Source organism: Epilithonimonas sp. (assembly GCF_032055105.1).
In the GTDB taxonomy this organism is placed as follows: domain Bacteria; phylum Bacteroidota; class Bacteroidia; order Flavobacteriales; family Weeksellaceae; genus Epilithonimonas.
The window spans coordinates 1-57,671 of record NZ_DAMBRK010000002.1 but is presented as its reverse complement, the minus strand read 5'-3'; the positions used below and the strand labels follow the sequence as shown (position 1 = coordinate 57,671).

At 35.0% G+C, this 57,671-nt stretch carries 55 protein-coding genes and 1 pseudogene; 32 read left to right on the top strand and 24 right to left on the bottom strand.

All coding sequences use genetic code 11. The annotated features are described in order from the left end of the window. Nucleotides 1-10 precede the first annotated feature (10 nt). From RTY06_RS01695 to serS, 10 genes are all read left to right on the top strand, one after another. A complete protein-coding gene (locus RTY06_RS01695; RefSeq protein ID WP_312822358.1) occupies nt 11-619 on the top strand; it encodes a hypothetical protein in 609 nt (202 codons plus the stop codon). A gap of 129 nt (nt 620-748) precedes the next feature. After that, a complete protein-coding gene (locus tag RTY06_RS01690) occupies nt 749-2,896 on the top strand; it encodes a SurA N-terminal domain-containing protein (protein ID WP_312822357.1) in 2,148 nt (715 codons plus the stop codon). Nucleotides 2,897-3,014: 118 nt separating this feature from the next. Continuing rightward, entirely contained in the window at nt 3,015-3,965 is a 951-nt protein-coding gene (locus RTY06_RS01685; RefSeq protein WP_312822356.1) for an MlaD family protein, read from the top strand. 3 nt (nt 3,966-3,968) lie between these two features. Next, nucleotides 3,969-5,288 carry a 4Fe-4S dicluster domain-containing protein gene (locus RTY06_RS01680; protein WP_312822355.1) on the top strand — a complete coding sequence of 440 codons (1,320 nt, stop codon included), beginning with the start codon at nt 3,969-3,971 and terminating at the stop codon, nt 5,286-5,288. A gap of 79 nt (nt 5,289-5,367) precedes the next feature. After that, a complete protein-coding gene (locus tag RTY06_RS01675; RefSeq protein WP_312822353.1) occupies nt 5,368-6,153 on the top strand; it encodes a (Fe-S)-binding protein in 786 nt (261 codons plus the stop codon). A gap of 156 nt (nt 6,154-6,309) precedes the next feature. Beyond that, nucleotides 6,310-6,798 (top strand): hypothetical protein, encoded by a 489-nt coding sequence (locus RTY06_RS01670; RefSeq protein ID WP_116035293.1) that lies wholly within the window; start codon nt 6,310-6,312, stop codon nt 6,796-6,798. A gap of 42 nt (nt 6,799-6,840) precedes the next feature. Continuing rightward, a complete protein-coding gene (locus RTY06_RS01665; protein ID WP_312822350.1) occupies nt 6,841-7,953 on the top strand; it encodes a glycosyltransferase in 1,113 nt (370 codons plus the stop codon). Between the two features lie 49 nt (nt 7,954-8,002). After that, on the top strand, nt 8,003-9,247 hold the full coding sequence (locus RTY06_RS01660; RefSeq protein WP_312822348.1) for an oligosaccharide flippase family protein: 1,245 nt from the start codon (nt 8,003-8,005) through the stop codon (nt 9,245-9,247). 15 nt (nt 9,248-9,262) lie between these two features. Further along, nucleotides 9,263-9,769 carry a hypothetical protein gene (locus tag RTY06_RS01655; RefSeq protein ID WP_312822346.1) on the top strand — a complete coding sequence of 169 codons (507 nt, stop codon included), beginning with the start codon at nt 9,263-9,265 and terminating at the stop codon, nt 9,767-9,769. 77 nt (nt 9,770-9,846) lie between these two features. Next, a complete protein-coding gene (gene serS / locus RTY06_RS01650) occupies nt 9,847-11,115 on the top strand; it encodes a serine--tRNA ligase (protein ID WP_312822344.1) in 1,269 nt (422 codons plus the stop codon). A gap of 182 nt (nt 11,116-11,297) precedes the next feature. Here the strand turns inward: serS and RTY06_RS01645 are convergent, their stop codons facing one another. Both RTY06_RS01645 and ruvC read right to left on the bottom strand, forming a co-directional pair. Then, nucleotides 11,298-13,424, bottom strand: coding sequence for a helix-turn-helix domain-containing protein (locus RTY06_RS01645; RefSeq protein ID WP_312822343.1), 2,127 nt, complete (start codon nt 13,422-13,424; stop codon nt 11,298-11,300). A 122-nt stretch (nt 13,425-13,546) separates the two neighbouring features. Further along, entirely contained in the window at nt 13,547-14,101 is a 555-nt protein-coding gene (ruvC, locus tag RTY06_RS01640) for a crossover junction endodeoxyribonuclease RuvC (protein WP_312822342.1), read from the bottom strand. A 76-nt stretch (nt 14,102-14,177) separates the two neighbouring features. Here ruvC and RTY06_RS01635 point away from each other — a divergent pair, with 76 nt between their 5' ends. Further along, nucleotides 14,178-15,047, top strand: coding sequence for a phosphatase PAP2 family protein (locus RTY06_RS01635; RefSeq protein WP_312822341.1), 870 nt, complete (start codon nt 14,178-14,180; stop codon nt 15,045-15,047). Nucleotides 15,048-15,170: 123 nt separating this feature from the next. Next, a complete protein-coding gene (locus RTY06_RS01630; RefSeq protein WP_312822340.1) occupies nt 15,171-17,903 on the top strand; it encodes a pitrilysin family protein in 2,733 nt (910 codons plus the stop codon). A 53-nt stretch (nt 17,904-17,956) separates the two neighbouring features. On the opposite strand, the pseudogene RTY06_RS01625 reads toward RTY06_RS01630, so the two are convergent. From RTY06_RS01625 to RTY06_RS01615, 3 genes and pseudogenes are all read right to left on the bottom strand, one after another. Next, nucleotides 17,957-18,319, bottom strand: a pseudogene (locus RTY06_RS01625) (VOC family protein); the annotation flags it as partial. A 30-nt stretch (nt 18,320-18,349) separates the two neighbouring features. Further along, nucleotides 18,350-19,393, bottom strand: coding sequence for a ferrochelatase (gene hemH, locus RTY06_RS01620; RefSeq protein ID WP_312822337.1), 1,044 nt, complete (start codon nt 19,391-19,393; stop codon nt 18,350-18,352). Nucleotides 19,394-19,533: 140 nt separating this feature from the next. Next, a complete protein-coding gene (locus tag RTY06_RS01615; RefSeq protein WP_116036113.1) occupies nt 19,534-20,412 on the bottom strand; it encodes a NifU family protein in 879 nt (292 codons plus the stop codon). 263 nt (nt 20,413-20,675) lie between these two features. On the opposite strand from RTY06_RS01615, the gene RTY06_RS01610 reads away from it, so the two are divergent. Both RTY06_RS01610 and RTY06_RS01605 read left to right on the top strand, forming a co-directional pair. Continuing rightward, nucleotides 20,676-21,194 (top strand): gamma carbonic anhydrase family protein, encoded by a 519-nt coding sequence (locus RTY06_RS01610; RefSeq protein WP_312822333.1) that lies wholly within the window; start codon nt 20,676-20,678, stop codon nt 21,192-21,194. A gap of 39 nt (nt 21,195-21,233) precedes the next feature. After that, nucleotides 21,234-22,172, top strand: a complete 939-nt coding sequence (locus RTY06_RS01605) for a YihY/virulence factor BrkB family protein (RefSeq protein ID WP_312822331.1) — start codon at nt 21,234-21,236, stop codon at nt 22,170-22,172. A 1-nt stretch (nt 22,173) separates the two neighbouring features. Here the strand turns inward: RTY06_RS01605 and RTY06_RS01600 are convergent, their stop codons facing one another. Next, nucleotides 22,174-22,608 (bottom strand): hypothetical protein, encoded by a 435-nt coding sequence (locus RTY06_RS01600; protein WP_312822329.1) that lies wholly within the window; start codon nt 22,606-22,608, stop codon nt 22,174-22,176. Nucleotides 22,609-22,758: 150 nt separating this feature from the next. Here RTY06_RS01600 and RTY06_RS01595 point away from each other — a divergent pair, with 150 nt between their 5' ends. Then, a complete protein-coding gene (locus RTY06_RS01595) occupies nt 22,759-23,838 on the top strand; it encodes a DUF4407 domain-containing protein (protein WP_312822328.1) in 1,080 nt (359 codons plus the stop codon). A gap of 74 nt (nt 23,839-23,912) precedes the next feature. Here RTY06_RS01595 and RTY06_RS01590 read toward each other — a convergent pair whose 3' ends face one another. The 12 genes from RTY06_RS01590 to RTY06_RS01535 all read right to left on the bottom strand — a co-directional run bounded on the left by RTY06_RS01590 (nt 23,913) and on the right by RTY06_RS01535 (nt 34,839). Beyond that, nucleotides 23,913-25,232 carry a T9SS type A sorting domain-containing protein gene (locus tag RTY06_RS01590; protein ID WP_312822327.1) on the bottom strand — a complete coding sequence of 440 codons (1,320 nt, stop codon included), beginning with the start codon at nt 25,230-25,232 and terminating at the stop codon, nt 23,913-23,915. 358 nt (nt 25,233-25,590) lie between these two features. Beyond that, on the bottom strand, nt 25,591-25,977 hold the full coding sequence (locus RTY06_RS01585; protein WP_312822326.1) for a LuxR C-terminal-related transcriptional regulator: 387 nt from the start codon (nt 25,975-25,977) through the stop codon (nt 25,591-25,593). Beyond that, nucleotides 25,968-26,246, bottom strand: a complete 279-nt coding sequence (locus RTY06_RS01580; protein WP_312822325.1) for a hypothetical protein — start codon at nt 26,244-26,246, stop codon at nt 25,968-25,970. Before RTY06_RS01580 ends, RTY06_RS01585 begins: the two co-directional genes overlap by 10 nt. Before the next feature lie 156 nt (nt 26,247-26,402). Next, nucleotides 26,403-26,750, bottom strand: a complete 348-nt coding sequence (locus RTY06_RS01575) for a hypothetical protein (RefSeq protein WP_312822324.1) — start codon at nt 26,748-26,750, stop codon at nt 26,403-26,405. Nucleotides 26,751-26,829: 79 nt separating this feature from the next. Further along, nucleotides 26,830-28,290: an IMP dehydrogenase gene (guaB, locus tag RTY06_RS01570; RefSeq protein WP_312822323.1), complete on the bottom strand. Its 1,461-nt coding sequence runs from the start codon at nt 28,288-28,290 to the stop codon at nt 26,830-26,832. Between the two features lie 181 nt (nt 28,291-28,471). Further along, a complete protein-coding gene (locus RTY06_RS01565) occupies nt 28,472-30,079 on the bottom strand; it encodes a hypothetical protein (protein ID WP_312822322.1) in 1,608 nt (535 codons plus the stop codon). 20 nt (nt 30,080-30,099) lie between these two features. Then, complete coding sequence (locus tag RTY06_RS01560) at nt 30,100-30,456, bottom strand: GIY-YIG nuclease family protein (protein ID WP_123282068.1); 357 nt, start codon at nt 30,454-30,456, stop codon at nt 30,100-30,102. A 119-nt stretch (nt 30,457-30,575) separates the two neighbouring features. Beyond that, the gene (locus RTY06_RS01555; protein WP_312822321.1) at nt 30,576-31,370 is read right to left on the bottom strand and encodes an SDR family oxidoreductase; all 795 of its coding nucleotides are present in this window, start codon (nt 31,368-31,370) and stop codon (nt 30,576-30,578) included. Between the two features lie 5 nt (nt 31,371-31,375). Further along, the gene (locus tag RTY06_RS01550; protein WP_312822320.1) at nt 31,376-31,816 is read right to left on the bottom strand and encodes a hypothetical protein; all 441 of its coding nucleotides are present in this window, start codon (nt 31,814-31,816) and stop codon (nt 31,376-31,378) included. Between the two features lie 5 nt (nt 31,817-31,821). Next, entirely contained in the window at nt 31,822-33,039 is a 1,218-nt protein-coding gene (locus RTY06_RS01545) for a 3-phosphoshikimate 1-carboxyvinyltransferase (protein ID WP_312822319.1), read from the bottom strand. 76 nt (nt 33,040-33,115) lie between these two features. After that, nucleotides 33,116-33,445, bottom strand: a complete 330-nt coding sequence (locus RTY06_RS01540) for a nucleotide pyrophosphohydrolase (protein WP_312822318.1) — start codon at nt 33,443-33,445, stop codon at nt 33,116-33,118. Beyond that, on the bottom strand, nt 33,445-34,839 hold the full coding sequence (locus RTY06_RS01535; protein WP_312822317.1) for a hypothetical protein: 1,395 nt from the start codon (nt 34,837-34,839) through the stop codon (nt 33,445-33,447). The genes RTY06_RS01540 and RTY06_RS01535 overlap by 1 nt, the downstream gene beginning before the upstream one ends. 191 nt (nt 34,840-35,030) lie before the next feature. Here RTY06_RS01535 and RTY06_RS01530 point away from each other — a divergent pair, with 191 nt between their 5' ends. The 13 genes from RTY06_RS01530 (at nt 35,031) to RTY06_RS01470 (ending at nt 48,670) form a co-directional block, all read left to right on the top strand. After that, nucleotides 35,031-37,112: a thiamine pyrophosphate-dependent enzyme gene (locus RTY06_RS01530; protein WP_312822316.1), complete on the top strand. Its 2,082-nt coding sequence runs from the start codon at nt 35,031-35,033 to the stop codon at nt 37,110-37,112. A 154-nt stretch (nt 37,113-37,266) separates the two neighbouring features. After that, nucleotides 37,267-37,866 carry a TetR/AcrR family transcriptional regulator gene (locus tag RTY06_RS01525; protein WP_312822314.1) on the top strand — a complete coding sequence of 200 codons (600 nt, stop codon included), beginning with the start codon at nt 37,267-37,269 and terminating at the stop codon, nt 37,864-37,866. Between the two features lie 92 nt (nt 37,867-37,958). Then, nucleotides 37,959-39,041: a 1,2-phenylacetyl-CoA epoxidase subunit PaaE gene (gene paaE, locus RTY06_RS01520; protein ID WP_312822312.1), complete on the top strand. Its 1,083-nt coding sequence runs from the start codon at nt 37,959-37,961 to the stop codon at nt 39,039-39,041. Between the two features lie 128 nt (nt 39,042-39,169). After that, the gene (locus RTY06_RS01515; RefSeq protein WP_312822310.1) at nt 39,170-39,613 is read left to right on the top strand and encodes a hypothetical protein; all 444 of its coding nucleotides are present in this window, start codon (nt 39,170-39,172) and stop codon (nt 39,611-39,613) included. A gap of 21 nt (nt 39,614-39,634) precedes the next feature. Continuing rightward, nucleotides 39,635-40,594: a 1,2-phenylacetyl-CoA epoxidase subunit PaaA gene (gene paaA / locus RTY06_RS01510; RefSeq protein WP_312822307.1), complete on the top strand. Its 960-nt coding sequence runs from the start codon at nt 39,635-39,637 to the stop codon at nt 40,592-40,594. 203 nt (nt 40,595-40,797) lie between these two features. Beyond that, nucleotides 40,798-41,085 (top strand): 1,2-phenylacetyl-CoA epoxidase subunit PaaB, encoded by a 288-nt coding sequence (gene paaB / locus RTY06_RS01505; protein WP_063970555.1) that lies wholly within the window; start codon nt 40,798-40,800, stop codon nt 41,083-41,085. Between the two features lie 257 nt (nt 41,086-41,342). Beyond that, nucleotides 41,343-42,113, top strand: a complete 771-nt coding sequence (paaC, locus tag RTY06_RS01500; protein ID WP_312822305.1) for a 1,2-phenylacetyl-CoA epoxidase subunit PaaC — start codon at nt 41,343-41,345, stop codon at nt 42,111-42,113. After that, nucleotides 42,107-42,592 carry a 1,2-phenylacetyl-CoA epoxidase subunit PaaD gene (paaD, locus tag RTY06_RS01495; protein WP_312822303.1) on the top strand — a complete coding sequence of 162 codons (486 nt, stop codon included), beginning with the start codon at nt 42,107-42,109 and terminating at the stop codon, nt 42,590-42,592. Before paaC ends, paaD begins: the two co-directional genes overlap by 7 nt. Before the next feature lie 151 nt (nt 42,593-42,743). After that, entirely contained in the window at nt 42,744-43,919 is a 1,176-nt protein-coding gene (locus RTY06_RS01490; RefSeq protein WP_312822302.1) for a 3-hydroxyacyl-CoA dehydrogenase NAD-binding domain-containing protein, read from the top strand. A gap of 65 nt (nt 43,920-43,984) precedes the next feature. After that, nucleotides 43,985-44,362, top strand: coding sequence for a GxxExxY protein (locus RTY06_RS01485; protein WP_312822300.1), 378 nt, complete (start codon nt 43,985-43,987; stop codon nt 44,360-44,362). Between the two features lie 112 nt (nt 44,363-44,474). Next, nucleotides 44,475-45,680 (top strand): 3-oxoadipyl-CoA thiolase, encoded by a 1,206-nt coding sequence (gene pcaF, locus RTY06_RS01480; protein ID WP_312822298.1) that lies wholly within the window; start codon nt 44,475-44,477, stop codon nt 45,678-45,680. Nucleotides 45,681-45,779: 99 nt separating this feature from the next. Further along, nucleotides 45,780-47,825 carry a phenylacetic acid degradation bifunctional protein PaaZ gene (gene paaZ, locus RTY06_RS01475; protein ID WP_312822296.1) on the top strand — a complete coding sequence of 682 codons (2,046 nt, stop codon included), beginning with the start codon at nt 45,780-45,782 and terminating at the stop codon, nt 47,823-47,825. A gap of 89 nt (nt 47,826-47,914) precedes the next feature. Beyond that, nucleotides 47,915-48,670 (top strand): enoyl-CoA hydratase/isomerase family protein, encoded by a 756-nt coding sequence (locus RTY06_RS01470; protein WP_312822294.1) that lies wholly within the window; start codon nt 47,915-47,917, stop codon nt 48,668-48,670. Nucleotides 48,671-48,930: 260 nt separating this feature from the next. Here the strand turns inward: RTY06_RS01470 and RTY06_RS01465 are convergent, their stop codons facing one another. The 6 genes from RTY06_RS01465 to RTY06_RS01440 form a co-directional block, all read right to left on the bottom strand. Continuing rightward, entirely contained in the window at nt 48,931-49,839 is a 909-nt protein-coding gene (locus RTY06_RS01465) for a hypothetical protein (protein WP_312822292.1), read from the bottom strand. A gap of 169 nt (nt 49,840-50,008) precedes the next feature. Then, entirely contained in the window at nt 50,009-50,356 is a 348-nt protein-coding gene (locus RTY06_RS01460) for a hypothetical protein (protein ID WP_312822290.1), read from the bottom strand. An 88-nt stretch (nt 50,357-50,444) separates the two neighbouring features. Beyond that, the gene (locus RTY06_RS01455; RefSeq protein ID WP_312822288.1) at nt 50,445-51,128 is read right to left on the bottom strand and encodes a response regulator transcription factor; all 684 of its coding nucleotides are present in this window, start codon (nt 51,126-51,128) and stop codon (nt 50,445-50,447) included. A gap of 2 nt (nt 51,129-51,130) precedes the next feature. Continuing rightward, a complete protein-coding gene (locus RTY06_RS01450) occupies nt 51,131-51,817 on the bottom strand; it encodes an ATP-binding protein (RefSeq protein ID WP_312822286.1) in 687 nt (228 codons plus the stop codon). Nucleotides 51,818-51,876: 59 nt separating this feature from the next. Beyond that, a complete protein-coding gene (locus tag RTY06_RS01445) occupies nt 51,877-52,503 on the bottom strand; it encodes a hypothetical protein (protein ID WP_312822285.1) in 627 nt (208 codons plus the stop codon). 7 nt (nt 52,504-52,510) lie between these two features. Continuing rightward, nucleotides 52,511-53,269 (bottom strand): hypothetical protein, encoded by a 759-nt coding sequence (locus tag RTY06_RS01440; RefSeq protein ID WP_312822283.1) that lies wholly within the window; start codon nt 53,267-53,269, stop codon nt 52,511-52,513. 381 nt (nt 53,270-53,650) lie between these two features. On the opposite strand from RTY06_RS01440, the gene RTY06_RS01435 reads away from it, so the two are divergent. From RTY06_RS01435 to RTY06_RS01420, 4 genes are all read left to right on the top strand, one after another. Beyond that, nucleotides 53,651-53,902: a type B 50S ribosomal protein L31 gene (locus RTY06_RS01435; protein WP_116037167.1), complete on the top strand. Its 252-nt coding sequence runs from the start codon at nt 53,651-53,653 to the stop codon at nt 53,900-53,902. 159 nt (nt 53,903-54,061) lie between these two features. After that, the gene (locus RTY06_RS01430; protein ID WP_312822280.1) at nt 54,062-55,222 is read left to right on the top strand and encodes a GlmU family protein; all 1,161 of its coding nucleotides are present in this window, start codon (nt 54,062-54,064) and stop codon (nt 55,220-55,222) included. A 140-nt stretch (nt 55,223-55,362) separates the two neighbouring features. Next, the gene (locus RTY06_RS01425) at nt 55,363-57,015 is read left to right on the top strand and encodes an Ig-like domain-containing protein (RefSeq protein WP_312822278.1); all 1,653 of its coding nucleotides are present in this window, start codon (nt 55,363-55,365) and stop codon (nt 57,013-57,015) included. Beyond that, the gene (locus RTY06_RS01420) at nt 57,012-57,452 is read left to right on the top strand and encodes a heme-binding domain-containing protein (RefSeq protein WP_312822277.1); all 441 of its coding nucleotides are present in this window, start codon (nt 57,012-57,014) and stop codon (nt 57,450-57,452) included. The genes RTY06_RS01425 and RTY06_RS01420 overlap by 4 nt, the downstream gene beginning before the upstream one ends. Nucleotides 57,453-57,671 lie beyond the last annotated feature (219 nt).

Here is a 57,671-nt window from a genome sequence, read left to right as displayed (position 1 = left end):
TATTAGAGAGATGAAAAAATTGTTATTGACTATTCTGATTGCAGGATTATTTTCTGCACATACGGTAAGAGGACAAGAACGTAGAGCTGGGAATACAGCTACAACTCAACGAAGTAATACCAATTCTGCTTTAAGAAGTGGTTCTGCGTCATCTTTATCTCCATCCGGAACTTATCAAAGACAAACTACTACAACTATTCCTAGAGCATCTGAATGGAGGACGATGAATATGGATGAAAAAAGATCTGCGGTTAGCAATATGTCCGTGAAAGAACGTTCTGTTTTTCTTCAAAAAATGAAAGAGAATATAGCTATTGATGACCTCAATATCCCAGCAGACAAACAAGATGAATTTAAAAGTCTCTTTGCGGAGTATCAGAGCAATCAGAAACAGATAAAGGAAAAATTTCATTCTGATAAGAATTTTGAAAAACTATCAGATGAGGAAGCAACCAATAGACTGAATCAGAGTTTTGATGTTGGTCAGCAATTGCTTAATAATAGAAAGATTTATGCGGATAAATTTTTAAAAATTCTTACACCTCAACAAGTTTTGAAGCTTTTCCAAAATGAGGGAAAAATGCGAGACAAAATACTTGATAAGAAAAACGATAAATAGATTAACGAACCTCTAATTTTTAGAGGTTTTTTTTATTTTATCTTTCACATTTGCAATTGTCTGCAAATAATTTTCCTATTATGTTAAAAATATGTATTTTCGCACACTATTATAAACATATAACATAAAATGGCAATTTTAGGTGAAATTAGAAAAAGGTCTTGGCTACTATTAGGTGTAATAGCACTAGGATTGGTATCATTTCTTTTCAATGCGGATACTTTTGATAAGATGTTTTCAAAGAATCCGAACGTTTTTGGTAAGGTAAATGGTGAAGATATTACCAGAGACGAGTTCAACGACCAGCTTTTCATAATGCAACAACAGGCTCAGCAACAAGGTCAACCTACAAAAGGTCTTGAAGAGCAAGCTTGGCAGATTCTTGTACAATCAAAATTGATTAAACAACAATTTGAAAAAATGGGACTTAAGTTGACAGACGATATCTTCTGGAGCCAATTACAATATGATCCTATTTTTGCACAGAATCAACAATATTTTGATGAGAAAGGAAACTTCAAACTTCAGGAAATTAAATCTGAGATAGAAAAATCTCAGGCTACGAATCCTGAAAATTATAATTTCTGGTTGAAAAACAGAAAAGCAATCGAGTACAGAATGATGGCGAGAATGCTTTTTGGTAACATCACGTCTGGAATTACTACAAGCAAAAAAGAAGCGGAATTGATGATCAAATTCCGTGATGAGATGGCAAACATCGATTTTGTGAAAGTTGATTATTTAGAGTTTTCTAAGAAAAATGATGTAAAAGTGACTACTCAGGATCTTGCAGATTATATCAAGTTACATCCTACAAGATTCAAAGCGACTGCAAGCAGGAATTTGGCATATGCTTATTTCCCAGCTACACCAAGTGCTCAGGATGATGCAGCAACTTTGAACGAGTTGAACAAACTTTACCTTAAAGGAACAGACGCTTCTGGCGGAACTGAAAACTTCCAGAATACAAAGAACGATTCTATGTTTGTAGAGCTTAATTCTGATGTGCCATTTATTCCTCAATACGTAACACCTTCCCAATTGCCAACGGAAATTAAAGATAAAGTTGCTACAGCTACTATCGGTCAAGCTTTTGGACCATATAAAGAACAGAATCTTTATGTTGTTTCTAAAGTTTTGGATAAGCAGATGAAGCCTTCAGATTCAGTTAGTTCAAGTCATATTTTGATTGCTTACAAAGGAGCAGAAAGATCATCTGCGACAAGAACTAAAGAAGAAGCAAAAGTTTTGGCGGATAAAATTTTAGCAGAAGTTAAAGCCAATCCAGCAAAATTTGAAGAAGATTTGAAGCAGTCAGATGAACCAAATGCTGTTGAAAGAAAAGGAAGTGTGGGTTGGACGACGCCTTCTTCTCCTTTTGCACCAGGATATCTTAGCTTTTTAGCTTCGCACAGAAAAGGTGATATTGGTTTAGCTGAAACCAATTTTGGTTTTCACATTATTAGAGTTGACGAAAGACCAGAAGCTTTAAAATATAAAATTGCTCACTTAGCTAAAAACATCAAAGCTTCTGATAAAACAGAAAATCAAGTGTTGACTCAAGCTACAAGATTTATCCAGCAAACAGAAGGTAAAACTTTTAATCAGTTCAAAACTCTTGCTGAGAAAAATAAATATCAATTCCAAAATCCTAAAACTGTAGGCCGTTTCCAAGGAACACTTCCAGGAATTGGAACGGATAAAGATGCTGATGTTATTGCTTGGGCATTTGACAAAAAGAGAAATATTGGAGATACAGATATCTTTACAGTAGAAGGAACTGGTGATAGAATCGTAGCTTATGTTGTAGGAAAACAAGATGAAGGTCTTGCAGATCCAGAAACTGTAAGAGATCAAATCGAGCCAATTGTTAAAAATAAAGTTCTTGCTAAGAAAATCATTGAGAAAATCAATGCTGGAAAATATACTTCTCTAGATCAAGCTGCAAAAGGTCTTGGCGTAACTAAGGCTAGTGCAACAGTTAATCTATTCAATCCGAGTGTAAATGGCGCAATGGAACCAAAAGTTGCTGGAGCTGCATTCGGAAACGGAGTTAACAAACTGTCTCAACCAGTTGAAGGTATGACAGGAGTTTATCTTATAGTTAAGAAATCTGTGACGACAAACAAATTGCCAGGAGATATCAAGCAGATTACAGAATCTATTACTCAACAAGCTTCTCAGCAGTTTACAGGAGCGTTTTTGAAGAGTCTTCAGGATAATGCAAAAATCAAAGATTTCAGAATTGAAGTTTGGGACAGAAATCCTCAACAATAATTCTTAATTAAATATCAGAATAAGCAAAAGCGGCATAATTGTCGCTTTTGTTGTTTTTATTTATATCAATTATAAATCCAATATTCATATATTTGCTAATTAGTTAAAACAAAAAAACGTGAAGTTAAGTAAAGAATTAAAAACAGGGCTGATAGCTATTTTTGCGATTGTCAGTTTTGTTGTTCTATATCAATTTATGAAAGGTAAAAACCTTTTTACAACAGATAATGTGTTCTATATAAAATATGATAATGTAGAAGGACTTTCGGTTTCTAATCCAGTTTCTATCAACGGACTGAAAGTAGGTCAAGTAGATGAAATAAAACCAATCACCAATGGAGGGAAATTACATTTTGTCGTAAAATTGACAGTAGATGATAAATACGAATTTTCTAAAAACTCTACAGTCGAGATTTTTGAACCAGGATTGATGTCTGGAAAAGAAATGAAAATTAATCTTTTTTATGGTGGAGAAACTGCAAAAGATGGAGATACTTTGAAAGGTAATTATCAATTATCTATGCTCAATAATCTTTCTTCTCAGGTAGGCCCAGTGAAAGATCAATTACAAAGCGTTTTGAAAAGAGTGGATTCTTTGACAAACAATGCCAATAAAATGTTTGATGATCGTAATCGTGCTGAGATTGCAATGTTACTGAAAAGCCTAAACCATACGATTGCTTCTTATGATCGTACTTCTCAAGGAATCAATTCGCTTTTGTCTAATAACGATCCTCGTTTGCAAAAAGTATTGGACAATGCTAACCAGACTATGATCTCTGCAAACTCTGCAGTTGATAAATATGGTAACCTTGCACAAAGCATTGATACTAAAAAACTGAATGAAACTATCGCTAATCTTGATGCTACAGTTTCTAGCTTGAATACCGTTATTTCCAGCATACAAAAAGGCGAGGGAACACTTGGTAAAGTGATGAAAGATGAACAACTTTACAACAATCTAGAACAAACATCCAAAAATCTGAATGAATTGATTTTAGATTTAAAAGCTAATCCGAAACGTTACATCAACTTCTCGGTTTTTGGTAAGAACTCAGATAAAAAATAAACTATGCAATATATTGATAATGCTGTTTTTCTAATTCTTTTAATTGCTGGTTTCGGGCTGTTTTTTAAAAGTCTGAAAGAGATCTATCGCAATATCAAATTAGGAAAAGAAATCAACAGAACCGATAGAAAATCGGAACGCTGGGCAATTATGACCAGAGTCGCTCTCGGACAAAGCAAAATGGTAAAACGTCCTATTGCCGGAGTTTTGCATATTTTTGTTTATGTTGGTTTTGTAATTATCAATATTGAGTTATTAGAAATTATTATCGATGGAATCTTCGGGACACATCGGTTTTTACAAAGCATTTTAGGGAGTTCTTTCTATGCATTTTTCACATCGATTTTAGAAGTTCTAGCGGCTTTGGTAGTTTTCGCTGTAGTTGTGTTTTTCATCAGAAGAAATTTCTACGGTGTCAAAAGATTGACAATGAAAGAATTGTTTGGCTGGCCAAAACAAGATGCCAACTGGATTCTGATTATAGAATTTGCTTTAATGGTCGCTTTCTTCACAATGAATGGAGCGGATTATTATGCTGATGCCAATCGCTTTGATTCTAATTTTCCAATCTCAAAACATCTATTTCCTTTCTTTGGAAATTTCAGTTTAGAAACACTTCATATTATAGAAAAATCAGCTTGGTGGTTTCACTTTGTTGGGATTTTGTTCTTTATGAATTACCTTTATTATTCTAAGCATTTGCATATTATTTTAGCTTTTGCAAATACATGGTTTGCTAATCTTGAGAAAAAAGGAAAATTCAATAATTTGGATTCTGTAACGAAGGAAATCAAATTGATGATGGATCCTAATGCTGATCCTTACGCAGCTCCAGCAGAAGGTGAGGCAGAAGTTCCTTCAAAATTCGGTGCGGAAGATATTTTTGATCTCAATCAGCATCAATTGATGAGTGCGTATTCTTGTACAGAGTGTGGAAGATGTACATCATCTTGCCCGGCAAATATTACAGGAAAGAAATTGTCTCCGAGATTGATTATGATGAAAACCAGAGATCGTCTGGAAGAAGTTGGAAGAAATATCAACAAGAACGGTGGTAAGTTTGTTGATGATGGCAAAAAATTATTAAACGATTACATTACCAAAGAAGAACTTTGGGCTTGCACAACTTGTAATGCTTGTGTAGAGGCTTGTCCGGTTCTGATTGATCCTTTGTCAATTATTTTTGAAATGAGGAGATTCTTGGTAATGGAACAATCTGCAGCGCCTACAGAATTAAACTTGATGATGACAAACGTTGAAAATAATGCTGCACCTTGGCAATATAATCAAGCTGACAGACTGAATTGGGCTAATGATAATTAATCTAACAATGTAAAAAATGTAACAATGTAACAAAGATTGGTAAATTGTTCCACTGTTATATTGGTAAATTGAAACTAATATGGATTTCACTATAAAAACAATGGCAGAATATGCAATGGAAGGCAAATCTCCCGAGGTTCTCTTTTGGGTTGGTTGTGCCGGAAGTTTCGACGATCGTGCGAAAAAAATCACGCGTGCATTCTGCAAAATCCTTAATAAAATCAATGTAGAATTTGCTGTTCTGGGACAGGAAGAATCTTGTACTGGTGATCCTGCAAAACGTGCCGGAAACGAATTTGTTTTCCAAATGATGGCTTTGACGAATATCGAAGTTTTGAATGCGTACGAAGTCAAAAAAATCGTTACAGCTTGCCCGCATTGTTTCAATACTTTGAAGAATGAATATCCTTGTCTTGGCGGAAATTACGAAGTTTTACATCATACGCAGTTTCTTAAAAACTTGATGAATGAAGGCAGATTGAAAATCGAAGGTGGAAGTTTCAAAGGGAAAAAGATTACTTTCCACGATCCTTGTTATCTAGGAAGAGCGAATGACGAATACGAAGCGCCAAGAATGCTTTTGGAAAAACTAGATGCAGAATTAGTAGAAATGAAACGTTGCAAAACCAACGGCTTATGTTGTGGAGCTGGTGGCGCACAGATGTTCAAAGAACCGGAAAAAGGTAATAAAGACATCAATATAGAAAGAACAGAGGAAGCACTTTCATTCGAGCCAAAAGTGATTGCGACCGGTTGTCCATTTTGTAATACTATGATGACAGATGGTGTAAAACACTTCAACAAAAATACAGAAGTAGAAGTAAAAGATATTGTGGAACTTTTGGCAGAAGCAGAAGATCTTTAAATCATCTTTACAAAAAAAATTAAAGCCTCAGAATTTCTGGGGCTTTTCATTTTACAGATTTAGATAAAAAATCCGTAATTTTATATCTTTAAATTTCAAAAAGAAATCGTCAACAGCGATTCCTTAAGACAAGTAAAAATCAATAAATATCTTCTTATGAAAATCGAAGAATCAAGTATTGTAGAAACGAACGATTATCGTGTCATTATATATCCCGCTTCAAGACCTTTCACAGCTAAAGAAAGCAAAACAATTGCAGAAAAATTGTATGATTTTTTAGGTGGTTGGGCTGCTCACGGAAAAGAATTGTCGTCTTCTTTTAAGATTGAAAAAAATCAGTTTATCATCATCTGTGTAGATGAGGAAAAAGAAGTCGCTTCTGGTTGCAGTATCGATGCACTTGGAAAAATAATGAGAGAACTGGATGCAGAGTTTGACCTTGGATTATTTGACAGAATGAAAGCCAGCTTTGTTGAAAATGGAGAAGTGAAAACTTTAAAATTATCAGACTTCAAAGCTAAAATTAGAAGTGGAGAATTGTCTAAAGATATCGAGGTTTTTGATTTTTCAAAAAATACTTATCTCGATTTCTTGAGTCATTTCTTACAACCTTTTGCAAGAAGTTGGGCTTCTTCAATATCTTAGTCTTGATTAATTCAAGATTCTTATAATTTCAAAAATGTAATTTTGAAAGTACTTTTCATTTCTTCTTGGTTTCCCAATAGATTAGAAACTACGAATGGCAATTTTGTACAACGCCATGCAGAAGCGGTTTCTACTTTGCATGATGTGGAAGTCCTGCATGCAATCGGAGATTTTAATCAAAAGGAAATTTTTGTTTTTGATGATAAGATTATTAATGGAATTAGAACATTGATTATCTATTACAAGAATTCAAAGAATCCAATTCAGAATTTTATTAGAAGGATGAAGGCTTACAAAATGGGATTTGAAAAAATGAGAACTCCAGATATTGTACACGCCAATGTGCTTCACAATAATATGCTTTTTGCAATCTATATTAAACGGAAATATAAGATTCCTTATGTAGTGTCTGAGCATTGGTCTGGTTTTCTGAAAATTAATAGAAGCAAACTTTCTTTTACAAGTTTGTTTATTGCGCGGATTATTGCCAGAAAGGCATCTTGTTTATTGCCTGTAAGTAGAGATCTGAAAGAAGATTTAGAAAAACTAGAACTAGGAAAAAATTTTAAAGTTGTTGGGAATGTAGTAGACACGAAGGTTTTTTATCCCGCAGTCTCTCAGAGGAATATTTTTACATTTCTTCACATATCGAATCTTATCCCGCTTAAAAACCCGGATTTGATGATTGAGGCGGCTATACGACTTAGAAAAGAATATGAAAATTTCGAGTTTCATATTGGCGGAGATGGTGATGTAGCAAGGCTTAATAACATCATTGAAAAGCATAACGCTCAAAGCTTTATTAAAACATTTGGAGAAATTTCCCATAAAGATGTTGCTGAAAAGATGAGAAATAGCGATTGTTTTATCCTCTTCAGTGATTATGAAAATTTGCCTTGTGTGTTGCTTGAATCCATTTCTTCCGGAACTCCTGTGATTGCAACTCGAGTAGGCGGAATTCCGGAAATTGTAAACGAAAACCAAGGGATTCTGATTAATAGATCTACAGAAGAATTATATTTGGCAATGAAAAATATGCTGACTAGAAATCTTAATGTAGATTCTCCTGAACAACTACATCAATACATTTTAGACAATTTTTCGGTTGCAACAGTAGCAAAGGATTTTAGTGAGGTTTACAATAGCGTGTTATAAAATCTGATAATGATTTAAAGAATGATTAAAAGGCATTTATCAAACTAAAATGAAAAGTTTAGAGGATTTTATCAAAGCATTCTTTGCTAATAAGGGACAACATGTTTTTTTGTCATTATTAATAACCAAAATCTGTGCATTTACTGGCTCTCTTTTTATGATTAGGATTCTACCTGAAAAAGAGTTTGGACTATTAAGTATTGTGACTTCTTTTTTTGTGGTTTTTGTCTCTTTTAGCGGGCTTGGTAGTTTTCAAAGCTTGATTAGATTTGGCTCATTGAGTAATTCTGATGAGGAGAAGAAAGAGCTGGCGGAGTATCTTTTGAAGAAAGGTTTTCTTAATCAGGTTATCCTAAGTGTTGTGTTTTTTTTGATTTCGTTTTTATATGTAAGTCATTATTATTACATTTTTTATATTTTCTTTTTTTTTACAATTAGACTGATTGGGTTTTATTTTTTTAGCCACATCCAGGCAGAGCGTCGTATTTATCTGAAGAATGATGAGTTCGCGATGATAAACAACGTTGTTAATATTTCTGGATTAGTCCTTATGGTTGTATTTTCAATCTTTTGGGGATTATATGGTTATTTGATTGCCAATGCTATTGCTCCGTTTTTTTCACTTTTTTGGTATAAGAAATCCAAGAAGCCTACAAAACCATTATTGAGATATAACAAAAAAGAAATCTGGAGTTTTGCTCTGTATGCTTCATTAACAGCGCTATTGTCAGACGTTTTTTTTTCGGCAGATATATTACTATTGAATTTTTTTAAGGACGAATCCGCAGTTGCTAACTATAAAGTTGCATTATTAATTCCTGCAAATATTACTTTTTTAGCCCTATCTTTCATGCAAAGCGATTATCCAGTGTTGGCTAAAAACCACCTTGATAAAAACTTTTTAATCAATTATATAAAGAATTATTATAAGATTTTCATTCCTATATCCATTGTTATATTGATAGTTGGCTGGTTTTTCAACACGATGATACTGAAACTTTTTTTTGGTGCATCTTATTTAGATAATTCAGTAGAATTTTCAATCTTATTAGCAACCTTTTGTGCAAGTATGCTACTTAGGAATTTATATGGAAATATGCTCTCTGCAGTGGGTTTGATGAAACGAAATACATTTTATTCAATCCTTTCACTCATTCTTTTAGCTATTTTCTCTTATTTCTTAGTTCCCAAATTTGGAGTGCTGGGAATGGCAATTTCCTTAGCAGTTACTTTAACGATTATTGGATTTTTAATGATGTTTTCATTTCTTACCTATCTTCGAACTTTGAAATAAAGTATCTTTGTCATAATGAAACTCAAGATATCAATTATATTATCTACCATTTTTCTTTTGCTCTCTTGCCAAAGAGATGAGGGAGAAATACAGGTCATAGATCAAGTTTTAAAGCTTTATATGAGTAGTGCAACTACAGGACAAGACTTACTGAATTCAAATATCGATGGATCCTATTCGGCAGTTGTTTTACAAGATCTTTTAGGGACAAGAGATTTGCAGACAATTTCGGGTTATACATTTCCGAAAGATGCCGATACGGTTGTCTATATGGATTATCCAGCTGGTGCAGTTAGATTAAAAATAGATTCCCTTAGTAATGACGCTCAGCAGACTTATTATTCCAGATTTGTGATTAAGTTGTCAACAGAAGATGCGGTGTTGCCCGATGATTACGATACAATCAGGATAGAGTACACTTCAACACCTTCTCTTTTCCAAATTTCAAAACTTTGGTACAATGATGAGCTGAAATTCACAAAAACGAAAGGGCAACCAAACATTGTCAAAATCGTGAAATAAAATCCTTAAATTTGCAATCGTCAGAGAATTAATATTGATTTTCTGATTATTAAATACTATCAACCAACAACCAAACTATGTTACAGGTTAATTTTTTGCGCGAGAACAAAGAGCGCGTTTTGGAAGGCTTGAAGAAAAGAAACTTCAAGGAATTAGATTTGGTCGATGCAGCGATTAATGCTGACGACGAAAGAAAAAGATTACAGTTTGAGCTAGACTCACAACTTTCCGAAATGAACAGAATCTCCAAAGAAATCGGAATTCTGATGAAAGACGGAAAAAAAGAGGAAGCTGAAGCTGCTAAATCCCAAACGTCGCAATACAAAGAGTCCAGCAAAGAATTACAAAATGAGTTGAATGAAGCTGAGAAAATACTTCTCAATATTTTATATCAAATCCCGAATATTCCATACGAAAAAGTAGTTGCCGGAGTTTCTGCAGATGATAACGAGATTGTTTATGAATCTACAACTGTGGAAGGTCTTGGGGAAGGTGCAATTCCACATTGGGAACTGGCTAAAAAATATAACTTGATTGATTTTGAATTAGGTGTTAAAGTAGCTGGCGCTGGTTTTCCTGTTTATTTTGGGAAAGGTGCACGTTTGCAGAGAGCTTTGGTTCAATATTTCTTGGACAAAAATACAGATGCTGGTTATCAGGAAGTAAACGTTCCACACGTTGTGAACGAAGCTTCTGGTTACGGAACCGGACAATTGCCTGATAAAGAAGGACAAATGTACTACGTTGGCGCAGATGATTTATATCTGATTCCAACGGCAGAAGTTCCAGTGACCAATATCTACAGAGATGTGATTATTGACGAGAAAGATTTGCCAATTAAAAATACAGCTTTTTCTCAGTGTTATAGAAGAGAAGCGGGAAGTTACGGAGCGCACGTGAGAGGTTTGAACAGACTCCATCAATTCGAAAAAGTGGAGATTGTAAGAATCGAGAAACCTGAAAATTCTTATGCTGTTTTGGAAGAAATGGTAGAGCACGTTAAATCTATTTTGGAAGATTTGGAATTGCCTTACAGAATCTTGAGATTGTGCGGGGGTGATACAGGTTTTGCATCAGCAATGACTTATGACTTCGAAGTTTGGAGTGCAGCGCAGGAAAAATGGTTGGAGGTAAGTTCTGTTTCCAATTTTGAAACATTCCAAGCGACACGTTTGAAATGCCGTTATAAAGGCGATGGAAAAACACAATTGGTTCACACGCTAAATGGTTCCGCAATGGCTTTGCCAAGAATTATGGCAGCTTTGTTAGAAAATAACCAAACACCAGACGGAATCAAATTGCCAAAGAAAATCGCAGAATATGCAAGATTTGAATTGATTAATTAATTTGAATTTTAACACTAATATGAAAGTCGCAAATTTTACTTTGCGACTTTTTTTGTTTTATTTAACCAGAATCTTTGTCATTCCGTAGGAGTCTAGATTGCTGAGCGAAGCGCCCTTGCGAACCTTAAAATATTTTCAATATTGAAAAAGAAATCTTTGCGAACTTTGCGTTTAAAATAAAACTATTTCTTCAAATTCAAAAAGTAATTCCAAATCAATCGAATCTCGCCATAATCAAAATCCGAAGGCAAAACAGATTTCCAATCGTTTATATTTTCCTTTGGGTCTGCTTTGAATTGTTTTTCGAAAGCTTCAACTTTACTTTTTGGATAGATTCTCAGAAGGTCGTTTCTGTCTAAGAGATTTTGCTCAGCATATTTTGAAAGATGCCCAAAAATAGTCGAATTTACCAAACCTCTTTCTTTCGCAATCTCAGAAACCGTTTTTCCATTTTGGAATAGTTGGTAAGTCAAAACGTGCGTCGGAACTTTCTTGATGGCCATAGAAACTTCAACATCTTTTTCTTTATCGAATAATGGCGTTTCCAAAAGATAAACCTCTTTCAAATCCTTAAGATAATCTTCGATATCGTCCAACCAGACACGGAAATCTTCGTTGAAAGCTTTCAAACCTTTTACACCTTTGGTTTCGGAATAAAAATCTTTAAGCGGAGAAAATATTTTCTCATTCACATTCGAGAAAAAGAAATTGACAGCACCTTTGGCTTTGACTTCAATCTCAGTCCATTCTTCCTCACCTTGCAAGAATTTCTGAGTTTTCTGAACCAAGATTCTTTCAAACTTTTGGAAAATAGTAATGTAATTTTCAACGTCAGCTTTCAAACAATGATACAGATAATCGGCTTTTTCTTTATCAATGAATTTACTGCTTCTGCTAATCACCATCCAGTTTTCCAAAGCAGACTGAAACCAAACACAATCAATCCTTCTAATGACTTTTTGAATGCTGTAATCGTATTTTTCAGAATTAAGGATTTCCTCAATTTTAGAATTAGCGTGCGTCTCATCCTGAAACTTCGAAACTCGTTTGTCAGAGAAAATAACTTCGGGCGTGATTTTAGATTTAAGGACAATTCCTTCCAAAGTTCGGCACCGCGACAACGCTACATAAACCTGACCTGAAGCGAAACTTTTTCCTGCATCAATAATCAATCTGTCAAAAGTCAAACCTTGACTTTTATGAATCGTAACCGCCCAAGCCAAACGAATCGGAAATTGTTTGAAACTCCCCAAAACTTCCTCCTTGATGTTCTTTTCATCATCCAAAGAATATTTTTTTTGTTCCCAAGTCTCGGCTTTCAAAGTGATTTCTTCTTCGCTTCCGTCAAGAATTACGGAGATTTCATCTTCATCGAGATAAGAGATTTGAGCCAGTTTTCCGTTGTAATATTTTTTATCAGGAGAAGTATCATTTCGGATGAACATAATTTGTGCGCCGACTTTCAGTTCCAGAACTTCATCATTCGGATATTGTGTCTCTTTGAATTCGCCAACAACATCTGCCTTGTAAGAATGTGCTTTTCCGCCAAGTTCTTTAATCTTTTTTTGATTGATGTCGTCCGCCATTTTGTTATGCGAACAGAGATAAACATAAGCTTCATCTTTCGGGTCAAAGTCCGGTTGATATCTTTTGTTCAGAGCTTCGAAGTCAATGTCTTCTGTAATTCCGTCTCTAATCGCATTTAAAATTTCTAGAAAATGTTCATCGGTTTGTCGGTAAACTTTCGTCAATTCTAATGTGATGAAATTACTACCTTCCAAAGCTTTGGCGTGAAAGAAAAACGGCGAAGAATAATACATTGATAAAATGTGTTCGTCCCTCACAACGGGCGGTAACTGATAAAGGTCGCCGATGAACAACATCTGAACACCTCCAAATTTCTGCTGATTTCTGCGAACGTGACGAAGAGAAAAATCCATCATATCCAGAACATCCGCACGCAACATCGAGGCTTCATCAATAATGATAATTTCGATTTCGCGGAGAAGTTTTAGTTTATCTTTTCGGTACTTGAAATGGGGCATCAAGTCGGCAATATTATTCGCCAGATTTTGGTCGATTCTTTCCGTAGTTGGGAGAAAAGTTCTGAGCGGTAAACCAAACATAGAGTGGATTGTAACACCGCCCGCATTGATAGCTGCGATTCCCGTAGGCGCAACTACAATGTGTTTTTTCTTGGTTTTTTTTACAAAATCGTTGAGAAATGTAGTCTTTCCGGTTCCTGCTTTTCCTGTGAGAAAAATGCTTCGATTGGTGTGTTCTACGATTTCAAAAAGAGAGTCATTCATCGATTCAAAGATAGAGAATCAGGAGAGAAGAATCAAGTTTAAAGAGACAAGAAAAAAGAATCATTAAATTTAATGTTAGAACTTAATTTTGCATCTAACATCTAACATCTAACATCTAACATCTATTTAATCCTATCAGGATTCTGTTTAAGAAAACTATCCCAACCAGAATAAGATTTGTCTGTTGAGAGACTTCCGGAATTAAAATGATGACAAACAGCAACCGCCAAACCATCAGATGCGTCAAGATATTTTGTAGGAAATTCTTTCAGTTTTAAAAGGTTTTGAAGCATTCCTGCGACTTGTTCTTTGCTGGCATTTCCGTTTCCGGTGATGGCCATTTTAATTTTCTTTGGAGAATATTCTATGATGGGAATATTTCTGTGGAGACTTGCAGCCATTGCAACACCTTGAGCTCGCCCAAGCTTTAACATACTTTGAACATTCTTTCCAAAAAATGGCGCTTCCAAAGCGGTTTCATCCGGATGATATTCATCAATCAAAGCTAAAGTTTTATCAAAAATGACTTTTAGTTTGGTTTCGTGATTTTCGTATTTTTTAAGGATTAATTCGTGGATGGCAATCAGCTCCATTTTACTTCCTTTTACAGAAATAATTCCAAATCCCATTACTGCAGTTCCTGGGTCAATTCCTAAAATTACTTTTTCCACTACCATATCAGCAAAATTACAATTATTATCGAGATGTTTTCTATTGACTTATCTTTGCACGTTGAATGTAATCGATAGATTTATGAAGTTTTTCCTTATTCCGTTTTTCCTATTTGTATTTACCAATACCTTTTCTCAGAATTCTGACAGTCTTAAAATTGATAATGTTAATATAGAAATTGATAGCTCAAAAGTTGATTCCAAAGTATCTATCGGTCGACAATTGGTATTAGATGGTAAACAGATTGTGAATAATATTTTCCATAGCTACACGAGACCCATTTATTGGAAAAAAGATAATTGGTTGGATTTTGGAGGCGTGGCTCTTGGAACAGTTTTGCTCTATTCTGTAGATAATGATACGAGTCGTTTTTTTATGAAACAAGGAGAGAAAGCGCCAGAGGTTCTTAAAAGTTTTGGTTACTACTTCGGAAGTCCACAAAATAATTATGGTATTACAAGCGCAGTTTACCTGACAGGATTATTTACTAAAAATGAAAAAATCCGAAATACTGGTGTGCTGATGATTTCTTCCGCAACTACAGCTGGTGTATTGCAAACATTTATGAAAACCTTAGTTGGAAGAGCGCGTCCTGGAGCAGGCGAAGGCAAATTCTATTTCAAGCCATTCAGCGGACAACCAGCTTATAGGTCGTTTCCATCTGGACATACGATTTTGGTTTCAACTACAATGTTTGCATTAGCAAAACAGTTTGAAAATCCTTGGGTAAAAGCTGGAATCTATACTGTCGGAGCTATTACGCCTGTGTCAAGAATGTGGGATGGGGCTCATTTTTTCTCGGATGTTTTTCTAAGTGCGGCAATTAGTTACTTTGTTGTAGACTCAACATATCGTTTTATGAATAATAATAAATTGAGTAATACGAAAAAAATAGTGACTTGGAACTTAAGTGCTTCTCCTAATATGGTAGGGGTAATAGGTGTTTTTTAGATGGATTGCTTTTTGTTGTTACATTGATAATGATGTGTTAAGATTTTCATAAACATTAAATGAGAAGCTTGTTTTAAATGAAAAGTTGTTAATTTTAGAACTCTAAAAATTAACAATCGAAACATGAAGAATCTTCTACTGACTGCGGCGGTCGTATTCTATGCAGGTTATGCAACACCTGTATTTTCTCAAAAAGCCGAAACACCAAAATTTATTAGTAATACTGAAGGGATTAAAGAATATTCCTTAAGTAATGGAATGAAAGTACTTTTGATTTCTGATGCTTCTCAAAGTAATGCTGTCATCAACATCGTTTATAATGTTGGTTCAAAACACGAAGGTTATGGCGAAAAGGGAATGGCGCATTTGCTGGAGCATATGTTGTTCAAGAGCACAAAAAAATTGGGCGATATCAAAAAGATGTTGTCTGACAAAGGAGGAAATGCCAACGGAACAACTTATTATGACAGAACCAATTATTACGAAGTTTTCCCTTCTAATGATGATAACTTGAAATGGTTCTTGGAAATGGAAGCTGACAGAATGGTAAATGCAACTATTTTACAATCTGACCTAGATAAAGAATTTTCTGTTGTTAGAAATGAGTTCGAGATTGGAGAAAACAGTCCAAGCGGTGTTTTGATGGAAAGAATTATGTCAACGGCTTTTCTTTGGCATAACTACGGAAACAGTACCATTGGAAGTAAGGAAGATGTAGAAAGAGTAAAAGCGGTAACGCTTAGAAAATTCTATGAAAAATATTATCAACCAGATAATGCAACCTTGATTGTTGCGGGGAAGTTTGATGAGAAAAAAGCTTTGGATTATATCGCTCAATATTTCTCGACCATTGCAAAACCGGCGAGAGTTCTTGAAACGCCTTACACGGTTGAACCGGCTCAGGACGGGGAGCGTTTTGTAGAATTGAAACGTTCTGGAGATAGCAAAGTTGTGGGTGCACTTTATCACACTGCTCCTTTTGCAGACAAAGATTATGCAGCTTTGGACGCATTGCAGGAGATTTTGACGGCTGATCCATCAGGTTATCTTTACAAAGCGATGATTGATTCTCACAAAGCGGCTTCTATCTATGCTTATCAGCCAACGGTTAGAGATGCGAGTTTTATGTATTTCGGATTGGATGTGCCGGCGGACAAAGATATCAAAGCAACTGAGAATGATTTCCGTGCTGTTTTAGATAAAGTAGGAACTACAAAATATACAGAGCAGGATGTTGCAAGAGCTAAAGCTAAGTTACTAAAGCAAATCGAAAATGTTAAAAATAACACGATTGGTTACGCTATCAACTTAACAGAGATTGTCGGTGCGGGAAGTTATAAACTGAATTTCCTTTACAGAGATGCTGTTGAAAAATTGACTGTTGCTGATGTTCAAAGAGTGGCTGAGAAGTATTTCAGAACTAATAACAGAACGGTTGGGGTTTTTATCCCTGCAAAAGATGAGGTAAGAGTTAAGAATATCGAATATACTAATGAGCAAATCGCATCACTTACAGATAATTACAAAGGGAGAGCTCTGGAAAAAGAAGCTGCACCTTTCGAAGCGAGTATCAAAAATCTGAAAGCTAATTTAACAGAAGGCAAACTAAGCAACGGAATCAAATACGGCTTAATCAAAAAGGATATCAAAGGTGGAAAAGTATTGGGTAGCTTCAAATTCCCGGTAAGTAATGCTAAGGATTTGAATGGAAAATCTGACGTTGGTTCTCTAATGGCTCAGGTTCTTAAAACAGGAACTAAAACCCACACCAAAGAACAAATCCAAGATATGCTGGACCAATGGAAATCTAACATCAATTTCGGATTCAGTGGTCAGACGTTGTTCGTTAATTTCAGTACTTACAAAGATAGCTTGCCAAAAGTAACTGCTCTTATCAAAGAAATCCTTACGGAATCAACTTTCCCGGAAGCTGAATTGACAAAAACAATCAACGAGTACAACACTTATCTTGAAAGTTCATTGAACGACCCTCAGTCAATCGCATTCACAGAAATCGAAAAGATTACTGAGAATTATCCTAAAGAAAGCATCTATTACACCGCTTCTATTCAAGAACAGATTGATAACAACAAGAAAGTGAAGAGAGAGCAACTGGTAGATTTCTACAACAAAATCTTAGGCGGAAACAACGGTGTTGGTTCTGTTATCGGAGATGTTGACAGCAAGACAGTTGCCGGATTATTAGAGTCAACTTTTGGAAAATGGAATTCTAAATCAACTTACGAGTACATCAAACCGGAATTGTTCGTAACCAAAAAACAAGACAAAGAATATCTGACCCCGGATAAAGAAAACGGTGCTGCGGTTGGAAAAATCAGTTTCTCTATGGACAGAAAATCTCCGGATTATCCAGCTTTCGTTATCGCTAACGAAATGTTAGGTAGCGGTGGTTTCTTGACTGCAAGAATCCCAACCAGACTTCGTGAAAAAGAAGGAATCAGCTACGGTGCAGGGTCTTTTGTTAATGTTCCAATTGACAACAATGTGGCATCTTGGTCTTGGTATGCATTCTTTAACCCGACTAAAAAAGATGCCGTTGATAAAGCTTTGAAAGAAGAAGTTAACAAAGCAGTAAAAGATGGTTTCACAGAAGAGGAATTCAAATCTAATTTGACTTCTTGGTTGAACTCCAGAAAGACAGGGCTTGGAAACGATAATACTTTGATGGGATTAGTCAATTCTCAACTTCAGTATGGTCAGTCTTTGGACGAATACGATGCTTTGGAAGCAAAAGTTTCTGCGCTTAAAGTAAGCCAAGTGAACGATGTTCTAAGAAAATACATCAGCGAAGACAAGTTGACTTCTGTATTTGCAGGAGATTTTAATAAGAAATAGAAATAATTATTTTCTACACCAAAAGAAAACCGCTTCAGGAATGAGACGGTTTTTTATTTTGTAATTCTGAGGTCAGAAACAATAATCTTGTAATGGTCACAATCCTCAAAACAGATTCCGTTTTCTTTCCAATAAGGATTTTTAGGTTCGAGGATGGGGACTTTATAAAGTTCAAGATTAGCCACAATCTTCTGAAACTCTTCCAACGATTCCGGATAGAAAACCAAGATGTCATCGTCATCTGATTTAGATTCTAGAATGTTATTGTCCTGAGTGAATTCCAAATGCCAATTTTCATTCTCTTTTCCAAAAAAAACACCGCCATAACCATTATGCTGCTTGAAATCTCCAAGAACTTTAAAATCCAAAACTTTGGTATAAAAACCAATCAGCTTCTCCAGATTCTGAGTATGTCGTGCGTATCGGAAAACCGTTGGATTTAGAAATTAATGAAAGTAAAAATCATTTAGCTTTTCTTCACAAAGCGTTTTAACTACATTTACCCAACTTTGTTCCTCATTCAAACACGGGATATAATCGAATCTTTCTCCGCCTCCGTGCAAGAAAATCTCTTTTCCTTCCTCCGAAATCTCTTCCAAAGTTTCCAGACAATCGGATACAAAAGCAGGACAAACTATCGCCAGTTTTTTAATGCCTTTTTTGCCAAGACCTTCCAAAGTCACATCGGTATAAGGTTCCATCCATTTGTCTTTTCCCAATCTGGACTGGAAAGTCACCAATGCTTTCTCTTTCGGGATTCCTAATTTTTGGCAAACCAATTCCGTCACTTTATAGCATTGATGTCTGTAACAGAATTGATGTGAAGGATTGTCCTCTTTTGAACAGCAATTATTCAAATTGCAAGTCTTTGTAGGGTCGGTTTTATAAATATGACGTTCCGGAACACCGTGATAAGAAAACTGTAACAAATCAAAATCTACAGGTAGTTTTTCTTTGATACTTTCCGCCAGAGAATTGATGTAAATCTCGCGGTTATAAAACGGTTCTACGTAATTAATGTTAATGTCCGGAAAGAATTTTTTTCGGACTTCTTCAGCTTTGTCAATCACCGTTTCCGTTGTGCTCATCGCATATTGCGGATAGAGTGGAAACAAAGTAATATTAGTGATGCCTTGGTCTACCAACTCTTGGATTCCGTTTTTTATAGACGGTTCGCCATAACGCATTCCCAGACCAACCGGAACATCCACCAGTTCCTGAAGCTTTTCCTGAAGTTTTTTGGAAATTACAATCAAAGGAGAACCTTCGTCTGTCCAAACAGTTTTGTAAGCTTCTGCCGATTTCTTAGGTCTGGTTTTTAGAATAATTCCCTGAACCAATAATGCTCGGAAAATCCAACGATAATCGATGACTTTTTCATCCATCAAGAATTCGTCAAGGTAGTTTTTTACATCTTCAACGCTTGTCGAATTGGGTGAACCGAGGTTTACAAGTAAGATTCCTTTTTTGTTATGAATTGGTTGATTCAAAATAATATGTTTTTGGAGATAAACGCAAATTTGTCATTCCGTAGAAAAATTTGTTGATTTCTATGGAATTACAAATTTAGGATTAAATATTCTTTTTAAGCATTGTCAGGCTGAGGTTCTCGAAGCTCATTAACAAATAATTATCCATTAACAGCTTCTACGTTTTCCACCAATTCCGGAACGAATTGTTTCAGAATGCTTTGGATTCCGTTTTTCAAAGTTGCTGTGGAAGATGGACAACCGCTACAAGCACCTTGAAGAAGCATTCTTGCGGTTTTGTTTTCTCCGTCATATTCAATCAGAGAGATTTTTCCACCGTCGTTTTCTACAGCAGGCGCAACATATTCATTCAGGATATCACTGATTTTCTGCTCGTCATTCGTATATTCTCTGTTGATAATTTTCAAAACAGGATTCTCGTGCTGATGAGGTTCGATAGTTGCAATTGCTTTTCCAGCTTGCAAAAATTCAGCAATGAAAGAACGAACCTGATTCATAATTTCGTGCCATTCAAACTGAGAATCTCTTGTCACAGCCACGAAATTATCACTTACATAGATTTCTTTCACAAAATCAAAAGCTTCGTATAATTCTTGCGCCAAAGGAACACCTTCTGATTCTTCTTTTGACTTCACTTCAATAAATCCGTCCATCAACATCTTGCTGGAAATGAATTTCATAACCGCAGGATTTGGTGTCATCTCAGAATAGATTTGATACATTTCTTTTCTTTTCTGAAGATAGATTCTTGGATTTGCCAACAATTCGTCTTCGATGATATTCTTTAGACTTTCTGCAACGTGCTCCCATTCTACAGTGTCTTCTTTCGCTACCGCAATGAAGTTGGCAGTGATGAAAATCCTATTAACGAAAGGATAATTGAACAGTTCCTGCGCCAATGGAATCTCGGAAATGTCAGAATCTCTATCTAATTCTAATGAACCCGGAATCAAAGTGTAGTCCGTAACGAACTTCATTACTTTTTTATTTTCCGTAGGTTCTATTATGACTTCTTTCATTTGTTTCTATTTATTTTAATTGTAAGATGCAACATTCAGATTTTCAGAAACTGATAAATGTTATCGCTGAATGTTTCATTTTAAGTAATTTGAACTGCAAAATTATCGTAAATTGGTGGAAGAAAAAAGCCGTCAAATCCCAATCTTGTGTTAAGTTTTGATTATGAGAAGCTTTGCGGATTTTCGATTTTTTCTATGGGTTTGATTTTACTGATTTTTTCATCAAATCATTTATCATTTATTAATTATTAATTATAAAAAATATGGCAATTATTAGAGAACTTTTAGGCAAAACGCCTCAACTTGGAGAAAATACTTTTGTGGCAGAAACTGCTGTGATCATCGGTGATGTAACGATGGGTAAGGATTGTAGTATTTGGTATAATGCGGTTTTGAGAGGCGATGTTCATTTCATAAAAATGGGCGACAAAGTGAATGTTCAGGACAATGTAATGATACATTGTACTTACCAAAAAAGTCCAACGACGATTGGAAGTAACGTTTCGATTGGTCATAATGCGATTGTTCACGGTTGCACGATAAAAGATAATGTTCTGATTGGAATGGGTGCCATTGTAATGGACGACTGTTTGGTGGAAAGTAATGCAATTGTTGCTGCGGGAGCAGTTGTGACAGCGAATTCCCATATTCGTGAAGGCGAAGTTTGGGCTGGTGTTCCGGCGAAAAAAGTGAAAGATGTGTCTCAAAATCTTATCGAAGGCGAAATTAATAGAATTGCTGATAATTATGTTAAATACTCCAGCTGGTACAAAGAAGACTAAGTTGGTATAAAGATTGAATTTCCCAAAGAAATTTAGACTATGAATAAGCTTAAATCTTTTTGGAGAATTTTAAAAGACACTTTCAACGAGTGGATGTCGTCCTCGGCTTCCAAAGAAAGTGCAAGTATGGCTTACAACGCAATATTTTCCCTGCCGGGTTTGCTTATCATCATCATTTGGGTTGCTGGGCATTTTTTCGGTGAAGAAGCTGTGAATGGTGAAATCCGACGTCAACTTCAAGGAATAATGGGGTATGACGGAGCGAAAAGTATCCAAGACATCATTGCCAGTGCAATGATTGACAAGCAGAATTTTTGGATGAAAACGCTTGGAGTTGGAACTTTGGTTTTTGGTGCAACCAGTTTGTTTTTTCAAATGCAAAGTACACTTAATAATCTTTGGGATGTTGAAGCAGCGCCGAAAAAAGCTTGGCAAAAGTTCATTCTTGACAGAGCAAATTCTCTTGGGATGATTTTGATTATCGCGTTTCTTCTTTTGACAAGTATGTTACTTTCTTCGGTTATTGGATTGGCTAATCAATGGATTACGAGATATTTTGGATTGGAAACTTATGTGATTGTTCAGGTTACTAATTTTCTTCTTGGGTTGGCGATTGTTACAGTTCTATTTGCATTGATGTTCAAGGTTTTACCGGATGTTGAAATCAAATGGAAATCTGTTTGGATTGGTGCCGTTGTAACCGCTGTGCTTTTCAATATTGGGAAAATGCTGATGAGTTTCTACTTTGATGTTTCAAAACCGACTTCTATTTTCGGAGCAGCGGGAACTGTGATTTTGCTGATGATGTGGATTAATTATTCTTGCCAGCTTGTGTTTTTTGGAGCCGAGTTTACCAAGGTTTATGCCAACAAAATGGGACATGAGATTACACCGTCTAGACACGCCAAGTGGAGCAAAGAGAAACTTTATAGAGATGCTGAATTAGAGAAAAATCCAATTCCGTCAGAGAATTTATAGCCTATTTGAAAACAGGTTTTCCATTTTCACAAACGATATTTTCGGGTTGCATTACCAACATACAATCTGAAACCAAATTATATTTCTTATTATATTCCGTAGATTTCTGATTGTAAAGATTGACTTTTTCCAAGAACTTAGCTTCATCAATTTTATTGGAATAAGCAATATATTCTACAGGTCCGCCACACGCTTTTACGCCTAATCCTACAGACTTCCAATCAGTCGCATTGGAGCAATTTTCACTTTGAGATAATGCAAGGATTTCTGATTTCAGATTCTGCATTTCTTCGGCTTCTTGTTGTGTTAGATTTCCGTTCTCAGGATTTTCTGTTGGTCTTTGTGGAAGAGGTTTAGGAAGCGTATCTGGATTAATGGTTGATTTGCAAGAGAGTGATATCGTCGCGATAATGGCTAAGTACAATAAGTTTTTCATAAAATTTTTTTGAATCTACCATCAAATATAATACCTAGAAATTTAAAATTGATAAAAATAAATTGGTATAGATTTAGTTATTAGGTAAAACCTAATACTATTTGTAACAATTTAACGTTTTAAATGACAAATTATGATGAATTACTAAAAATGAAAAATACTAACACTCATAAAATGAATTGGTTTCAGCATTTTCTAATGATATGTTCCGGCGGGAATATTCATTTGCTGAAAAAGTCACCTTCCGAATGGAACAAGTTTGCTGGAATAGGAGGAATCGTTTTGTTTACTGCGGTTTTCGCAACATTATCTGCAGGTTATGCGATGTTCACAATCTTTGATGATATTTGGGCTTCTGCTGGATTTGGACTTCTTTGGGGATTAATGATTTTCAATTTGGATAGATATATTGTTTCCTCAATCAAGAAAACTGGAACTTGGTGGAATCAAATTCTAATGACAATTCCGCGTCTGATTTTAGCGACTTTTCTTGGGATTATTATTTCAAAACCTTTGGAACTTAAAATCTTTGAGAAGGAAGTCAATAAACAATTGAATACCATTATTCAAAGGAATAAGAAACAATTACAGGCTGAGATGAGCGGAAGAATTCTGCAACAATCTGGACCATTTGATTTGGAAAAGAAACAAATTCAGAATCAAATCAAAACTTATCAATTGGCTTATGATTCAGCTTCGGTTGAATTGGAAAAAGAAATTCTTGGAAAACAATCTGGTTTAACTAGTGGAAAAGTTGGCTATGGAACTAATGCCAAAAGAAAAGCAGAACTCAAAGAGCAGAAACGAGCCGACCTCGAGAATTATCAAAAACAACAGCAAGAACGTTTGCAATATCTGGATAAAGAAATCTCAAAAGTCTATTCCAACCTAGAAACCGAAAGAAAATCGACAGAAGGAATCGAGGATAGATTCAATGGATTTGCAGCGAGATTACAGGCTTTAGATGAATTGGGGAAAAATTCTGCAATAATTGCTCTGGCAGCGAGTTTTATTATGGGATTGTTTGTCTGTCTAGAGATTTCGCCGGTTTTGATTAAACTAATTTCTTCGGTTGGACCTTACGATTATCTTTTGGAGAAAACTGAAAATGAGTTTAAACTTTATTCTAAAGAGAAAATCAGAAAAGGAAATTCATTGACAGATTATCGAATTGACGATTTTGAAGATGATCTTAAAAGCAGGAAGGAAAGAAAATCGGATTTATTATAAAAATAAAATGCTGTTCCCTATAAGAACAGCATTTTTGTAAAATGGTTATTAGTTTTTTTTAGTGTTTATTAGTCTTATTTTTTTATAAATTTCAAGCTGATTTTACTACCAGATTCCGAAACTGCGTTAATGAGGTAAACGCCAGGTTTTAAGTTTTGCACAGATGCTTGCTTGCCTTCGAATAGAATGCCTGTGTCCTTCCCACTCATATCATATATTTTTGCCTTAAAAAGTTGGCTGCTTAATTTTAAGGTTTCATAAACTGGGTTTTGCATAATCCTAACATCTTTTGCAAGAGTATTATCGCTCACAGCAAGAACTTCATTTGAAAGGTTGCTTCTCTTTATGTAAATGTTGTTGGCAACCCAATTATTATCATAAAATAAGTGATATAATTTTCCATTGGAATGAATATAATCGTCACTGTAGTAATAGTAAGGAGCAGTTTCAGGAATATTAATTTTGTATACACCACCTGTCCCGAAAGTTAGGTCCAAAGAACCATCTGGGTTTACTCTCCTGTATTTCACATCTGTACTGATATGATTCCAGTCGTTATCGTATACGTAACTGTATTCTTTTGCTATAATGCTTCCTTGTGGCTGAAATATAAAATTGTAACCAATATACTCATCAAAAGTTGCCGTTCCTCCGTTGGCGAAATTATTTACAAGGTTAAAATTTGAGTCTAGTTTTTTAATGACACTGTAGCTACTTATATCATGAATATAGATATTGTTTCCGAAAAAATAAAATGAAGAATTCTCCGGCAGGTTATAGGTTTTAGTGTTGCTCGAGCTTTCGTTATCCAGCCTTACAAGCATTTTGTCGCTATAATTGTAAAGGTAGACAGCATCCCCAATCAAGTTTAGTTCTTCAATATTTAATGAAATTGTTCTGGTGCCATTGTTGGCATAGCTGGTATCTAGCATGCCGTTGTCGTTGAATCTCATCATATAATTAGAGCCATACATCAGGAGCTTGCCAGATGGTAGCCTTACAAGACCATAAGGATAATCATCTTCAGATATGTTTTGTGCACTATATCCGGAAAAGCTGTTGTCTACAGTGCCATTAGCATTTAATCGCATTATTCTTATATCTACGCTTTCTGGGTCAATACCATTATCATATTCCGAACCATATAAAACAATTAGCTTTCCGTCGGGCAATGCGATTGCTTTAGAAAAGGTTTCATAGTAATCGTAGCTAGGATATTGATCGATAATATATTTGCCATTTGTCCCAAAAGAAGTGTCTATGCTACCATTTGGCTTTAGCTTGGTAATGCAAGCTTTGGACTCTGTTTCTGTTTCGTAGTCGCCGCAAAGGATTACGTTGCCATCGGGAAGCTCTGTCGCTTCGAAATAATTCCCCAACCCAATATGGGTCACGGTGCCATTTGTACCAAAGGAATTATCTAGAGATTGTGCATTTGTTCCTACAGAAGCTACTGTAAGCAACAAGACTGAAAGTAAAATGTTTCTCATGATGTTGAATTTTTCCTCAAAATTAAATTACATGCTGCTATTCAGTCAATACCACAAAAGGGGTATTTTTAGGATGTTTTTAAATATTTGTAGAACAAGATGAATTATTGTTAAAAGTCTGATTCGTTGAAGGGTTTTTATTGATTTTGTATTTAAGTTAAAATATTTTATTGGAACTGTTTTTTAAGAAAAAAAATAATTGAGAAATTGGCATTTTACTGGCGTTGTCTCATTGAAATTATATAGGCTAGAATGATTTTTTTTATGAAAAATTTTCAAAATAACTTGATAACTCTCTAGCATTGCGAACGCCTAACTTTTTGTAAATATTTTTAAGATGGGATTTGATTGTAAATTCTGAAATATTGAGGAGTGAAGCAATTTCTTTAACTTCATTTCCTTCACAGTATAGCTTGATTATTTCTCTTTCCCTTTTGCTGATATTAACTGATTTATGGTTGATGTTTTTAGAAAAAGTTTCCACTTTCATCAGTAGAGTAACAGCATACTCTGTTTTTTTATTAATAAAAATTGATTTTGTTGTGCCTAAGAATTTTTCGTATTTATTATCTGAGTTTTTGAGCCTGTATTCCAAGTTCAGATAGCTTTCTCCGCCATTTTTAAAATGGATCACAGAATCTAATAACACGCCGTAGCTGGTGGGTGGTTGGTTAAGAAATAATAAAAGTAATCAATGTCACTGAAGATATTGTTTTGAAAACCGTAGAATTCTTTTAGCTTATCATTGATGTAAAGAGGTTTTAGCTTCTGAAGATCGTGGAGTGTAACATAATAAGGATTACAATTGAGCTCAGAAAAAAAAGACTCTTTGAAAGCTTCGTTATGGAGATCAAAATCTTCCAAGCTATACTCGGAGAATAAAATTTCTAAGTTTTTCTGTAGTTCTTCAAAAGCCATTCATTGTTTTAAAATCCTAAAATTAATGAAAAAAATGCTTTTTTTACTGCAATATATCTAAGAAATTTCAACTTTCTTTATTGCTGGAACTCAGGCTTGCTATTGAAATTGAAGATGAGAGTATACAAGAAAAGCTTCCAAATCTGGAAGCTTTGTTTATTTTAAATCACCTACAACAAAAGGTTGTTCGGCGTTGTCGTTATAATCTCGGATGAAGCCAATTTCTTTTGATTTTGAAATAATGGATTTAGAAGTTCCTGAAAATCCATCCCCAAAATCGATACTAAAGTCGATATAACTCAATCTATTTTTTGTAAACTGAATCTTATTATAAACAAGAATAATGTTCTTTTCTTTGAGATTTTTTTGCAAACTCATTAGGTCTTGTTTGGTCATTTCTTTGTTAAAAACAACGGCTATGACTTTCTTATTCGGAGCGAAAGACATCAATCCCAAAGCAAAAATAAATAAAAATAATCCTGAGAATAAAGCTCTCTTCTTCATTTTATAAAACTAAGTTGCAAAATTAAAAAACCTTTCACAATTAATGAAAGGTTTTCTTGAAAATATTTTAAATCTTTTATTACAAAGAATAATTTGGTGCTTCCTGTGTAATAATCACATCGTGTGGATGAGATTCTTTCAATCCACTTCCGGTAATCATAACCAGTTTTGAATCTTTTTGTAATGCTTCAATATCTTTTGCGCCACAATAACCCATTCCAGCACGTAGTCCTCCGGTTAACTGGAAAATCACATCTTCTAATTTTCCTTTGTGAGGCACTCTTCCTTCGATTCCTTCTGGAACAAATTTCTTAGCTTCACTTTGGAAATATCTTTCTTTTCCACCACGTTTCATCGCAGAAAGAGAACCCATTCCTTGATAGGATTTGAATTTTCTTCCTTGGAAAATAATTTCTTCTCCCGGCGCTTCATCAGTTCCAGCTAAAAGTGAACCTAGCATTACTGCTCCAGCACCGCTTGCAATAGCTTTTACAATATCACCAGATAATTTGATTCCTCCATCAGCAATAACGGTTACATTTTTCTTTTTAGCAAATTCGTAAACGTTATAAATTGCAGACAATTGAGGAACTCCAACTCCGGCAACAACTCTCGTTGTACAGATAGAACCTGGACCAACACCAACTTTAAGAACATTAGCGCCTGCTTTTATCAAATCTTTTGCAGCATCTGCTGTTACAATATTTCCACCAACAATATCTAAGTCTGGAAATGTTTTTCTGATTTCAGAGATTTTATCCAAAACTCCTTTTGAATGTCCGTGCGCTGAATCGATAGCAACAATATCAACACCAGCTTTTACTAATGCTGTGATTCTTTCAATCGTATCTTCACCAACACCAACACCTGCGCCGACAATTAGTCTTCCATTTTGGTCTTTGTTAGCATTTGGATATTCTAATTGATTGTCGATATCTTTAATTGTAATCAATCCAACCAATTTGTTTTTCTTGTCAACAATTGGAAGTTTTTCCACTCTATTTTTAAGAAGAATCTCTTTAGCTTTTTCCAGATTGGTATTTTTATCGGAAGTAATAAGGTTGTCTTTCGTCATTATTTCTTCCACTTTTACAGAAAGATTTTCCTGATATTTTACATCACGGTTTGTGATAATTCCAATCAGAGTGTCATTTTTGTCAACAACAGGTAATCCTGAGATTTTATATTTTGACATTAGTTCTTTAGCTTCTGCTAAAGTGTGGTCTTTAGACAATGTAACTGGGTCAGAAATCATTCCGTTTTCTGAACGTTTTACACGGTTGACCTGCGCAGCCTGTTCTGCAATCGGCATATTTTTATGAATGAATCCAAGACCGCCGACTCTTGCCAATGCAATCGCCAAATCAGCTTCTGTAACCGTATCCATTGCAGCGGAAACAATTGGAACATTAAGCGAAATTTTGTCTGTAAGTCTTGATTTTAGGGAAACCTGATTAGGTAAAACTTCTGAATAAGAAGGGACTAGAAGCACGTCATCGAAAGTGATGGCTGTCTCTACAATTTTGTTATGAATAGACATCTTTACTTTCTTTGCAAAATTAAGCTATTTTTATGGAATTTGAAAATATCATAATTTATTTGATAAATAATTAATATTCAGAGAAATGATGAAAAATTAAAATTATTGATAAGTGATAGCTGATAAATGATTTCTAAGCCGATTATTAATTAATCAACTATCATTTATCTATTATCAATTATTAAAATCTGCTGAGAATTCCCCAATGGATTTTCACTTCGTTGAATTTGAATGGATTACCAATTTCGTTTCCGTTGGAAATTTGAAAACTCATCAAACCGACGGGCAGAAAAAAGTTGAAACCTAAACCTACACTGTAAAGTTTTGGCGTTATTCCCAGCGCTTTGTTGGACATCTGCCCATATTGCGCAAACAAATCGAAGAAAGCTTGGTCGTTGACGAGATAACGATATTCGGCGCCGGCAAATGCGTAAAAATCACTGATGAGACTCTGTTCATTGAAACCTCGCATCGAGTTCCAGCCTCCAAACCGAAAGAGTTCGTTTGTCGATAATTCGTTTTTTGAACTGAGCAAAGCAGATTCTCCTTTGATGTTGAGAAAGTGATTTCCTGACAAATTGAAGTTGTGTTCCGCAAAAAGGAAATATCGGATTTGATCAAATTTTTCCTGCGTGTCGTCGTAAGTTGTCTTCAGAAAATCAGCTTCTACACGGATGTTACTTTTATTAATGAACAACGGAATGTCGCTTCCAGCGATGTATTGATAATAAAGTCCAATCCCTTTTTTGCTGTAATCCCGACCGCTCGTGTAAAGCGAATCCAGAATTGCAGATGACTCGAAAGTTCCTTTGATACCTAGTTTTTGCTTAGGCGAAAGATGATAATAAATGGCTGGCAAAAATTTGACATTCGCAAAAGTAGAATCCTGACGGAAAATATTGATATTAACATTCAAACCAACATTGCTCCCAAAAGTGTACGGAATATCGGTTTGCATATCGAAAGTTTGGCCTTTATCAGGATTTCTCTGCCAATAAACACCGATACTTTCGAAGCTGTTGAACATGTTTTTGAGAACGACATTCAGGGTTCCATTGACTGTAAATTTCTCAGAATCATTATTTCCGAAGCCAATCATTCCATCAAAAGTATTGGTTTTTCGTTTTTGAGTGAAAAGAAAAACCTGTGTTGAATCTTTGGTAAATAGTGTCTGAGGCGGTTTTTCCAACGACACAAACTGATGATTCTGCAAAGATTGATTCATAGAAACCAAGTTCTTATCATCATACTTTTTACCCAAATATTGTTTGTTGAGGTTTTTAACGAATTGTTTCGGTAAACGGGTGTAACCTTTGAAAACAATGCCGTCAATTTTTCTCTGAGAAGCGGTGATAACTGAGATTTTAACCGAAGGAATTCCGTTTTCCATTTTCTGGAATTTGGTTTTCACACGATTGAAAGCGAAACCTTTATCCCGATATTTTTGATTGATATTTTTCTTAAGGGAGTCTAAATTTTTGGTGTAAATTTCACTCTTCTTAAACTTAAGATCATTAACTAAAGAATCCGAAAATTTGACATTTGCTTTGTTGAAATTGGGTCCTTTGTCGTAATAAATTTCTGTTCTGTTTTCTATTTTTTTTACGTCTTTCAGTTCTGTGAAGAAGTAAGAATTCTCGGTTAGTGAATCCAAAAATTTCACTGCTTTCGCCGAATCAGAAACGATTTTTTTGAAGTTGGTTTCTTTATCGATGAGCCAATATTCTTTTTTCTGCGCCGTTGAAAAAGCAGAAATGAAAATAACAATTATGTAAAAAAAACGAGTCAATAGAAATTTTCCAGTCTTATTTAAGTTGAAGTGTTAACATTGTCAGGCTGAGCGGAGTCGAAGCCTTTACTAATATTTTCGGAATTGGTTTCGTTCTTACAAATAGAAAGTTCTTTCAATTTCTCCCAATTATCATTAATGATGGCTTCTTTTTTCTTTCTACTCCAACCTTTTACTTGTTTCTCAAAAGAAATTGCGTGTTCAATTTCATTAAATTCATAATAAAAAACCAATTGAACTGGTCTTCTATTATGAGTATAACTTTCGGGATAATGTCCTGATTGATGTTTAATAAAACGAGATTCCAAATCGCTTGTAACTCCTGTGTAATAAGAGTTATCCGAACATTTTAATATGTAAACATAATATCGATTCATTGTGAAAGCGCTTCGACTCCGCTCAGCGTGACAAATCTAATACTAAATGTTCATTTTAAGAGATGTCAGTCTGAGCGGAGTCGAAGAGTTTATACTTTATTTGCATTTAAAACAGAAAATTAATCCATTTTATTATATTTCTTCATCAGATTTTCATAAGTATTCTGAGGAAGAATCCATTTAAGAGGAACGCCAATTTTCTGCCCGAATTTCCCAAAATAGTAATGCGCTTTCCATTTTGACTTCCCTAGAAGCTGATCAACATAAACTGCAACATCCAAAGGTTCTGTTCCGTCGCCAACGTGAGAATTCATCAAAGCATAAACTTTATCAAAGACATTTTTATACGCTTCGGAAACTTTTGTTTTTACACGATTTTCAGCAATATTGGTTTTGATATCGCCCAAATGAAGCGAACAAACGTGGATATTCCAAGGATAAACCTCGTAACGCATTGCTTCTGTTACTTTGTCCAATGCAGATTTGGAAGCAGAATAAAATCCTCGGAAAGGCAATCCCATTTCTGAACCGATACTGGAAACATTGATGATTTTTCCGGATTTCTGTTCTCTCATTTTTGGAAGAACGGCAGTCATCATTTGGACAGAACCAATTAAATTAAGATTGAATAACTTCGAAATATCTTCTTTCGTAGAATCTTCAACTGCGCCAACCATTCCCATTCCTGCATTATTAATCAGAACATCAATTCTGGTTTCCTTTTTCAGGATTTCAGAAATGGCATTATCGATTTGGTCTTTTTCAGTAATGTCTGTTGGAATCGAAACGAAATAATCTGAGTTGATGACTTTTCTGCTCAATCCGTAAACTTTGTTTCCTCTCTTTCCGAAATATTCTGCCAAGGCAAATCCAATTCCGGATGAAGCACCTGTAATGATGATTGTTTTTGACATTATTTTTAATCTAAATTTTTTGAACTAATAAAAATGATGATCTCATTGTCATTTATTTTTGAGAATAATGAATCTCCATTTCTGCTGTCAATTTTATATAATTTGTTATTATATTCTACCGAATCATTTTTTTTCTTTAATTGTAAGAATCTAAATCCTTTTTCATCAACAGAATAGTGATTTTCAAAAATATCAAATTTGTAAACAAGAATGCTTTCGCCTGCTGGAACTATTCGTTTATTCAAAATATTCCATCTATAAATCAAACGATTAGTTGTTATAAATTTTTTGTTTTCGAATTTGATATAGCAATCTGGCGGATAAACATTAATATTTCCAATATTATATTCTGCTTTAATAACTTGATAGTGTTTTTCTAAAAATATATATCCTAATAAGATTAATAACAAAACGACAAGAAAAATAGAAATTAATGTTTTCTTCATTCAATTTAATTAGTTGTCACTTCAGCAAAATCCTCCCAAAACTCAGGATAGGATTTTTCCACAACATCTTCATTTTCGATATTAAGTTCTTTGACTAAAGCGAAAGGCGCAAAAGCCATTGCCATTCTGTGATCATTGTAAGTCGCGATAGAAATGTTTTCTTCTGGTTCAGTAAATTCTGAAGATTCGATTTTCTCAACAGTTATATGTGTTTTCGCTCCCAATTTTAACAACTCATTTTGAAGCGCAACCAATCGGTCGGTTTCTTTTACCTTCAAAGTATGAAGTCCGGTAATCACAAACGGAATTTTCAATGCAGTTGCCGTTACACAAAGTGTTTGTGCAATATCCGGACAATCATTCATATCGAGAAAAATTAATTCAGAATATTCGAAAGCCGGTTCCGGTAAAAGCGTAATCGAATTTTCTGCATAATCAGAAACTGTGTTGATTCCGAAATATTTCCAATAGATTTCTTTAATCACGCTATCTCCTTGAAGAGAAAGTGTATGATAACTTTTTAATGTAATTGATTTTCTTCCAATCGCAGCCAAAGAATAGAAATAAGAGGCTGAAGACCAGTCGCTTTCTACTTCGTAATGTTCGGTTCTGTAATTATCAGAATGAGAAACAATTTCGATGGTGTTTTCTGCAAAATGAGATTTAATTCCGATTTCATTAAGGATCTTCAAAGTCATTTCCAGATAAGGACGAGACGTGATTTCTCCTTCCAATTCCAATGTCAACCCTTTTTCTAATTTTCCTCCAATTAATATTAATGAAGTCAAAAACTGGCTGGAAACATTCGCTGAAATTTTAACCGAATTTTTCTCCAATTTCTTTCCAATGATTTGCAGTGGCGGATAACCTTCTTTCTCAAGATAAGTAATATCTGCTCCAAGAGATTGAAGTGCATCCACCAAAGGTTTGATTGGACGATTTTTCATTCTGTCAGAACCAGTCAAAATGGTTTTTCTGCCTTCAAAAATCGAATAATAAGAAGTCAAAAATCGCATCGCAGTTCCGGCGTGATGAATATCAATTGTTTCGGAATCGGATTCCAAAGCTTTTTTGAGTAACGTTGTGTCCTGAGAATTAGAAAGATTGAGCATATCAATGTTTCCAAACAATTTCCCTAAAATCAAAAGACGGTTCGAAATACTTTTCGAACCGGTAATTTGAATATTTTTTCCGTCTATAAGTTCAGACTTTTTTATAATCATAATTTGTCAGATGTCAGATGTCAGATGTCAGACGTCAGAATTAATAAAACTTCCAACTTCGGACATCCAACATCCACTATTTTTTTAATTTTACGTTATTCTGATGTCGGTCTTTGTCTCTATCAGTTTTGATTTTCATTTTTTTATCGAACGCCGATTGCAAATCTGTTCCGGTTTGATTGGCTAAGCAAAGCGTTACAAAAAGAACATCAGCCAATTCTTCGCCTAAATCTTTGGATTTATCGGATTCTTTTTCAGATTGTTCGCCGTATCTTCTGGCAATGATTCTGGCCACTTCGCCCACTTCTTCCGTTAACATTGCCATATTTGTCAACTCGTTGAAATAGCGGACACCAATGGTTTTTATCCATACGTCAACCTGATTCTGTAGCGTTGTGATTTCCATTATTGATATTGATAAGCCCCAATAGTTATAGGACTTGTTCGAAGAGTTCCAACGATATCTCTCACTGTAACATTGTTTGTACCAACTCCTTTTCCTCTTGCTGGCGAATCAGCTTTTACTCTCAGATTCATCTTTTGAGTAAAATAATTCTGGAATTTTGGGTCTTCATTAGCAGTATTAGTATTACCAATGGTTAAACCTGAATTAGAAGTAAATTTCAATAATGAATTTCTGAACTCATATTCAAAAGCTAAGATATTTCCATTAGATTTATTAATTGAAATCATATCTGGAGTATCTCCATAGACAATTGAATTATTTACATTTAATTTGAAATCTCCAATTTCCGGTTCTCCATCTTCATTTTCCCACATATCACTTGCATAGATTCCGAAAGCGGACATCGAAGGATTCAAATTCCAGTAATTAGCAAGTGTACAATAATTAAGTGTATAATTTCCACCTGCAGCAATCGCAAGGTCTGCTTCACCGCAGTTGTTCATCACAACATTATTCATTGTAAGATTGGAATGGATCCCATAGATTCCTACATTTTGAAATGTATGGATAATTGTATTGTTGATTTCAACTATATTTTTTTTCAATTGAAGTCCAACATTTCCACCAAAAACTCGAGCGTAATTCATATTAAGAAGAGAACCTTCTTCCATTTTAATTCCGTTCCAGTTGGCAGGAAGTGTATCGTATTTTGTATCGCTTCTATCGCCTCGGAAAATCACTTCTTCGCCAAGGGCTCCTTTTACATCAAGAATGGAATTTTTCTCAAAATTCATTCCGCTGTTTTTTCGGAAATAGACTTTGGTTCCTTTTTCCATTGTCAAAGTTTTACCTTCAGCAACGTTTAGGTTACCGAAAATTACTTTCACTTTATCTTTAGTCCAAGTTGTATTGTCATTGATTGTTACAGGATTCTCTCCGGTTTGGATAAAATATTCTGCATTTTGAACTACAGAGAAAAGTGTTACTTTTTGTTCGCCGGCTGGAGTATTGAAAACTACTTTGTCTTCAGCAATCGCTTCCGGAGCATTGGCAACAGGTGCAATTTCTACAAAAACATAGAGACTATCTTTTTTTCTCAGCGCTACATTTTCAAAACTTGTCCCAACTTTTCCATCTACATTGATTCTGTAAAGCGAACCACTTCCGCCTTCTAAAGCAATTCTTGGAATCAGAACATCTTTATTTTCATTATTATAAACCTTTACAGCATAAGTTTCTGAACGCATTTGGTTGTAAACGGTGTCACAAAAAACCGTGTCGGTAGAAAATCTCAAAAGTTGAGTTGGCGATTCAAAAGAAATATCATCACGATTACAGCCTGCTAGAAGCAAAAGTGACCAAAATGCGATGCCAAGGAATATTTTTAGTTTCATTTATCTTGTTTAATTTTCAAAACTACAAAATTTAAATTTTTATTTTGTAAAAGCTTAAATTTTCTTAGATATTTTTAATAATGACAAAAACTAACTAACATTTGTTAGTTTAATAAAAAAGTGTATTTTTGAATAAATCACATTCAATTATCCAAACCGAGAATAATGGACTGAATGTCAAATGTTTAAATATGCAAATCACTGAAAAACATTTTTTAAACAAAGAAACTAGCCTGACTGATTTACTCAAATCAGCTTATCGTCTGATGTTTACGGCAAAAACAATGTCCGATTTGTTTGAGAAGGAAAAAAAAATCACTTCAAAATATGTTCACGCCACTTCCCGCGGACACGAAGCAATTCAATTGGCTTTGGGAATGCAGTTGTTGCCACAAGATTTCGTGAGTCCTTATTATAGAGACGACTCAATTTTGTTGGGCGTTGGAATTACACCTTACGAATTGATGCTTCAACTTTTAGCGAAAAAAGACGACCCATTTTCTGGTGGAAGAACTTATTATTCTCATCCAAGTTTGCGAAGAGACGATTTCCCAAAAATGATTCACCAAAGTTCCGGAACAGGAATGCAAGCGATTCCAACAACCGGAATTGCAATGGGAATGAAGTATAAGGAAGAAATCGGAATTGATGATAATCTTGATGAAAAGCCAATCGCAGTTTGTTCACTCGGCGATGCAAGCTGTACAGAAGGCGAAGTTTCTGAAGCTTTCCAAATGGCAGCGCTTAAACAGTTGCCGATTCTTTATCTCGTTCAAGACAACGAATGGGATATTTCTGCCAACGCCAAAGAAATCCGTGCACAGGATATTACAGAATATATGAGAGGTTTCAACGGTATCGAAACCAGAACTATTGACGGAACCGATTTTATCAAGTCTTACGAAACCGTAAAAGAATGTATCAAAATCATTCGTGAAGAACGCCGACCAATGCTCATTCACGCGAAAGTTCCATTGCTCAATCATCACACTTCAGGTGTTAGAAAAGAATGGTATCGCGATGATTTGGAAGAATGTGCGAAGAATGACCCATTAATAAAACTTAGAAATAAACTTTCAGAATTTAGTATAGAAGATTCAGAAGTTGAATCGATTGAAAAAGAAGTTCAAAATTTGGTAAGAACTGATTTTGAAAATGCAATTCTTGCCGAAGATCCAAAACCGGAAGATACTTATAAACACGATTTTGCACCAACAACTGTTACCGAAGAAAAAGGAGAACGCTCTCCAAGCGGAAAAATTCCAACAGTAATGGTAGATTGTGCTTTGTTTGCGATTAGAGAATTGATGCAGAAACATCCGGAAGCCTTATTGTATGGACAAGATGTTGGGTTGAGATTAGGCGGTGTTTTCCGTGAAGCGATTACTTTGGCAGCTCAATTCGGAGAGAAACGAGTTTTTAATACACCGATTCAGGAAGCATTTATTGTCGGTTCAACAGTGGGGATGAGCGCCGTTGGACTGAAACCGATTGTCGAAGTTCAATTCGCGGATTACATTTGGCCAGGGTTAAATCAGTTATTTACCGAAGTTTCCAGAAGTTATTATTTGTCTAATGGAAAATGGCCGGTTTCGATGATTCTACGTGTTCCAATTGGCGCTTACGGAAGTGGTGGACCTTATCATTCAAGTTCAGTCGAAAGTGTTTTATGTAATATCAAAGGAATCAAAATCGCTTATCCTTCGACAGGTGCAGATTTGAAAGGTTTGATGAAAGCTGCTTTCTATGACCCAAATCCGGTTGTGATGCTGGAACATAAAGGTCTTTATTGGTCAAAAATTGAAGGAACCGAAGCTGCAAAAACTATAGAACCAGACGAGGATTATATCATTCCGTTTGGAAAAGCCAGAGAAGTTTTGCTTTGTGATAATCTAAAAGATAAACCAACTTTGACTATTATTACTTATGGAATGGGCGTTTATTGGGCTTCGAATGCAGCGAAAGAATTTAATAATCAAATCGAAATTATAGATTTAAGGACACTCGCACCTTTGGATGAAAACAAGGTTTTCGAAAGTGTGAAAAAACATAACCGATGCATCGTTTTGACAGAAGAGTCTGTCAATAATAGTTTTGCACAAAGTCTGGCAGCGAGTATCAATGAGCATTGCTTCAGATATCTGGATGCGCCGGTAAAAGTTGTTGGAGCAAAAAATCTTCCTGCAATTCCTATCAATTCTGAATTGGAGAAAGAAATGCTGCCAAACACAGAAAAATTAATTAAAGAAATAGAACAATTGTTGAAGTATTAAAACTAACCACATAGACACAATAGAATGTAAATGAAATTTATATTGATAATGAGGAAAACATAGAGATAATATTATTTTTAACTATTTGAGCTTAAAAAATAATATTGATGAAAAACTATGTGACTATGTGGTTTAATTAAGATTCTAAATAAATATGATGGAAGAAAATGTTCTTACACCGAAAATTAAAATCAATAAAAAAGAATTGATTTTAGAAGAAGCAGCAAAGCTTTTCAAAGAAAAAGGTTTTGGCGGAACCAGTATGCGCGACTTGGCAGAAAAAGTAGGAATGGAAGCCGCAAGTATGTATAATCATATCAAATCTAAAGACGAAATTCTGGAATTGATTTGTTTCAAAATTGCCAATCAATATATTTCTCAGTTGCAGGAAATTGAAAATACGAATCAAAGTTTTCAGGAAAAACTGAGAGCAATTATCGGGCTTCACGTTCAGTTGATTATCGAAGATGCTGCGTCGGTTTCTGTAGCGAATAACGATTGGAAGTATCTTTCCGAAGAGAAAAAAAATCAATACAAACAAATCAGAAAGTCCTATGAAAAAAGCTTTGCAAATATCATAGAACAAGGAATGGAAAGCGGAGAATTCAAAAAAATGAATGTCTCTGTGGCACTTTTCACGATGTTATCTTCAATCCGATGGATAGAATTATGGTACAAACCAAGCCGTGAAATCACACCACAGGAATTGGAAGAAGATTTGAAAACATTATTAATGAATGGTTTGAATAATTAAATTCAAATCTTAGCTAAGCGTAAGCGGCTTTGCGGACTTAAAAACATATAGTTAATCAAAAAAAACTTTGCGCACTTTGCGTTTAAAAATAAATGTCAGTAGTTTTTCATCCTTTAAAAGTAAAAAAAGTCAAGAAAGAAACCCAGGATTGTGTTTCTGTGAGTTTTGAAATTCCTGCAGAATTATCGGAACAATTCAAATTCACGCAAGGACAATATTTGACATTCCGACAAATGAATGGCGAGCAGGAATTGCGACGTTCCTATTCGATTTGTGCAAGTCCGTGCGAAAACGAATTGAAAGTCGCTGTGAAAAAAGTTCCTGAAGGTCTGTTCTCTTCTTTTATGAATGAAAACCTGAAAGAAGGCGATGTTCTGGAAGTGATGCCTCCAATGGGAAAATTCTACACAGAACTCAATCCCGAAAACAAAAAAACTTATGTAGCTTTTGCTGCAGGAAGCGGAATAACACCGATTATTTCGATTATTAAATCAGTTTTGAAAAATGAACCGCAAAGTCAGTTCATTCTGATTTACGGAAACAAAAATAAGGGAACGATTATTTTCAAAGAAGAAATCGAAGCTTTGAAAAACCGTTTTATGGAACGATTGAGTATTTATCATATTCTCAGTCGTGAGGTTGCAGATGCCGATTTACTGAGCGGAAGAATCAATTCTGAAAAAGCAGAATCTTTTATTAAGAATATCATTCCAGCAGAAATAATCGATGAGGTTTTCCTTTGCGGACCAGAAGAAATGATTCTGAGTGTGAGAGATACTCTCATCCAATCGGGTGTTGAAGCTAAGAAAATTCATTTCGAATTATTTTTCAGTGCTGCGTCTGCTGAGAAGAAAAAAGAACACGAGCAGGCAGTTAACAAATCTGATGATGATTTCAGTAAAGTCACAGTAAAATTAGATGCAACCGCTTTGAAATTGGATTTGGCTTATCACGGACCAACGATTTTGGATGCAGCTTTACAAAACGGAGCGGATTTACCTTACGCTTGTAAAGGCGGAGTTTGTGCGACGTGTAAATGCAAATTAGAAAAAGGCGAAGTAGAAATGGACATCAATTATTCTCTTGAACCGGATGAGATTGCAGCAGGATTTATCTTGTCTTGCCAGGCACATCCGAGGTCGGAGGAAGTGGTTGTTAATTTTGATATTAAATAGAATAATAATTATGGCAGCTTAATCCGCCTTCCGCTCCCAATCTTTTTATTTTTTAGCAAAAAAATAAAAAGGATTTCCGCTCAAGTCGGGCTGCGGATTCGGTATAAAACAAACATTTAAAATAAATAATGAAAAAGACATTTTATATATTATTACTGTTCATTAGTTTAAAAGCTTTTGCTCAAGTTGCGCCTCCACCACCAGCATATCCAACTCAGCAAAATAAAGTTTTGATTGATAAGTTAGTAGAAACAGTTGGTTTTAAAGGTTACATCCTTAATTATTGTATCGATAGAATTGATTTGGCCGGGAGATTAGAGAAATGGGATGAGAATAAAAAAAAGGAAATTATAAAAAGCATTCATCTTGAAGAAATGGATGATGCTATTTATAATTCATTTAGCAATTATACAAAAGAAGAATTACAAATTTTAATAGATACATTCAGCAAAATGGAACCAAAAAGAAAATCTAAGTTAGTTCCAATGCCGTCAATTTTGAATGTTAGAATGGAAGGGTTTTCAAAATCATTGATTAAAGGAAACTATTTGTATTTGAATGAAAAGAAATAAATTCCATTAAACCAAAACATTATGGAAACAACAGAAATCAATTTAGAAGAACATTTTCAGAATAAAATAGACAGCGAAATCCGCATCGAACCCAAAGACTGGATGCCGGATGCGTACAGAAAAACCCTGATTCGTCAGATTTCCCAGCACGCCCATTCCGAGATTGTCGGGATGTTGCCGGAAGCCAACTGGATTACGCGCGCACCAACTTTGAATCGTAAGAAAATCTTGTTGGCAAAAGTTCAGGATGAAGCCGGACACGGACTTTATCTCTATTGTGCTGCTGAAACTTTGGGCGTTACGAGAGATGAAACCATCAACGATTTACATTCTGGAAAAGCCAAATATTCCAGCATTTTCAACTATCCAACTTTGACTTGGGCAGATATGGGTGCAATCGGCTGGCTGGTTGACGGTGCTGCAATTCTGAATCAAGTGCCACTTTGCAGAGCATCTTACGGACCTTATGCCAGAGCGATGGTTAGGATTTGTAAAGAAGAAAGTTTCCACCAGAGACAAGGTTACGAGCTGATGATGAAGCTTTGCCAAGGTTCGCCGGAACAAAAAGCGATGGCTCAGGATGCATTCAACCGCTGGTGGTGGCCGACTCTAATGATGTTCGGACCAAAAGATGCAGACTCCGGAAATACAGAATTGTCAATGAAATGGCGCATCAAACGTTTCACTAATGACGAGCTGAGACAGCGTTTCGTAGATGTTTCCGTGCCACAGGCTGAATATCTGGGCTTGACAATTCCGGATCCGGATTTGAAATTCAATGAAGAAACTGGACATTATGAATTCGGAGAAATCGATTGGGATGAGTTCTGGAAAGTGGTCAAAGGCAACGGACTTTGCAACAAAGAAAGAATCGAAACCCGCAAAAGAGCCTTCGATGATGGTGCTTGGGTAAGAGAAGCAGCAACCGCTTATCACGAGAAAAGAAAATTAAGAGAAGAACAAAATAGAAAAACAGTGTAATTTGTAAAGTCTTCGACAAGCTCAGACTGACACGTTCTAATTGGAATGGTTAGTATTAGAGATGTCACACTGAGCTTGTTGAAGTGTTTTGCGACTTAAAACACAATGAAAAAAAAAATCTTGCGCCTTTGCGAGAAAGTAATCAAAAGTAGATAGATGAAAGTCTATTATCTCTCATCTATCTGTCTCTAATCTGAAAAATTATGCAAAATACAGAATGGCCACTTTGGGAGGTTTTCATTAGAAGCAGACAAGGCTTGGACCACAAACACGTGGGCAGTCTGCACGCCGCTGATGCAGAAATGGCAATCCAAAATGCACGCGACGTTTACACGAGAAGGATGGAAGGTGTCAGCATTTGGGTAGTAGAATCCAAGCATATCCACGCCACCAATCCCGATGATTCCGAGGCGTTTTATGAACCTTCGGAAGACAAAGTTTACCGTCATCCAACGTTTTACCACGTTCCGGAAGAAGTTAAAAATATGTAATATGATGAGGGTGTTAAAATTATTTTTTGGTTTTTGTACTTATTTATTGATTAGTATTTTTTATCAAAAATTCTTTGGAGAGGAACCTTTTAATAATGCTTTTTCAATAGGATTACCAAGATTTTATTTTGAATTTTATGTTGGTAATTGTGAAAAACTCAACGGAAACAATTCTTTGAATCTACTTCTTAACATTGTAGTTTACATAGCTGTTGTAATCATTTATTACAAAATTTTTAAAAAAAGTAAAGAACTAAATGACAATTGAAAACAATAAAAACAACTGGCTCAATTATATTCTGCATCTCGCAGATACAAGCTTGATTCTCGGTCAGCGTCTTTGCGAATGGTGCGGAAAAGGACCAGTCTTGGAGCAGGATATTGCAATGTCCAATATTGCTTTGGATTTGTTGGGAGAATCTTCCAACTATTATCAATATGCAGCAGAAATTCAGAATGAAGGGAAAACAGAAGACGATTTAGCTTTCCTGAGAAACGAACGTGAATTCAAAAATCTACTGTTAGTGGAAAGAGAAAACGGACATTTCGGAGATACGATTGTGAGACAGTTTTTCTTCGATGCTTATCATCATCTGTTATTGACTGAACTTAAAAGTCATTCTGATTTGAAATTAGCTTCCATTGCTGAAAAATCTTTGAAAGAAGTGACTTATCATTTAAAATGGAGTAGTGAATGGATGATTCGTTTAGGCGATGGAACAGAAGAAAGTCATAACAAAATTCAAAAATCAGTTGAAAGTATCATTGATTTCACAGACGAAATGTTCATTCCAACCAACTGGGAATTAGAATTAATTGAACAAAATATGATTCCTGATATCAGAACTTTCCGAACTAAATGGGAAACCAAAGTTCTGGAAATACTGAATGAAGCAACTTTGTCTGTCGATTTCTCAAAATCGAGACAATTAACTGGCGGAAAAGATGGAAAACACTCCGAGAAAATGGGTTACATCTTAGCAGAAATGCAAATGATGCAACGCACTTATCCTAATATGGAATGGTAGTTACAGAAGAACATATCTGGCAAATATTAGGAGAAGTTCCCGACCCGGAAGTTCCTATTCTCAATCTTTTGGATTTGGGAATTATCCGAGATGTGAATCTCAATGAAGACGAAATCGAAATTGTGGTAACGCCAACTTATTCCGGTTGTCCTGCAACATCGATGATTAATATTGCTATCAGAATGAAACTTATTGAAAAGGGTTTCAATAATATTAAATTGACCAATCGATTAAGTCCGGCTTGGACCACTGATTGGATGACTGAAGAAGGAAAACAAAAACTGAAAGCTTACGGCATCGCACCACCTGTTTATTCAAAGAATAATGATGAATTATTTTCAAAAATAGATGAGATCGAATGTCCGCTTTGTGGCTCAAAACATACACATTTGGTAAGTCAGTTTGGTTCCACAGCCTGCAAAGCGTTATATCAATGTGATGATTGCAAAGAACCTTTTGATTATTTTAAATGCCATTAAATAGTTGTTAGTTGATGGTTTATAGTTGTTAGATTTAATAATAAGTCTTTGAGTTCTTGGCTAAGTTTTACGCCTTTGAGAACTTAAAAACATTTAGTAGTTTAAAAAACTTTGCGCACTTTGCGTTCAAAAAATAGATTTACAAAAAGAAATGAAAATAGGAATAGTCGGTAGCGGAGCAATGGGAAGCGGAATTGCGCAGGTTTTGGCAACAGCAGGAAATCAGGTTTTGTTGTATGACAGCAATCCGATTGCTGTAGAAAAAGCAGGACAAAATCTTGAAGCTCAGTTTCAGAAATTAGCAGAAAAAGGAAAGCTGACTTATGAAAAAGCGGAAACTTATTTCGATAATATTCGATTGAGCGATAAATTATCGGAATTAAAAACTTCCGAATTAATCATCGAAGCGATTGTTGAAGATTTGGAAATCAAAAAAGAATTGTTCCAAAAATTAGAAAGCTTGGTTTCGGAAGATTGTATTTTGGCGACCAATACTTCATCTTTATCGATTGCATCCATTGCATTCGCTTGTCAAAAACCGAATCGTGTGATTGGAATTCATTTTTTCAATCCGGCACCTTTGATGGCTTTGGTGGAGATTATTCCTGCGGTTCAGACGGATAAATATTTAATTTCAAAGACGAAAACCTTAGTAGAAAGTTGGAAGAAATTACCAGTTATTGCAAAAGATACACCTGGTTTTATCGTCAATCGCGTAGCAAGACCTTTTTATGGAGAAGCAATTAGGATTTTAGAAGAAGGAATAGCTGACTGTGCCACCATTGATTTTGCAATGACAAGTTTGGGAGGATTCAAAATGGGACCATTTCAATTAATGGATTTTATTGGTCACGATGTCAATTATAGAGTGACGGAAAGTGTTTTCAAAGAATTCTTTTATGATCCGAAATTCAAACCATCTTTCACACAAAAAAGATTATTCGAAGCTGGATTTTTTGGAAAGAAATCAGGAAGAGGATTTTATGATTATTCTCCAAATTCTGAACAACCAAAACCAAATGAGAATCCGGAATTATTAGAATCGATTTTTAAAAGAATACTGGTAATGCTGATGAATGAAGCCACAGATGCTAATTTTCTAGGAATAGCTTCAGCAGAAGACATCGATTTGGCAATGACAAAAGGCGTCAATTATCCAAAAGGACTATTGCAGTGGGCAGACGAATTTGGTTTGGATAATCTCGAAAAAGAATTGGATCAACTTTATAATTTCTATCACGAAGATCGTTACCGATGCAGTCCAATTATTAGAAACTTAGTAAAACAAAATAAAAAAACTTTACGAAATTTAAACGCAAAGGCGTAAAGATAAGTAAAAACAGCGTTGCTTTAAGTCGCAAATTTTCAAATTAATGTAAAAACACCACACAAATGAATGAAAATGAGTTAGCAAAAATTGTTGTTGATTTAGGATTTAATATTTATAAAAAACTTGGAGCAGGATTATTTGAAAATGTTTATGAGGAATGCTTATTTCACGATATTAAGAAAGCAGGATTACAAGTTGAAAGACAAAAATATTTACCAATTATCTATGACGATTTGAAAATAGAAAATGCTTACAAAGTAGATTTGTTGATAGAGAATAAATTAATAATAGAAATCAAAACAGTTGATGTTCTTAATGATGTTCATAAAGCTCAGATTTTGACATATTTGAAAATAATAGGATGTAAACTCGGTTTGCTAATGAATTTCAGAACTGACTTTTATAAAGATAGTGTGAAAAGAGTTGTTAATAATTTATGATCAGCAACATCAAGTTTGCGACTTAAAAACATAGTATTTGTAAGAATAATAACCGCCTTTGCGACTTATAACAGTTTAAAATTAAAAATAATTGCGCCTTTGCGTTAAAACTATGAATCAAACATATATAATAGACGGCATCCGAACGCCAATTGGAAAACTAAAAGGAAGTTTATCTTCCGTTCGTCCCGATGATATGGCGGCTTTTGTTATCAAAAAACTATTGGAAAGAAACCCGAATATCGACCAGAGTAAAATCTACGATGTGGTTTTAGGATGTGCCAATCAAGCAGGAGAGGACAACCGAAATATCGCAAGAATGTCAGCTCTACTGTCAGGTTTGGATTATCACGTTCCGGGCGAAACGATCAACCGACTTTGTGCTTCAGGTTTGTCGGCGGCGATTAATGCTTCAAGAGCAATCCAAGTTGGCGATGCGGATTTGATGATTTCTGGCGGTGTTGAAAATATGACGCGTGGACCATTAGTCATTTCAAAATCAGAAAGTCCTTTTGGTGGCGATGCAAAAATCTATGATACGACTTTCGGCTGGCGATTCATCAATCCGAAAATGAAAGAAATGTACGGCGTGGATGCAATGGGCGAAACGGCGGAAAATCTTGCTGAAAGAGATAATATTACTCGGGAAGACCAAGATAAATTTGCATTCAATTCTCAGCAAAAAGCTAAGGCTGCACAGGAAAACGGAAGATTATCTCAGGAAATTGTTGGCATTAATATTCCGCAGAGAAAAGGAGAAGATTTAATTTTTGACAAAGATGAATTTCCTAAGAACGATACAACTTTGGAAGGATTGTCAAAATTAAGAATAGCATTCAAAAAAGATGGAACAGTCACTGCAGGAAATGCTTCCGGATTGAATGATGGCGCTGCGGTTAATTTATTAGCTTCAGAAAATGCTATTAAAGAATTTGGATTAATACCGAAAGCAAGAATTGTTTCAAACGCTGTTGTTGGTGTTGAACCTAGATTTATGGGAATTGGTCCGGTCAAAGCATCTGAATTGGCATTGCAAAAAGCTGGATTGAGATTTAATGATATTGACGTTATTGAACTGAATGAAGCTTTTGCAGCTCAAAGTTTGGCTTGCATCAGAGCTTGGGGATTAGGCGATAATGATTCCAGAATCAATCCGAATGGCGGTGCGATTGCGCTTGGACATCCACTCGGAATGAGCGGCGCAAGAATTTTGAATTCTGCAATGTATGAACTTCAAAACCAAAATAAAAAATATGCGCTGGCAACAATGTGTGTCGGTTTAGGGCAAGGTTTTGCGGTGATTATTGAGAAAGTTTAAAACAGACAGATAGATGATAGACTAATAGATAATAGAAAATTGGTTCTGTAATTAAAAGTCTCTCATCTATCCGTCTATTATCTATAAATCTAAAAGAATATGCAACTAGAAAATTACGCGCTCGGCAGATGGATAAAAGGTGAGGGAGAAGGGCATGCTTTATATAATTCTATCAATGGGGAATTGGTAGCAACGGCGACTTCCAAAGGTTTGAATTTTGCGGAAATGATGGATTACGCCAGAAAGGTCGGTGGTCCGGTTCTGAGAAAATTGACTTTCCAAGAAAGAGGTTTGATGTTGAAGAAACTCGCTTTTCATCTGATGGAAAAGAAAGATATTTTCTATAAAGTCAGTTGGGCAACGGGTGCAACCAAAGCAGATTCTTGGGTGGACATCGAAGGCGGAATCGGAAATCTGTTTTCTAATGCATCTCTTCGAAGACAATTTCCTGACTTACCTTATTATATAGATGGAGATTCAGTCAAACTTTCGAAAGAAGGAACATTCATAGGTCATCATATTTGTACACCGAAACGTGGTGTTGCAATTCATATCAATGCCTTTAATTTTCCGGTTTGGGGGATGTTGGAGAAAATTGCAGTTAATCTTTTGGCCGGTGTTCCGGCGATTGTAAAACCAGCAACAGCAACAAGTTTTTTGACGGAAGTTGTTGTTAAAGAAATCATCGCTTCACAAATTTTACCGGAAGGAAGTCTGCAATTGATTTGTGGTTCAGCCAACGGAATTTTGGATAATGTGACAATGGAAGATGTTGTGACATTCACAGGCTCAGCTTCTACAGGAAAAATGTTGAAAGCTCATCCAAAAATTGTTGAAGAATCAGTGCCATTTAATCTGGAAGCAGATTCTTTGAATGCAATGGTTTTAGGCGAAGATGCAAAACAAGGAACTGCGGAATTTGATTTGTTCATCAAAGAAGCAATACGCGAAATGACGACCAAAGCTGGACAAAAATGTACGGCAGTCAGACGATTGCTGGTTCCTGCAAATTTGGTGGAAGATGTTCAGATTGCTCTTGGACAAAGACTTTCCGGAGTTATCATTGGCGACCCGAATGTCGAAGGTGTGAGAATGGGAGCTTTGGCGAATAAAGATCAAGTAAAAGAAGTTTCTGAGAAAGTTCAGGAATTATCCAAAACTCAGGAAATCGTTTTCGGGAATCTCGATAATTTTGAAGTGAAAGGTGCGGACAAAAACAAAGGCGCATTCATTTCTCCGATTTTATTCTTTAATTCAGATCCGTTTAAATATACAGATTGTCATAACATCGAAGCTTTTGGACCTGTTAGTACAATTATTCCATATAATAATTTGGACGAAGCAATTGAACTTGCAAGAATGGGGAAAGGTTCGCTTTGTTGTTCGGTTGTGACTGCTAATGACGATTTTGCAAGAGATTTTGTTATTGGAGCCGCATCAATGCACGGAAGGATTTTGATTCTCAATTCCGATTGTGCGAAAGAAAGTACAGGTCACGGTTCGCCATTGCCAATGCTGATTCACGGAGGTCCCGGAAGAGCTGGTGGTGGAGAAGAAATGGGCGGAAAACGCGGCGTTCTTCATTATATGCAACGCACGGCGATTCAAGGTTCGCCAACGACATTGACACACATTACTCAGCAATATCAATACGGCGGAAAACAATGGGAAGATAACATTCATCCATTCAGAAAGCATTTTGAAGAATTGAAAATCGGCGAAACTTACATCACGGCAAAACATACGGTTACAGAGTCAGATATTACTAACTTTGCGAATGTTTCTGGCGACAATTTCTATGCGCATATGGACGCAACATCTTTGGAAGGAACAATCTTCGAAGGCAGAGTTGCTCACGGATATTTCATCTTAAGTAAAGCTGCAGGATTGTTTGTTGATGCAAGAAAAGGTCCTGTTTTACTGAATTATGGTTTGGACGAATGTCGTTTTGTGAAACCTGTTTATCCCGGAATGACGATTGGTGTGAAGTTTACTTGCAAAGAAAAAATCAATCAGGAAAAACGCGACGAAGAAGATATTGCAAAAGGAATTGTTCGTTGGTTGGTTGACGTTTATGACGAAACCGGAGAAACAGTTGCGATTGCTACAATTCTTACAATGGTTAAAAAACTTAATCAAGAATAAACTTAAGAAACAAGAGGAAAGAATAAAGATAAAAGATTGCGATTCAATATTTTAAATCTTTTAACAATTCAATTATTTAATATTAATTAATGGAAGCTTACGTAAAATCAAACATAAAAAATGGAATCGGAACCATCGAGTTTTTTCATCCTCAAAGTAATTCGATGCCGAGTTCTCAACTTAGAAATCTTGTTGAAGAGATTAATAATCTTAGTAAAAATGATGAAGTTAAAGTTATTATTCTGAAAAGTGGAGGAGAAAAAGTATTTTGTGCAGGCGCGTCTTTTGACGAATTGATTTCAATCAAAGATTTCGAGACTGGAAAAACATTCTTTTCCGGTTTTGCGAATGTCATTAATGCAATGAGAAAATCTCCAAAACTGATTATCGCAAGAATCCACGGAAAAGCTGTTGGTGGAGGTGTTGGAATTGCCTGCGCTGCAGATTATACATTTGCAACAGAAAACGCTTCTGTCAAATTAAGTGAATTAGCTGTTGGAATTGGACCTTTTGTCATCGGGCCGGTTGTGGAAAAGAAAATTGGAACTTCGTCTTTCGCACAATTAGCGATTAATGCGACTGAATTTTATTCCGCAGAATGGGCGCAAGAAAAAAGTATGTACCAAGATGTTTATGAAACACCTGAAGAAATGGATGCGGAAATTAATTTTTTAGCTGAAAAATTAGCCAAATCAAATCCTGATGCAATGGCTCAACTGAAAGAAATTTTCTGGAAAGGAACAGATCATTGGGATGACTTATTAGCAGAAAGAGCAGGAATTAGTGGAAATCTGGTTCTTTCGGATTTTACGGTGAATGCTATTAATAGTTTTAAAAATAAATAAGAGTAAAAGTAAAATCCCTTTCAATTTTAAAAGGGATTTCTTCATTTAAGTGATTAAGCTGGTCCTACTCATCTTAATTTATTTAAATGCTTTCATCATTATGAGTTCTAGAATCTAGTACATTTTATATATGAATTTGTGTCTGTTTCTTTTACAAAAATACTATTGTTGATAGCTTTTAGGTAGGGTATTAATTACTAATTTTATGATTACGTATTTCTACTTATTGCTCCTTGTCAAGGGAGGAAGTATTGCTTGTTTTATTGATTAATTCTGGCAATATCTACAATTCTTACACCAATATTACTTTGCAAACCAGTAGATGCGGCAGTATCCACTCGAAAAATAATCCTATAACCAACACCAATTGATGCACTATCTGCAATAGTGGTAAACATCACTTGAAATGGTGCAACATGACCCGTATCAAGACGTCCTGGTACCACAATAGAGTTTTCGTAGATCATAGCGCCAGATCCAATAGACTCAACTCTTACATTGAAATATTTGGACTCAGAAGGAGGATTATTTCCCATTACATATTCCATGTTCAAACGATAAGTGTTTCCATTTCCATTGATTGGAGCTTCTAGAAGAGCATAACCGTTGGAACCTTTGGTGGTGGTTATAATATCTTTTGGGGATCCTGTGGTTACACCGCCGGGGTATACACCAGTCACATATTCTGGATTAATATTTACGCCTTGATTTTGCGCTAATAATCCAAAAGACTGAGTCCCAGAAAGCGTAAGGAATCCAGTTTGGTTCACCCGGATTTTTACTGCGCCAGGACTGCTGTTTGAATAACTGCTTCCGGAAGAACCGGAGTCGCTTAACTTTTTCCATACAGTTCCATTGAAGTAATAATATCCTGCTTCTGTAATATTGATAGTTTTTCCTGATGGAGATCCTGTAACGGCATCTGTAACATATATAATAACTCCTGTCTGTCCACTATTGGTAGAGGTTGTTTTTGTATATAATGCATCTTTTGCTTTAAGTTGATCGCCTGTAATTCTGGGAGCAATGATGCCGTCTATTTTTGTTACGTCCGATGGGCTGGCAACAATATCTAGTGTTGCCATAGGCGTTTGCGTGTTGATGCCAACTTGTCCAAAACAGAGTGTGTTTATTAAAAATGTCGATAAAGCAATGAATGTCTTTTTCATTTTGTCGATTTTTATACTGTGACAAAGATGTAAAGAGTAGCTTAAGCACAGTAGAGTAGAAATAATGAATTTTACAATTAGGTATTTATACGGATTGTTTCTTTTGATCAATAAAAAAGCCCCATCAAATAATTGATGAGACTCTAGAAATATGAAGTTGGTTTAGTTTTTATGGTTTTTCTATATGCTTATTTTCGTGGATGTCAAGAATGCTATTTTTTTCATTGATTTCACTCTTCATTTTTATGACTTTAAAAACATTTTCTTTCAGTTCTACAACTTCAAAATTACCCTGAGTTGTTCCTGACGTAAGGTATGGTTTTGCCGAGAAAGTTCCTCTTGGTGTTTTGACAATTGCAGAGACTGTTACGATGGGGCAGATTCCTCGTTTGTTAGATTTCCAAATAGAGTTAGGTTTCACAAAGAAATAATGGCTAGAGCAAAATATCGTCATATAGGAAACCTCGCCCGATATGATGTAATTAGTGGAGTTTTTTATTTCTAATGAATTTGGCATTCTGAAAAAATGGTTATTAGTTTTTTTTTCAAAGTAATAACAATCTTCAGAATTGCGATAGCGTAGAAATACGTAATTTTTTTAAAATTTAGAGTTTGATTGGAACCGTGTGGATGTTATTAATAACAGCATAAATCACAATTCCGACTGTATTTTTGGCACCAATTTTATCTAGAATTTTTTGTCTGTGACTTTCCACAGTTCTTGGACTTAGAAAAAGAATGTCCGCAATTTCCTGATTGGTTTTCTCTTCACAGATGAGTTTTACCACATCTATTTCCCGATTGGACAATGTTTCTTCGTTATCGAAAAGAGACTTTTTACGAGAAGGCGTGTTCATATAAGTCAGCAGCATCTCGTGGTCTTCTTTGGTGAAAAACATTCCGTTTTTGTGAACTGCTTCTATGGCTTCTATAAAAGTGGCTTTGCTGGAGTTTTTCGGGAGAAATGCTGAAACACCCAGTTTTACCATATAACCAAGAACACTACTTTTATAATGAGAAGAAAGAATAATCAACTTAAGTTCTGGATATTTCTTTTTTAGAATCTCGACTAGTTGAAAACCATCCATTGGCTCCATTTGTACATCTGTCATTAGGATATCGGGGGAATTATCAGCTTCTAAGTTTTCCAAGTGTTCCAGAATTTGGTTGCCAGATGTTGTAGAATAATCCACCGATATATTGGTTTGGGCAGAAAGCAACATTTTGATACCTTCCAAAATGAGTTGTTCATCATCTACCAAAACGAGTTTGATGGTTTCATTCTTCATAGTTAATGCGGGATATTAATGATTAGTCGGCTTTGTTTTCCAATTTGGTTTTTCCATTTATAGAAGCCTTTCATAGAGACAATTCGGGATTCTATATTTTTGAGACCCATTCCTTTTTTTGCTTTTTCGTAATCAAAACTTTCTCCGTTGTCTGTGATAATCATTGTCAGATATTGCTGATGATTTCTGATATAAACCACCACTTCATTTGCTGTCGAATGTTTAATCACATTAGTCGTGAACTCTTGAATCACTCTGTAAATTTGAACTTCTGTGAAAATGTCTTTTTTCTGATATCTAGGATCGATGTCAAGAATCAATTCTATATTTTGGGAAAGATTCGTCACCAATTCTTGTAGATATAAAACCAATCCCAACTTTTCCAAATTCACAGGATAAAGAGAATGCGAAATGTTTCTTGTAGAATCTATCAATTCTGTAATCTGTGTTGTAATCACTTTTTTGGAAGCTTCTTGATTTTCTGGTTCCAGATTATTGAGCCAAAGCGAAAGAATATTGAGTCGGTTTCCAATGTCGTCGTGTACAGAAATGGCGATTCTCTTTCGTTCGTCTTCTTGTCCTTTGATGTTTTCGATCGATAATTCTTTCTGATGATCCATCTCAGCTTGGAATTGTAGGTCTTTTTCCTGAACGATTCTTTGGATAAAAGTTCTATAAGCTAAAAGCATAAAAGAGATGATGATTATCAACACGAGAATCAGCACAATTAGAAAGATGATATTGAGTTTTATTTCTTTAATTGTAAGAATGTTTTAATGAATAAACTGTAAAGAACCCACAACATCAAATTATTTATAACCCAAATAGCTGAAAAATATTCAAGTGGAAATTTGATGAGTTGATGTTGAAGCATAAATATAAAAATACTCACAGTAAAATATAAAAATAACGTCTTGTCAATCAATTGAAAAGAACTTTTACTTTCTACATTTTTTATGTCTTGAATTAAAGAATATCCAATTAGACTAATGATTATAAGGTTGGAAATAGCTTTAGAATAATCATTATTATATCCATATTTGATAAATACTCTATCTGCAGTCAAAAAAAATAAACTTACTAACCCTGTGATTATATAAGAGTATTTGCTAAGATTTAATTTTTTTATAAATATGCCAGTAACTACAAAAAATTCTCCTGTAATATATATAGGGTACAATCTAGATTTTAATCCAATTATTTCAAAGAAGGTTATTGTGTATGATAAAAATTCTATCAAAGAAATGAAAATGATATAATAGATATACCATTTTTCATTTTTTGATAGTAAGTTATATTTTGATATCCCAATTATTAGCGCAATTGCTAATAAAATAACAGAGATTATTCCAGAAATATTGTAAAATTGTTCCACAGTTCAATTAACCTCCAGTTGAAGCACTATATGGGGGAATAGGTCTAGACCAATCATATGTATTAGAAGGATCAGGCTGTACTGCGTAAACTGCGCCTGGAGCTCCAACTTTATCTCCTGTTGTATTACTGATGAAAATCAAAGTAGCTAACAGTCTTTCATAAACTGCAGAATATTTGAAACCAAAAACGCAAACGATATCTCGTGTGTTTTGCTTATCGTGCAAAAGATCTGCTTTTGGGATGTAGAAACTTTGGAAAAGTCTTTGCCCTTTGAACTCCAGAGATTCGCGTTGCAAATAATCCATTGCATTTTCTTTCCAAGATTCTATTTCGTCGATAGCTTTTAGTTGTCCTGTAATCGGCTCGTTCATAACAGGGAAATCCAAGTCAGAATCTTCTTTGCCTTTACTCAGGTCTTTTGTCAAAGTATAAGTACTGGTTACAGTATAAGTTTTGGTCTGCTTTAGAGTCAAATCACTTTCAAGAAATTGTAGTGTAGCGAACTCATAATTTTCTAAAGTTTTGACATCGCCAGCGCTGGTTCTAGGTGTAAGAATCAAAACTAATTGATTTTCCCAAACACCGATGTCTGCACGGAAATAAGTTTCTGCTTCGTTCTCTTTATCAAACCATTCGATTTGTTCACGAGACAAGATGAAAACTTGTTCTGGAGATATGATTTTTTGGATTTCAGAATAATTGGATTTGATTGCTGCCCAATTTTTTACGGCAGTTGTGTAATTCTCGTAAGTAAGTATTGACATTAATTTTCAATTTTTAGTTTGGGATAAAAATAAAGAAACTAATTTGTAATAGCAATACTGATAACTGTTTATTAATGTAAAACTGATAAAATTGTTTTATGACCATATAGACACATAAGTTTAGTGAAAACAAAACGAATAATAGCCAACATTGTTTCCTGTTTTTTTCTTTTTTGCACTTAAATATTGTGATTTTCTATGTGACTATGTGGTTTTAATTGTTTGTTATTTTAACAAGCTAAGTAGATTCGATATTTTTTAATTTTAGATAAATAATATTTGCAGAATAAAAAATAATTCCTATTTTTGCATCCTCAAAACCAGAGTTGTCGGATCCATTAGTCCACGCTCATATTATAACAAATTTTAAAACTTCTGAAAATGAAACAAGGCATACACCCAGAAAATTATAGATTAGTAGTTTTCAAAGATATGAGCAACGACGAGATGTTCCTTTGCAAATCTACAGCTGATACAAAAGATACTATCGAGTTCGAAGGAACTGAATATCCTTTGATCAAAATGGAAATCTCTTCTACTTCTCACCCTTTCTACACAGGAAAAACTAAATTGGTTGATACTGCAGGTAGAGTTGATAAGTTTATGAACAAATACAAAAAATTCGCTAAGTAATCTTAGTCTGTTTTTAAAAATATCAAAACCTTTCGGATTTTCCGAGAGGTTTTTTTGTTATTTTTGCTGGAGATAGAAATTAGACTTTAGAAGTTAGAAATTAGATTTTTTTGCACTTCTGTCTAACATCTAATATCTCACATCTAATATCTATAAAGAATGCAATTAGTATTTTCCGACGCACAATATTGGGAAGATTTTCTTCCACTCACTTTTACAAGACCCGTTGCAGAAATGCGAATGGGCATCCTGACTTTTGCAGAAAGATGGAAAAAACTCTTAGAAATAGATGAGGTTTTTTACATTACCGAGGATTTTCTTCAGAATAAATTCAGGAAACCAGAGCCAAAACAAAGTCTTTTCATTGTTTCCAATTTCTTTCCATCAGATGAGGTTTTGAAACAAATCAAAGAACTTCAGCCTGGCGAAGCTTTGGTTTATGATAACGAAGTTTTGGTAGCGAATATCAATATGGACAATTTTTCTCTGAATCAAATCAATAAGATGACGGATATTCACGAGAAATTATTATTCATAGAAAAACCAACCGATATTTTTTCGAATAATGATTTTGCGATTGATTTCGATTTCAAATTGATGACTGAAGGGAGAACGTCTCAGGAATTGTCTTCAACTAATGGATTTATCGGCGAAAAAGAAAATCTTTTCATAGAAGAAGGCGCAACAGTTGAATTTTCTACTCTCAATTGCAAAACGGGAAAAATCTACATTGGAAAAAATGCAGAGATTATGGAGGGTTCTAATATCCGTGGTTCTCTGGCGCTTTGCGAAGATTCTAAAATTAATCTTGGAACCAAATTGTATGGGGGAACAACGATTGGGCCTCATTCCAAAGTTGGGGGAGAAGTCAATAATATTGTGATTTTTGGTTATACAAATAAAGGGCACGACGGTTTTGTAGGAAATTCGGTGATTGGAGAATGGTGTAATCTGGGCGCAGATACCAATTCTTCGAATCTTAAAAATAATTACGCATCCGTAAAACTTTGGAATTACAAAAAGAAAAGATTTCTAGACACAGGTTTGCAATTTTGCGGTTTGGTTATGGGAGATCATTCCAAGACTGCAATCAACACACAACTGAACACGGGAACTGTAGTTGGTGTTGCTGCTAATGTTTTCAAGTCTGGTTTTCCTCCTAATCTTGTAGAGAGCTTTTCTTGGGGCGGAATGAAAGGTGATGAAAAATTCAAACTGGAAAAATCTTATGAAGTTGCCGAAAAAGCGATGGAACGTAGAAAAATTCTATTGACAGAAATGGATAAAGATATTTTGAAACATATCTATAATGAGTTTTAGTTTTAAAACTCATTTTTTTGTTTCTATTTTAACTTACTTTACAATTGTTGAAAGCGTTTTATCTCAAAGTTTGCTTATTTTTGCGGTCAAGTAAAATAGATTTTAGTCTAATATCTGAAATCTAACATCTATATATAATAATGAAGCAGTTTTTTCTTTGGCTTTTTGCGTCGTTGATTTTGGTAAGTTGTGCCAGAGTTGGTTCTCCCGTTGGTGGAGCAAAAGATTCTATCGCTCCAAAAATGATAGGTTCTAATATTGATTCAGCAAGAGTGGGTGTTTCTAGAAATACAAAAGAACTCAGGATAGATTTTGATGAATATATTACTTTGAAGGATATTAGTAAGAATCTGATCATTTCTCCACCAATTCAATACACCAAAATTATTCCTTCCTCTTTGGGAAACAAATATTTGGAAATCCAATGGAAAGATACCCTGCAAGCCAACACAACTTATAACTTCAATTTTGGAAACTCTATTGTGGATCTTAATGAAAGTAATGTTTTGCCTTATTTCAATTTTGCATTTTCAACGGGGGAGAAGTTGGATGATCTGTACATCAGTGGAACAATTACTGACGCTCTTGGAAATGAAAAAAACTCAGAAGGAAAAGATAAAAATCTTGTTGTTGGACTTTATCAAGTAAAGGATACGATGAACTATCGTCAAAAGCCTTACTATATTAGTAAAGCAGATCCTGATGGTTATTTTGAGCTGAATTATCTTACGCCTGGAAAATACAAGGTTGTTGGTTTTGACGATGAAAACTCCAATTCAATCTACGATATTGGAAAAGAAGGTGTTGCATTTCAAAAAGAAGAAATCAATCTGGAAAAAAGTATTTCTGGTTTGAAATTAAAAACTTTTCCCTCCAAAAAAACTGCAAAGTATAAAGAAATGTCTATTTCTACAGGTGGAGTTTTGATGACATTTGAAGGTAATCCTGAAAAAGTCGTGGTGAAAAAGGTTGGTGAAAAACCTGCGGATTATAAGATTACTCACAAATCAAAATCTGATTCGGTAAAAATTTGGTTCGATGCGACAAAAGAAAATATTGGAGCGACAGTCAGCGAAAATCTTAAGTTTTCTTATGATATAGGTTCTAAGCAAGACACGGTTTCTATTTTTTATAAAAAACCAGCAAAGGATGAAATGACAATTGCGAATCCTTTTTCTAATAATTTAGCGCCAGAGACAGATTTCAGATTTTCATCTAATTATATCATTAATAAAATCCAACCGGAAAACTGGAAATTGGAGTCGGATAGTATTGCTCAGGACTTCGCTGCCAAGATTTCAGAATTGGATTCAACCCAAGTTATTGTCAAATCAAATTTCATAATTGGGAAAAAATATCAGCTAACGGTTCCGAAAAACACCTTGAGCTCTTTCTATAATAGATCCAGTGAAAGTGTACGTTTCGATTTCGAAGTTGCAAAAGCGGAAGACTTTGGTAGTTTTGCGGCACATCTTAAGAATCTGCCAGCTCAAAAATTTTGGATTCAGCTTCTTAATGATAAAAATGAACCGGCTTACCAGCAATATACCAATCAGGCAGATGTCAAATTCGTCAATCTAAAACCTGGAACTTATAAATTAAGAATCTTGGTAGATAATAATGAGAATGGAATTTGGGATAGTTCAGATTTTGCTAATGAAACTATGGCAGAAGATGCTTATCTGTTCAAAAAATCTGGAGATAAAGAAGTATTGAGCAAGATTAATGTCCGTCAGATGTGGGAAATCAATGAAAACTGGGATTTAACCTTAGAAGAACAACCAATCAATTGAAAAAGATAATTTTTTGGATAGCTGTTGTTTTTCTGGCAATTCAGTTGATTCCTATTAATAGAGACAATAAAGCTATTGATAAGAATAATAATTTTGTGGATATTAACAATACACCAGAAAATGTCAAATCAATTTTAAAGAATGCTTGCTACGATTGCCATTCCAACGAAACCAAATATCCTAATTATTCTTATATCGCTCCGATTTCTTGGGCGGTTAAAGATCATATTAATGAAGGGCGCGAGTATCTCAATTTTTCAGAATGGGGTTCTTACAACAAGGACCTCAAACAAAATGCCATTGAAAAAACAATTTCTACAGTACGCGATTTGCAAATGCCTTTGCCTTCTTACATCGGTTATCATCCCAAAGCTAATTTGACGACAGAGCAGAGGACAATTTTAGAAAATTACTTCAGTAATCCAACAATTAAGTAACTTTAGAATATTATTCTTATTCATAACTCTATTATTATATGTAGTTGAATAATCTGAATCATATATTATTAATGATTTTTCCCGTTTGTTCAATTTTGACTTCTGCGTAACAAAAATCTTTTCAATAAAAGATAAATCTTACATCAATTATTTTATTTCGAACTCTATTTTTGCTTTTTCATTAATTTAGATATAAGGGATGTTTGTGATGGAAAAGTA

What these genes read in the sequence shown, in the direction of transcription:
- RTY06_RS01630 (WP_312822340.1), top strand. Translation starts at nt 15,171, where the DNA reads ATGAAGAATCTTCTACTGACTGCGGCGGTCGTATTCTATGCAGGTTAT.
- RTY06_RS01600 (WP_312822329.1), bottom strand. Translation starts at nt 22,608, where the DNA reads ATGAAAAACTTATTGTACTTAGCCATTATCGCGACGATATCACTCTCT.
- ruvC (WP_312822342.1), bottom strand. Translation starts at nt 14,101, where the DNA reads ATGGTAGTGGAAAAAGTAATTTTAGGAATTGACCCAGGAACTGCAGTA.
- RTY06_RS01485 (WP_312822300.1), top strand. Translation starts at nt 43,985, where the DNA reads ATGAATGAAAATGAGTTAGCAAAAATTGTTGTTGATTTAGGATTTAAT.
- RTY06_RS01490 (WP_312822302.1), top strand. Translation starts at nt 42,744, where the DNA reads ATGAAAATAGGAATAGTCGGTAGCGGAGCAATGGGAAGCGGAATTGCG.
- RTY06_RS01550 (WP_312822320.1), bottom strand. Translation starts at nt 31,816, where the DNA reads ATGAAGAAAACATTAATTTCTATTTTTCTTGTCGTTTTGTTATTAATC.
- RTY06_RS01645 (WP_312822343.1), bottom strand. Translation starts at nt 13,424, where the DNA reads ATGAATGACTCTCTTTTTGAAATCGTAGAACACACCAATCGAAGCATT.
- RTY06_RS01540 (WP_312822318.1), bottom strand. Translation starts at nt 33,445, where the DNA reads ATGGAAATCACAACGCTACAGAATCAGGTTGACGTATGGATAAAAACC.
- RTY06_RS01440 (WP_312822283.1), bottom strand. Translation starts at nt 53,269, where the DNA reads ATGTCAATACTTACTTACGAGAATTACACAACTGCCGTAAAAAATTGG.
- paaB (WP_063970555.1), top strand. Translation starts at nt 40,798, where the DNA reads ATGCAAAATACAGAATGGCCACTTTGGGAGGTTTTCATTAGAAGCAGA.
- RTY06_RS01450 (WP_312822286.1), bottom strand. Translation starts at nt 51,817, where the DNA reads ATGCTTTTAGCTTATAGAACTTTTATCCAAAGAATCGTTCAGGAAAAA.
- pcaF (WP_312822298.1), top strand. Translation starts at nt 44,475, where the DNA reads ATGAATCAAACATATATAATAGACGGCATCCGAACGCCAATTGGAAAA.
- paaC (WP_312822305.1), top strand. Translation starts at nt 41,343, where the DNA reads ATGACAATTGAAAACAATAAAAACAACTGGCTCAATTATATTCTGCAT.
- RTY06_RS01605 (WP_312822331.1), top strand. Translation starts at nt 21,234, where the DNA reads ATGAATAAGCTTAAATCTTTTTGGAGAATTTTAAAAGACACTTTCAAC.
- RTY06_RS01460 (WP_312822290.1), bottom strand. Translation starts at nt 50,356, where the DNA reads ATGCCAAATTCATTAGAAATAAAAAACTCCACTAATTACATCATATCG.
- paaZ (WP_312822296.1), top strand. Translation starts at nt 45,780, where the DNA reads ATGCAACTAGAAAATTACGCGCTCGGCAGATGGATAAAAGGTGAGGGA.
- RTY06_RS01690 (WP_312822357.1), top strand. Translation starts at nt 749, where the DNA reads ATGGCAATTTTAGGTGAAATTAGAAAAAGGTCTTGGCTACTATTAGGT.
- RTY06_RS01465 (WP_312822292.1), bottom strand. Translation starts at nt 49,839, where the DNA reads ATGAAAAAGACATTCATTGCTTTATCGACATTTTTAATAAACACACTC.
- RTY06_RS01535 (WP_312822317.1), bottom strand. Translation starts at nt 34,839, where the DNA reads ATGAAACTAAAAATATTCCTTGGCATCGCATTTTGGTCACTTTTGCTT.
- RTY06_RS01560 (WP_123282068.1), bottom strand. Translation starts at nt 30,456, where the DNA reads ATGAATCGATATTATGTTTACATATTAAAATGTTCGGATAACTCTTAT.
- RTY06_RS01470 (WP_312822294.1), top strand. Translation starts at nt 47,915, where the DNA reads ATGGAAGCTTACGTAAAATCAAACATAAAAAATGGAATCGGAACCATC.
- RTY06_RS01660 (WP_312822348.1), top strand. Translation starts at nt 8,003, where the DNA reads ATGAAAAGTTTAGAGGATTTTATCAAAGCATTCTTTGCTAATAAGGGA.
- RTY06_RS01530 (WP_312822316.1), top strand. Translation starts at nt 35,031, where the DNA reads ATGCAAATCACTGAAAAACATTTTTTAAACAAAGAAACTAGCCTGACT.
- RTY06_RS01670 (WP_116035293.1), top strand. Translation starts at nt 6,310, where the DNA reads ATGAAAATCGAAGAATCAAGTATTGTAGAAACGAACGATTATCGTGTC.
- RTY06_RS01545 (WP_312822319.1), bottom strand. Translation starts at nt 33,039, where the DNA reads ATGATTATAAAAAAGTCTGAACTTATAGACGGAAAAAATATTCAAATT.
- paaD (WP_312822303.1), top strand. Translation starts at nt 42,107, where the DNA reads ATGGTAGTTACAGAAGAACATATCTGGCAAATATTAGGAGAAGTTCCC.
- RTY06_RS01615 (WP_116036113.1), bottom strand. Translation starts at nt 20,412, where the DNA reads ATGAAAGAAGTCATAATAGAACCTACGGAAAATAAAAAAGTAATGAAG.
- RTY06_RS01675 (WP_312822353.1), top strand. Translation starts at nt 5,368, where the DNA reads ATGGATTTCACTATAAAAACAATGGCAGAATATGCAATGGAAGGCAAA.
- RTY06_RS01435 (WP_116037167.1), top strand. Translation starts at nt 53,651, where the DNA reads ATGAAACAAGGCATACACCCAGAAAATTATAGATTAGTAGTTTTCAAA.
- RTY06_RS01455 (WP_312822288.1), bottom strand. Translation starts at nt 51,128, where the DNA reads ATGAAGAATGAAACCATCAAACTCGTTTTGGTAGATGATGAACAACTC.
- serS (WP_312822344.1), top strand. Translation starts at nt 9,847, where the DNA reads ATGTTACAGGTTAATTTTTTGCGCGAGAACAAAGAGCGCGTTTTGGAA.
- RTY06_RS01680 (WP_312822355.1), top strand. Translation starts at nt 3,969, where the DNA reads ATGCAATATATTGATAATGCTGTTTTTCTAATTCTTTTAATTGCTGGT.
- RTY06_RS01695 (WP_312822358.1), top strand. Translation starts at nt 11, where the DNA reads ATGAAAAAATTGTTATTGACTATTCTGATTGCAGGATTATTTTCTGCA.
- RTY06_RS01515 (WP_312822310.1), top strand. Translation starts at nt 39,170, where the DNA reads ATGAAAAAGACATTTTATATATTATTACTGTTCATTAGTTTAAAAGCT.
- paaA (WP_312822307.1), top strand. Translation starts at nt 39,635, where the DNA reads ATGGAAACAACAGAAATCAATTTAGAAGAACATTTTCAGAATAAAATA.
- RTY06_RS01575 (WP_312822324.1), bottom strand. Translation starts at nt 26,750, where the DNA reads ATGAAGAAGAGAGCTTTATTCTCAGGATTATTTTTATTTATTTTTGCT.
- RTY06_RS01555 (WP_312822321.1), bottom strand. Translation starts at nt 31,370, where the DNA reads ATGTCAAAAACAATCATCATTACAGGTGCTTCATCCGGAATTGGATTT.
- RTY06_RS01525 (WP_312822314.1), top strand. Translation starts at nt 37,267, where the DNA reads ATGATGGAAGAAAATGTTCTTACACCGAAAATTAAAATCAATAAAAAA.
- RTY06_RS01595 (WP_312822328.1), top strand. Translation starts at nt 22,759, where the DNA reads ATGAAAAATACTAACACTCATAAAATGAATTGGTTTCAGCATTTTCTA.
- guaB (WP_312822323.1), bottom strand. Translation starts at nt 28,290, where the DNA reads ATGTCTATTCATAACAAAATTGTAGAGACAGCCATCACTTTCGATGAC.
- RTY06_RS01635 (WP_312822341.1), top strand. Translation starts at nt 14,178, where the DNA reads ATGAAGTTTTTCCTTATTCCGTTTTTCCTATTTGTATTTACCAATACC.
- RTY06_RS01610 (WP_312822333.1), top strand. Translation starts at nt 20,676, where the DNA reads ATGGCAATTATTAGAGAACTTTTAGGCAAAACGCCTCAACTTGGAGAA.
- RTY06_RS01425 (WP_312822278.1), top strand. Translation starts at nt 55,363, where the DNA reads ATGAAGCAGTTTTTTCTTTGGCTTTTTGCGTCGTTGATTTTGGTAAGT.
- RTY06_RS01430 (WP_312822280.1), top strand. Translation starts at nt 54,062, where the DNA reads ATGCAATTAGTATTTTCCGACGCACAATATTGGGAAGATTTTCTTCCA.
- RTY06_RS01655 (WP_312822346.1), top strand. Translation starts at nt 9,263, where the DNA reads ATGAAACTCAAGATATCAATTATATTATCTACCATTTTTCTTTTGCTC.
- paaE (WP_312822312.1), top strand. Translation starts at nt 37,959, where the DNA reads ATGTCAGTAGTTTTTCATCCTTTAAAAGTAAAAAAAGTCAAGAAAGAA.
- RTY06_RS01580 (WP_312822325.1), bottom strand. Translation starts at nt 26,246, where the DNA reads ATGGCTTTTGAAGAACTACAGAAAAACTTAGAAATTTTATTCTCCGAG.